The organism is Microbacterium pullorum, assembly GCF_014836535.1.
Classification (GTDB): domain Bacteria; phylum Actinomycetota; class Actinomycetes; order Actinomycetales; family Microbacteriaceae; genus Microbacterium; species Microbacterium pullorum.
Map to the genome: position 1 here is coordinate 113,296 of NZ_JACSQP010000004.1, position 55,891 is coordinate 169,186.

Annotated in this window: 54 protein-coding genes (2 of these 54 running past the window's edge); 27 read left to right on the plus strand and 27 right to left on the minus strand. The window is 71.1% G+C overall.

Features of this window, described 5'->3' with window-relative positions:
• On the plus strand, positions 1–824 hold the 3' portion of the coding sequence (locus H9651_RS07510; RefSeq protein ID WP_404803003.1) for a BCCT family transporter. It extends 883 nt beyond the left edge of the window; 824 of the gene's 1,707 nt are visible here — the last part of the coding sequence; the start codon falls outside the window, past its left edge; its stop codon occupies positions 822–824.
• 20 nt (positions 825–844) lie between these two features.
• On the opposite strand, the gene H9651_RS07515 is transcribed toward H9651_RS07510, so the two are convergent.
• The gene (locus H9651_RS07515; protein ID WP_318244801.1) at positions 845–2,254 is read right to left on the minus strand and encodes an MFS transporter; all 1,410 of its coding nucleotides are present in this window, start codon (positions 2,252–2,254) and stop codon (positions 845–847) included.
• Positions 2,255–2,441: 187 nt separating this feature from the next.
• Between H9651_RS07515 and dnaK the strand changes: the two genes are divergently transcribed.
• From dnaK to H9651_RS07535, 4 genes are all read left to right on the plus strand, one after another.
• Positions 2,442–4,310 (plus strand): molecular chaperone DnaK, encoded by a 1,869-nt coding sequence (gene dnaK, locus H9651_RS07520; RefSeq protein ID WP_191718679.1) that lies wholly within the window; start codon positions 2,442–2,444, stop codon positions 4,308–4,310.
• 11 nt (positions 4,311–4,321) lie between these two features.
• Positions 4,322–4,945: a nucleotide exchange factor GrpE gene (gene grpE / locus H9651_RS07525; protein ID WP_191718680.1), complete on the plus strand. Its 624-nt coding sequence runs from the start codon at positions 4,322–4,324 to the stop codon at positions 4,943–4,945.
• Between the two features lie 13 nt (positions 4,946–4,958).
• The gene (locus H9651_RS07530) at positions 4,959–5,957 is read left to right on the plus strand and encodes a DnaJ C-terminal domain-containing protein (protein ID WP_191718681.1); all 999 of its coding nucleotides are present in this window, start codon (positions 4,959–4,961) and stop codon (positions 5,955–5,957) included.
• Between the two features lie 98 nt (positions 5,958–6,055).
• A complete protein-coding gene (locus H9651_RS07535; RefSeq protein ID WP_191718682.1) occupies positions 6,056–6,493 on the plus strand; it encodes a heat shock protein transcriptional repressor HspR in 438 nt (145 codons plus the stop codon).
• A gap of 123 nt (positions 6,494–6,616) precedes the next feature.
• On the opposite strand, the gene H9651_RS07540 is transcribed toward H9651_RS07535, so the two are convergent.
• Together H9651_RS07540 and H9651_RS07545 are read right to left on the minus strand one after the other, a co-directional pair.
• The gene (locus H9651_RS07540; protein WP_191718683.1) at positions 6,617–7,663 is read right to left on the minus strand and encodes a hemolysin family protein; all 1,047 of its coding nucleotides are present in this window, start codon (positions 7,661–7,663) and stop codon (positions 6,617–6,619) included.
• Positions 7,656–9,023 (minus strand): hemolysin family protein, encoded by a 1,368-nt coding sequence (locus H9651_RS07545; protein ID WP_191718684.1) that lies wholly within the window; start codon positions 9,021–9,023, stop codon positions 7,656–7,658. Before H9651_RS07545 ends, H9651_RS07540 begins: the two co-directional genes overlap by 8 nt.
• 324 nt (positions 9,024–9,347) lie before the next feature.
• Between H9651_RS07545 and H9651_RS07550 the strand changes: the two genes are divergently transcribed.
• The 3 genes from H9651_RS07550 to H9651_RS07560 are packed head-to-tail and all read left to right on the plus strand — an operon-like array spanning position 9,348 to position 11,719.
• Positions 9,348–10,457 (plus strand): alcohol dehydrogenase catalytic domain-containing protein, encoded by a 1,110-nt coding sequence (locus H9651_RS07550; protein WP_191718685.1) that lies wholly within the window; start codon positions 9,348–9,350, stop codon positions 10,455–10,457.
• A gap of 54 nt (positions 10,458–10,511) precedes the next feature.
• Positions 10,512–11,261 carry a 3-oxoacyl-ACP reductase FabG gene (fabG, locus tag H9651_RS07555; RefSeq protein ID WP_191718686.1) on the plus strand — a complete coding sequence of 250 codons (750 nt, stop codon included), beginning with the start codon at positions 10,512–10,514 and terminating at the stop codon, positions 11,259–11,261.
• Positions 11,258–11,719, plus strand: coding sequence for a MaoC family dehydratase (locus H9651_RS07560; protein ID WP_191718687.1), 462 nt, complete (start codon positions 11,258–11,260; stop codon positions 11,717–11,719). Before fabG ends, H9651_RS07560 begins: the two co-directional genes overlap by 4 nt.
• A 77-nt stretch (positions 11,720–11,796) precedes the next feature.
• Here the strand turns inward: H9651_RS07560 and H9651_RS07565 are convergent, their stop codons facing one another.
• Both H9651_RS07565 and H9651_RS07570 read right to left on the minus strand, forming a co-directional pair.
• Positions 11,797–13,011 carry an acetyl-CoA C-acetyltransferase gene (locus H9651_RS07565; RefSeq protein WP_191718688.1) on the minus strand — a complete coding sequence of 405 codons (1,215 nt, stop codon included), beginning with the start codon at positions 13,009–13,011 and terminating at the stop codon, positions 11,797–11,799.
• Positions 13,008–14,255: an acyl-CoA dehydrogenase family protein gene (locus tag H9651_RS07570; protein ID WP_191718689.1), complete on the minus strand. Its 1,248-nt coding sequence runs from the start codon at positions 14,253–14,255 to the stop codon at positions 13,008–13,010. The genes H9651_RS07565 and H9651_RS07570 overlap by 4 nt, the downstream gene beginning before the upstream one ends.
• A gap of 93 nt (positions 14,256–14,348) precedes the next feature.
• Here H9651_RS07570 and H9651_RS07575 point away from each other — a divergent pair, with 93 nt between their 5' ends.
• From H9651_RS07575 to H9651_RS07600, 6 genes are all read left to right on the plus strand, one after another.
• A complete protein-coding gene (locus tag H9651_RS07575) occupies positions 14,349–14,990 on the plus strand; it encodes a QsdR family transcriptional regulator (protein WP_191718690.1) in 642 nt (213 codons plus the stop codon).
• Positions 14,991–15,005: 15 nt separating this feature from the next.
• Positions 15,006–15,419, plus strand: a complete 414-nt coding sequence (locus tag H9651_RS07580) for an acyl-CoA thioesterase (RefSeq protein ID WP_191718691.1) — start codon at positions 15,006–15,008, stop codon at positions 15,417–15,419.
• 419 nt (positions 15,420–15,838) lie between these two features.
• A complete protein-coding gene (locus H9651_RS07585; RefSeq protein WP_191718692.1) occupies positions 15,839–16,867 on the plus strand; it encodes a phosphotransferase family protein in 1,029 nt (342 codons plus the stop codon).
• Complete coding sequence (locus H9651_RS07590) at positions 16,867–18,093, plus strand: acyl-CoA dehydrogenase family protein (RefSeq protein WP_191718693.1); 1,227 nt, start codon at positions 16,867–16,869, stop codon at positions 18,091–18,093. Before H9651_RS07585 ends, H9651_RS07590 begins: the two co-directional genes overlap by 1 nt.
• A gap of 60 nt (positions 18,094–18,153) precedes the next feature.
• The gene (locus H9651_RS07595; RefSeq protein WP_191718694.1) at positions 18,154–19,758 is read left to right on the plus strand and encodes an AMP-binding protein; all 1,605 of its coding nucleotides are present in this window, start codon (positions 18,154–18,156) and stop codon (positions 19,756–19,758) included.
• Positions 19,759–19,923: 165 nt separating this feature from the next.
• A complete protein-coding gene (locus tag H9651_RS07600) occupies positions 19,924–20,919 on the plus strand; it encodes a hypothetical protein (protein WP_191718695.1) in 996 nt (331 codons plus the stop codon).
• Positions 20,920–21,067: 148 nt separating this feature from the next.
• On the opposite strand, the gene H9651_RS07605 is transcribed toward H9651_RS07600, so the two are convergent.
• The 10 genes from H9651_RS07605 to H9651_RS07650 all read right to left on the minus strand — a co-directional run bounded on the left by H9651_RS07605 (position 21,068) and on the right by H9651_RS07650 (position 29,962).
• Entirely contained in the window at positions 21,068–22,378 is a 1,311-nt protein-coding gene (locus tag H9651_RS07605; RefSeq protein WP_191718696.1) for an ABC transporter substrate-binding protein, read from the minus strand.
• A 4-nt stretch (positions 22,379–22,382) separates the two neighbouring features.
• Positions 22,383–23,576, minus strand: coding sequence for a branched-chain amino acid ABC transporter permease (locus H9651_RS07610; RefSeq protein WP_191718697.1), 1,194 nt, complete (start codon positions 23,574–23,576; stop codon positions 22,383–22,385).
• The gene (locus H9651_RS07615) at positions 23,573–24,451 is read right to left on the minus strand and encodes a branched-chain amino acid ABC transporter permease (RefSeq protein WP_191718698.1); all 879 of its coding nucleotides are present in this window, start codon (positions 24,449–24,451) and stop codon (positions 23,573–23,575) included. Before H9651_RS07615 ends, H9651_RS07610 begins: the two co-directional genes overlap by 4 nt.
• The gene (locus H9651_RS07620) at positions 24,451–25,167 is read right to left on the minus strand and encodes an ABC transporter ATP-binding protein (RefSeq protein WP_191718699.1); all 717 of its coding nucleotides are present in this window, start codon (positions 25,165–25,167) and stop codon (positions 24,451–24,453) included. Before H9651_RS07620 ends, H9651_RS07615 begins: the two co-directional genes overlap by 1 nt.
• Positions 25,164–25,898 carry an ABC transporter ATP-binding protein gene (locus H9651_RS07625; protein WP_191718700.1) on the minus strand — a complete coding sequence of 245 codons (735 nt, stop codon included), beginning with the start codon at positions 25,896–25,898 and terminating at the stop codon, positions 25,164–25,166. Before H9651_RS07625 ends, H9651_RS07620 begins: the two co-directional genes overlap by 4 nt.
• Before the next feature lie 98 nt (positions 25,899–25,996).
• Positions 25,997–26,740, minus strand: coding sequence for a glucose 1-dehydrogenase (locus tag H9651_RS07630; protein ID WP_191718701.1), 744 nt, complete (start codon positions 26,738–26,740; stop codon positions 25,997–25,999).
• On the minus strand, positions 26,737–27,717 hold the full coding sequence (locus H9651_RS07635; RefSeq protein ID WP_191718702.1) for an NADPH:quinone oxidoreductase family protein: 981 nt from the start codon (positions 27,715–27,717) through the stop codon (positions 26,737–26,739). Before H9651_RS07635 ends, H9651_RS07630 begins: the two co-directional genes overlap by 4 nt.
• A 3-nt stretch (positions 27,718–27,720) precedes the next feature.
• On the minus strand, positions 27,721–28,305 hold the full coding sequence (locus tag H9651_RS07640) for a TetR/AcrR family transcriptional regulator (RefSeq protein ID WP_191718703.1): 585 nt from the start codon (positions 28,303–28,305) through the stop codon (positions 27,721–27,723).
• Positions 28,306–28,317: 12 nt separating this feature from the next.
• Complete coding sequence (locus H9651_RS07645) at positions 28,318–29,055, minus strand: SDR family oxidoreductase (RefSeq protein WP_191718704.1); 738 nt, start codon at positions 29,053–29,055, stop codon at positions 28,318–28,320.
• 85 nt (positions 29,056–29,140) lie between these two features.
• Positions 29,141–29,962, minus strand: coding sequence for a potassium channel family protein (locus H9651_RS07650; RefSeq protein WP_191718705.1), 822 nt, complete (start codon positions 29,960–29,962; stop codon positions 29,141–29,143).
• Positions 29,963–30,051: 89 nt separating this feature from the next.
• Here H9651_RS07650 and H9651_RS07655 point away from each other — a divergent pair, with 89 nt between their 5' ends.
• Positions 30,052–31,140 (plus strand): AI-2E family transporter, encoded by a 1,089-nt coding sequence (locus tag H9651_RS07655; protein WP_318244802.1) that lies wholly within the window; start codon positions 30,052–30,054, stop codon positions 31,138–31,140.
• Positions 31,141–31,173: 33 nt separating this feature from the next.
• Here H9651_RS07655 and H9651_RS07660 read toward each other — a convergent pair whose 3' ends face one another.
• Positions 31,174–31,770 carry a hypothetical protein gene (locus H9651_RS07660; RefSeq protein ID WP_191718706.1) on the minus strand — a complete coding sequence of 199 codons (597 nt, stop codon included), beginning with the start codon at positions 31,768–31,770 and terminating at the stop codon, positions 31,174–31,176.
• A gap of 123 nt (positions 31,771–31,893) precedes the next feature.
• Between H9651_RS07660 and H9651_RS07665 the strand changes: the two genes are divergently transcribed.
• From H9651_RS07665 to H9651_RS07685, 5 genes are all read left to right on the plus strand, one after another.
• A complete protein-coding gene (locus H9651_RS07665) occupies positions 31,894–33,105 on the plus strand; it encodes a glycosyltransferase (protein ID WP_318244803.1) in 1,212 nt (403 codons plus the stop codon).
• A gap of 26 nt (positions 33,106–33,131) precedes the next feature.
• Complete coding sequence (locus H9651_RS07670) at positions 33,132–34,232, plus strand: glycosyltransferase (RefSeq protein WP_191718958.1); 1,101 nt, start codon at positions 33,132–33,134, stop codon at positions 34,230–34,232.
• Between the two features lie 80 nt (positions 34,233–34,312).
• On the plus strand, positions 34,313–35,287 hold the full coding sequence (locus H9651_RS07675; RefSeq protein ID WP_191718707.1) for a GlxA family transcriptional regulator: 975 nt from the start codon (positions 34,313–34,315) through the stop codon (positions 35,285–35,287).
• A gap of 246 nt (positions 35,288–35,533) precedes the next feature.
• Positions 35,534–37,735 carry an ATP-dependent Clp protease ATP-binding subunit gene (locus H9651_RS07680; RefSeq protein WP_191718708.1) on the plus strand — a complete coding sequence of 734 codons (2,202 nt, stop codon included), beginning with the start codon at positions 35,534–35,536 and terminating at the stop codon, positions 37,733–37,735.
• Positions 37,736–37,797: 62 nt separating this feature from the next.
• Positions 37,798–38,634, plus strand: a complete 837-nt coding sequence (locus H9651_RS07685) for a UbiA family prenyltransferase (protein WP_191718709.1) — start codon at positions 37,798–37,800, stop codon at positions 38,632–38,634.
• A gap of 1 nt (position 38,635) precedes the next feature.
• On the opposite strand, the gene H9651_RS07690 is transcribed toward H9651_RS07685, so the two are convergent.
• From H9651_RS07690 to H9651_RS07705, 4 genes are all read right to left on the minus strand, one after another.
• Complete coding sequence (locus H9651_RS07690) at positions 38,636–39,763, minus strand: FAD-dependent oxidoreductase (protein WP_191718710.1); 1,128 nt, start codon at positions 39,761–39,763, stop codon at positions 38,636–38,638.
• The gene (locus tag H9651_RS07695; RefSeq protein ID WP_191718711.1) at positions 39,756–40,478 is read right to left on the minus strand and encodes a methyltransferase domain-containing protein; all 723 of its coding nucleotides are present in this window, start codon (positions 40,476–40,478) and stop codon (positions 39,756–39,758) included. The genes H9651_RS07690 and H9651_RS07695 overlap by 8 nt, the downstream gene beginning before the upstream one ends.
• Entirely contained in the window at positions 40,475–41,620 is a 1,146-nt protein-coding gene (locus tag H9651_RS07700; RefSeq protein ID WP_191718712.1) for a type III polyketide synthase, read from the minus strand. Before H9651_RS07700 ends, H9651_RS07695 begins: the two co-directional genes overlap by 4 nt.
• Before the next feature lie 153 nt (positions 41,621–41,773).
• Positions 41,774–42,355 carry a nitroreductase family protein gene (locus H9651_RS07705; RefSeq protein WP_191718713.1) on the minus strand — a complete coding sequence of 194 codons (582 nt, stop codon included), beginning with the start codon at positions 42,353–42,355 and terminating at the stop codon, positions 41,774–41,776.
• A 169-nt stretch (positions 42,356–42,524) separates the two neighbouring features.
• Between H9651_RS07705 and rraA the strand changes: the two genes are divergently transcribed.
• A complete protein-coding gene (gene rraA / locus H9651_RS07710; protein ID WP_191718714.1) occupies positions 42,525–42,992 on the plus strand; it encodes a ribonuclease E activity regulator RraA in 468 nt (155 codons plus the stop codon).
• 67 nt (positions 42,993–43,059) lie between these two features.
• Positions 43,060–43,443 (plus strand): VOC family protein, encoded by a 384-nt coding sequence (locus H9651_RS07715; RefSeq protein WP_191718959.1) that lies wholly within the window; start codon positions 43,060–43,062, stop codon positions 43,441–43,443.
• Between the two features lie 34 nt (positions 43,444–43,477).
• Here H9651_RS07715 and H9651_RS07720 read toward each other — a convergent pair whose 3' ends face one another.
• The 3 genes from H9651_RS07720 to H9651_RS07730 all read right to left on the minus strand — a co-directional run bounded on the left by H9651_RS07720 (position 43,478) and on the right by H9651_RS07730 (position 47,641).
• Positions 43,478–45,262 (minus strand): cell wall-binding repeat-containing protein, encoded by a 1,785-nt coding sequence (locus H9651_RS07720; protein ID WP_191718715.1) that lies wholly within the window; start codon positions 45,260–45,262, stop codon positions 43,478–43,480.
• 400 nt (positions 45,263–45,662) lie between these two features.
• Positions 45,663–46,760, minus strand: a complete 1,098-nt coding sequence (locus tag H9651_RS07725) for an ABC transporter permease (RefSeq protein WP_191718716.1) — start codon at positions 46,758–46,760, stop codon at positions 45,663–45,665.
• Positions 46,757–47,641, minus strand: coding sequence for an ABC transporter ATP-binding protein (locus tag H9651_RS07730; RefSeq protein WP_191718717.1), 885 nt, complete (start codon positions 47,639–47,641; stop codon positions 46,757–46,759). Before H9651_RS07730 ends, H9651_RS07725 begins: the two co-directional genes overlap by 4 nt.
• Positions 47,642–47,872: 231 nt before the next feature.
• On the opposite strand from H9651_RS07730, the gene H9651_RS07735 reads away from it, so the two are divergent.
• Positions 47,873–48,442, plus strand: a complete 570-nt coding sequence (locus H9651_RS07735; protein ID WP_191718718.1) for an NADPH-dependent FMN reductase — start codon at positions 47,873–47,875, stop codon at positions 48,440–48,442.
• 256 nt (positions 48,443–48,698) lie between these two features.
• Here H9651_RS07735 and H9651_RS07740 read toward each other — a convergent pair whose 3' ends face one another.
• Complete coding sequence (locus tag H9651_RS07740; protein WP_191718719.1) at positions 48,699–49,406, minus strand: response regulator; 708 nt, start codon at positions 49,404–49,406, stop codon at positions 48,699–48,701.
• Entirely contained in the window at positions 49,403–50,674 is a 1,272-nt protein-coding gene (locus H9651_RS07745; protein ID WP_191718720.1) for a sensor histidine kinase, read from the minus strand. The genes H9651_RS07740 and H9651_RS07745 overlap by 4 nt, the downstream gene beginning before the upstream one ends.
• A 144-nt stretch (positions 50,675–50,818) precedes the next feature.
• On the opposite strand from H9651_RS07745, the gene H9651_RS07750 reads away from it, so the two are divergent.
• Genes H9651_RS07750 through H9651_RS07760 form a run of 3 tightly spaced genes read left to right on the plus strand, consistent with a single transcriptional unit; the run spans position 50,819 to position 52,556 of the window.
• Positions 50,819–51,253, plus strand: a complete 435-nt coding sequence (locus tag H9651_RS07750) for a VOC family protein (RefSeq protein ID WP_191718721.1) — start codon at positions 50,819–50,821, stop codon at positions 51,251–51,253.
• The gene (locus tag H9651_RS07755; protein ID WP_191718722.1) at positions 51,254–51,925 is read left to right on the plus strand and encodes a winged helix-turn-helix transcriptional regulator; all 672 of its coding nucleotides are present in this window, start codon (positions 51,254–51,256) and stop codon (positions 51,923–51,925) included.
• Positions 51,926–51,941: 16 nt separating this feature from the next.
• On the plus strand, positions 51,942–52,556 hold the full coding sequence (locus tag H9651_RS07760; RefSeq protein WP_191718723.1) for a dihydrofolate reductase family protein: 615 nt from the start codon (positions 51,942–51,944) through the stop codon (positions 52,554–52,556).
• Positions 52,557–52,653: 97 nt separating this feature from the next.
• On the opposite strand, the gene H9651_RS07765 is transcribed toward H9651_RS07760, so the two are convergent.
• On the minus strand, positions 52,654–53,499 hold the full coding sequence (locus tag H9651_RS07765) for an exodeoxyribonuclease III (RefSeq protein WP_191718724.1): 846 nt from the start codon (positions 53,497–53,499) through the stop codon (positions 52,654–52,656).
• Between the two features lie 60 nt (positions 53,500–53,559).
• Between H9651_RS07765 and H9651_RS07770 the strand changes: the two genes are divergently transcribed.
• Positions 53,560–54,405 carry an NAD-dependent epimerase/dehydratase family protein gene (locus H9651_RS07770; protein ID WP_191718725.1) on the plus strand — a complete coding sequence of 282 codons (846 nt, stop codon included), beginning with the start codon at positions 53,560–53,562 and terminating at the stop codon, positions 54,403–54,405.
• 94 nt (positions 54,406–54,499) lie between these two features.
• Here the strand turns inward: H9651_RS07770 and pntB are convergent, their stop codons facing one another.
• Positions 54,500–55,891, minus strand: the 3' portion of a protein-coding gene (pntB, locus tag H9651_RS07775; RefSeq protein WP_191718726.1) for a Re/Si-specific NAD(P)(+) transhydrogenase subunit beta. It continues 9 nt past the right edge of the window; 1,392 of the gene's 1,401 nt are visible here — the last part of the coding sequence; its start codon lies beyond the right edge, outside the window — the gene reads right to left on this strand; the stop codon is at positions 54,500–54,502.

Here is a 55,891-nt window from a genome sequence, read left to right on the forward strand (position 1 = left end):
GCGACACCCTGTACCTGCTGCGCGAATGGGTGCAGTCCATCGGTGCCTACCTGCAGAACTACATCGGACTGAGCTTCAGCGTCAGCGCCTTCCAAGGCGCGGCGGGCCAGGAGTGGCAGGCCTCGTGGACCGCGTTCTACTGGGGCTGGTGGATCTCGTGGGCGCCGTTCGTCGGCGTCTTCATCGCCCGCGTGAGCAAAGGCCGCACGGTACGCGAGTTCGTCATGGGCGTGCTCCTCGTTCCCACCATGCTCGGCATCCTCTGGTACGCCGTCCTCGGCGGCTCCGCCCTCAAGATCGAGGCCCAGAACCCGGGCGCGATGACCACCGCCGATGGCACGGTGAACATCGAAGGCGCGCTGTTCCAGATGTTCGAGTACCTGCCGGGCACACTCGTGCTCACGATCGGCGCCCTCATCCTCATCGGGATCTTCTTCGTCACGTCCGCCGACTCCGGCGCGCTCGTGATGGGGATGCTGGCCACGGGCGGCAACCCCGAGCCCAGCAAATCGGTGCGCGTGCTGTTCACGCTCATCACCTCGGTGCTTGCGGTGGCTCTGCTCATCGCGGGAGGTCTCGTGGCGCTGCAGACGGCGGCGGTCATCATCGCTTTGCCGTTCAGCGTGGTCATGCTGCTCATCTGCTGGGCACTGGTGGTGGCGTTCCGCCGCGAGCGCACCGCGTACGAGCGCGCGGCGCGCGAGCAGTTCGTCGAGCGCATCGGTGAGCATTACGGCCTCGAGGTCGAGTTGCCCAACGAGGAGGGGGTGGCGGCGCCGAAGTGGACGCGCCGGTTGACCCGTCGCCGCGACGACGACAGCTGAGGCGGGTCACCCCGCGGTGCTCATCGTGCGAGGGCGGGAGCCTTCACCGGTAGCAGCAGGAGGAATCCGGCCAGCAGCACCAGCACGATCCCGAGGATCCCGAACGACGTCGCGCCGCCGATGGTGATCAGCAGCGCCCACAGCAGCGAGGTCATCCAGCTCGCGGCACGCCCCGTCGTGGCGTAGAGCCCGAAGATCTCGCCCTCGCGCCCCGCGGGGGTGAGGCGGGCGAGGAACGACCGTGACGCCGACTGCGCGGGACCGACGAACGCGCACAGCAGCAGGCCGCCGATCCAGAACACCACGGCACCGGCATCCACCAGCACGAACACCGCGAATCCCGCGACGATCATGGCGCCGAGCGAGAACAGGATGATCGTCTTCGGTCCGAGGCGGTCATCCCACCGTCCGGCGAGGAGCGTCGACACCCCGGCGACGAGGTTCGCCGCGATGCCGAAGATCACCAGTTCGATGAACTCGAAGCCGTACACCTGGCCGGCGATGATGGCGCCGAACGTGAAGACGCCGCCGAGGCCGTCTCGGAAGACGGCGCTGGACAGCAGGAACCAGAAGGTCGGCCGCGAGTCGGCCGAACGGTACAGCGCCATGACATCCGCCACCAGCAGTCGGTATCCGCGCAGCAGTCCCACGCGGCGCTCGGGCCGCCCGGTCGACGGCTCAGGCACCCAGAGGAAGATCGGGAGGGCGAAGAGCACGGCCCACAGCGCACAGCCGACCGCGATGATGCGGAAGGGCAGGCCCCCCTCGGCGCTCAGGCCGAACCACTCCTGCGTGTAGAAGACGACGACGAGGATGAGGGCGACGATGCCGCCGAGATAGCCGAAGCCCCAGCCGAGACCTGAGACGCGCCCGATGTTGCGGGGTGTCGCGATGCCGATGAGCATGGCGTTGTAATTGACCCCGGCGATCTCGCTGAACACGGTGCCCGCCGAGATGAGGGCCACGCCCAGCCAGAACAGGGCAGGCGCGGGCTCGACGAACCACAGCAGGGCCATGCTCATGACGAGCCCGCCGGTGCCGATCCCGAGCCACAGCTTCTGGCGCCCGGCGGCATCCGCCTGCTGCCCCAGCACCGGAGCGAGCGCCAGGATCAGCAGGCCCGCGATGGTCGTGCCCCAGCCGAGCCCGGCGGCGAGCCCCGCCTCGGCCTGCATCTTGATCGGGTCCCCGTCGCTGAGGGCGGCGATGTCGGCCGGCAGGAATGCGTCGGTGGTGAGGTACAGCGCCGTGAAGATGAAGGTGAGGATCACGGTGTTGAACGGCTGCGCCGCCCAGTCCCACAGGGCCCACGAGAACACCGTGCGCGGGGAGGCCGGTCGGCCCTCTCGCAGCTGCAGTCCCATGACGGGGATCGCGCCGCTGTCGGCCATGGCGGGGAGGTCGGGCGTCGCGCCCGGCGTCGTGTTCACGTGCGCACCTTATCGCGACTGCGTGTACCCCAGGGGTGGTCAGGCAGGCGCCCGAGCCTGCAAACTTGATATGACTCGTATCAAGTTGTTTGACATCGCTGGGTGGGTGTGTTTTCCTTTTCGTATCGATGTTGAGCCGAGCGGGCTCAACCCACAGATTTTCACGCCACACCAGAAGGAGAATCACATGGCACGTGCAGTCGGAATCGACCTCGGCACGACCAACTCGGTCGTCAGCGTCCTCGAGGGCGGCGAGCCGAAGGTCATCGCGAACGCGGAGGGCTTCCGCACGACCCCGTCGGTCGTGGCCTTCACCAAAGACGGTGAGGTGCTCGTCGGCGAGACCGCCAAGCGCCAGGCCGTCACCAACGTCGACCGCACCATCACGTCGGTCAAGCGCCACATGGGCACCGACTGGAAGACCCAGGCGATCGACGGCAAGGCCTACACGCCGCAGGAGATCTCGGCCCGCATCCTCCAGAAGCTCAAGCGCGACGCCGAGCAGTACCTGGGCGACGCGGTGACGGATGCCGTCATCACCGTTCCCGCCTACTTCAACGACGCCGAGCGTCAGGCCACGAAGGAAGCCGGCGAGATCGCGGGCCTGAACGTGCTGCGCATCATCAACGAGCCCACCGCTGCCGCCCTGGCCTACGGCCTCGACCGCGGAAAGGAGGACGAGCTCATCCTCGTCTTCGACCTCGGTGGCGGCACGTTCGACGTCTCGCTGCTCGAAGTGGGCAAGGACGACGACTTCTCCACCATCCAGGTGCGCTCCACCGCCGGTGACAACCGCCTCGGGGGCGACGACTGGGACCAGCGTCTGGTCGACTACCTGATCAAGCAGTTCAAGGACACCACCGGTGTCGACGTCTCGGGCGACAAGATCGCGCTGCAGCGCCTGAAGGAAGCGGCCGAGCAGGCCAAGAAGGAGCTGTCCAGCTCCAGCTCGACGAGCATCAACCTGCCCTACCTGTCGCTCACCGACTCCGGTCCCGTGTCGCTGTCGGAGACCATCACCCGCGCGAAGTTCGAGGACCTCACCAAGGACCTGCTCGACCGCACCAAGAAGCCGTTCGAGGACGTCATCCGCGAGGCCGGCATCAAGGTCAGCGACATCGACCACATCGTGCTGGTCGGCGGCTCCACCCGCATGCCCGCCGTTGCCGAACTCGTCAAGGCGGAGACCGGCAAGGACGCGAACAAGGGCGTCAACCCCGATGAGGTCGTCGCCGTGGGTGCTGCCCTGCAGGCCGGTGTCCTCAAGGGTGAGCGCAAGGACGTGCTGCTCATCGACGTCACCCCCCTGAGCCTCGGCATCGAGACCAAGGGTGGCATCATGACCAAGCTCATCGAGCGCAACACGGCCATCCCCACCAAGCGCAGCGAGACCTTCACCACCGCCGACGACAACCAGCCGTCGGTCGCGATCCAGGTCTTCCAGGGCGAGCGCGAGTTCACTCGCGACAACAAGCCGCTGGGCACCTTCGAGCTCACCGGCATCGCCCCGGCTCCCCGTGGCATCCCGCAGGTCGAGGTCACCTTCGACATCGACGCGAACGGCATCGTGCACGTGTCCGCCAAGGACAAGGGCACCGGCAAGGAGCAGTCGATGACGATCACGGGTGGCTCGTCGCTTCCCAAGGAAGACATCGACCGCATGGTGCGCGAGGCCGAGGAGCACGCCGCCGAAGACAAGAAGCGCCGTGAGTCCGCCGAGACCCGCAACCAGGCAGAGACCCTCGCATACTCGATCGACAAGCTCATCAAGGACAACGACGACAAGCTGCCCGCCGAGGTCAAGTCCGACGTGCAGGCCGACGTCGACGCCCTCAAGACGGCGCTGGCCGGCGAGGACGACGACGCGGTGAAGACGGCGTTCGACAAGCTCAGCCAGTCGCAGGGCAAGCTGGGCGAGGCGATCTACGCCGCCGGCCAGGCGCAGGGCGAGAACCCTGACCCGGCCGCGACCGACCCGGGCAACGGCCAGGTGCCGAACCCCGAGGAGGACGTGATCGACGCCGAGGTCGTCGACGACGAGGACGAGAAGAAGTAGAGAATCGAAACATGACCGACAAGGACTTCGAAGAACCGATCGACGAGGTCCCCGGTGACTCGGGGTCGGGGGCTCAGGCCTCCGACCCCGAGTCGCAGGGAGACGCCGCGGCATCCGCCGCGGGTGCCGACGGTGAAGCCGAACTGACCATCGAGGACATCCTCGCCGCTGCACAGTCCGACGACGCGGCCGCCGCTGACGCTCCCGCCGACGCGGGGGCCGATGCCGACCTGCTCATCGACCTCAAGCGGCTGCAGGCGGAGTACGCCAACTACCGGCGCCGCACCGAGGAGCAGCGCGAGGTGGAGATCGAACGCGCACGCGGGTCGATCGCCAAGGCGCTGCTGCCGGTGCTCGACGACTTCGACCGTGCCGAGAAGCACGGCGACCTCGTCGAGGGCGCGCCGCTGGCGGCGATGGCCGAGAAGCTGCGCGGCATCGTGAGCCGTATGGGCGTCGAGCGCTACGGCGAGGCGGGCGAGGCCTTCGACCCGCAGCAGCACGAAGCGATCTTCCAGGCGCCGACCCCCGGCACCACGACGCCGACGATCCTCGAAGTCGTCGAGATCGGCTACCGGCTGGGCTCGGTCGAGCTGCGACCGGCGAAGGTCGTCGTCGCGGTTCCGGTCGAGTAGAACGGAGGCATCGATGGCGAGTCAAGACTGGTTCGACAAGGACTTCTATGCCGTCCTGGGTGTGAGCAAGGACGTCAGCGATGCCGACCTGAAGAAGACGTACCGCAAGCTCGCGCGCAAGTACCACCCCGACTCCAATCAGGGTGATGCCGCGGCCGAGGCCAAGTTCAAGGAGATCAGCGAGGCCTATGCCGTGCTGAGCGACGCCGAACAACGTGCCGAGTACGACCAGATCCGCGCCATGGGCACAGGCGCCCGCTTCACGGCGGGCGGCCAGGGTGCCGGCGGGTTCGAAGACGTCTTCAGCATGTTCGGCCAGGGCCGCGGCGGCGGCGCGAGGTATCAGTCCGCCGAGGACTTCGACGACATCTTCTCGATGTTCAACCAGCAGCAGGGCGGACGGTTCGGCTCCGGCCGATTCGGTCAGACCTCGGGCGGATTCCGTGGCTTCGGCGGCCCCACCAAGGGTGCCGACATCGCGGCGCGCACGACGATCGACTTCCTCACGGCGACCAAAGGCGAGACCATCACCCTGCAGGGGGAAGACGGCAAGCCGTTCAAGGTCAAGATCCCGGCCGGCGTCAAAGACGGTCAGAAGATCCGGCTGCGCGGCCGGGGGCGCCCGTCGCCCGACGGCGGCGAGAACGGCGACATCGTGGTGTCGGTGACCGTGCGTCCGCACCCGGTGTTCACCCGCGACGGACTGAACCTGCGGGTGACCGTGCCGGTCACCTTCACCGAGGCGGTGCTGGGCGCGACCATCGAGGTGCCGACCCTGGGTGGTGACCCCGTCAAGCTGCGGGTCGCGCCCGGCACTCCCTCGGGGCGCGTGCTGCGCGTCAAGGGTCGCGGTGTCGCCACCACGAAGGGCACGGGCGACCTGCTCGCCGAGGTGCAGATCGCGGTACCCGCGCACCTGGAGGGCGAAGCCAGAGAAGCGCTCGAGCGATTCCACGAGCTGGAGCCCAAGGAGAACCCCCGCGCCGACCTCATGCAGAAGGCGCGAGGCTGAGAACGACGTGAATGCGGGAGCGGCGGCGCGTGCCGCGTACGGCATCCGTGCCGGGCGCCGCGCCGCCCCCCGCCTCTCCACCCGAAGGAGGTGACCGGATGAACGACGAGATCGACGAGGACACCCCGATCTTCGCGATCGCGGTCGCCGCCGACCTTGCGGGCATGCACCCGCAGACGCTGCGGCAGTACGACCGCATCGGGCTGGTCGTGCCCGCCCGCACGCGTGGTGGCTCCCGGCGCTACTCGCCGCGTGACGTGGCGCAGCTGCGTGAAGTGGCACGCCTGTCGGCCGAGGGCGTGAGTCTGCCGGCGGTGGCGCGCATCATCGAGCTCGAGAACCACGTGCGGGAACTGCGGCATCAGGTGCGCGACCTCGAGCACCGGGTGCGTACCGAGCTCGAGAACCGCCCCGGCGCGCGGGTGTTCGCCGCCGGCCCCAGCGGTGGTGTCATCACGCTCCGTCACGGCAAGCGCGTCCCGCGTGCGACCGACATCGTGCTGTGGCGTCCGCGCCCGCAGGAGCCCGAGGACTAGACGCTCGCGCTGCCGAGTGAGTACCCAGGCTGCCGAGTGAGTACTCGTGCCGTCGAGTGAGTATTCGGGATGCCGGGCGGTGGGTGCCCGCCGAAGCGCAGCACCCACCGCCGTCGGCTGTGGTCAGGCGGCGGTGGCCGTGGCGTCCTCGATCTCGCCGACGAGCACCTCGAGCACGTCCTCCAGATACAGCAGGCCGACTGTGCGACCTTCGGCATCCAGGCTCCGCGCGACGTGCGCGCCGCGGCGGCGCAGCATCGCCATGGCATCCTCGAGCTCCGCTGTGCGGTGCACGGTCGCCAGGCGCCGCAGCCGCTTCTGGGGAATGGGGGAGTGGAACTGCTCCGGGCTGTCGAGGTCCATCACGTCCTTCATGTGGACGTAGGCCACCGGCTCGCCGTCGGCCCCCGCCAGCACGTAGCGCGAGAACCCGTGCTCGGCGACGGCCCGCTGCACGTCGGCGGGGGTCGCCTGCGCCGGCAGCAGCACCATGCCGTCCAGCGGTACGTCGACGTCGACCACCGTGCGCTCGGTGAACTCGAACGCCCCGGCGAGGGTGCCGGACGTGTCCAGCAGGGTGCCCTCGCGGCGCGACTGCTGCACGATGTTGGCGACCTCGTCGAGCGTGTATGTGCTCGTCGCCTCATCCTTCGGCTGCACCCGGAACAGGCGCAGGATGCCGTTGGCCGCGGCGTTGAGCGTCCAGATGATCGGCTTGAACACCTTCGCCACCGCCACGAGGGCCGGAGCGAGGATCAGCGCGGCGCGGTCGGGGACCGAGAACGCCATGTTCTTGGGGATCATCTCGCCGAACACGACGTGCAGGAACGTCACGAGCGACAGCGCGATGACGAACGCGATGATGCTGATCAGCTCGGGCGTGAGACCGGTGAGGCCCAGCGCAATCTCCAGCAGGTGGTGGATCGCCGGCTCGGAGACGTTGAGGATCAGCAGCGAGCACACCGTGATGCCCAGCTGGCTCGTCGCGAGCATGAGCGTGGCGTGCTCCATCGCCCACAGGGTGGTCTTGGCCGCCTTGCTGCCGCGTGCCGCGAGCGGCTCGATCTGCGACCGGCGGGCGGAGATGACGGCGAACTCGGCGCCGACGAAGAACGCGTTGGCGATGAGCAGGATGAACAGCCAGACGATGCCCCAGACGTCGTCACTCATGACGGGCCCCCTTCATCAGGCTCTCGCGGGTTCTGTCGTGGTCGGTCATGAGGCTGGCGTCGGTCTCCGGTTCGTCGGGGGTGTAGCGAAGGCGCACGATGCGGTGCCCGTCGATGCGCTCGACGCGGAGCGTGCCCGCGGGCAGGCGCACCTCGTCGCCGAGTTCGGGCAGGCGCTCGAGCACGTCGGTGACGTAGCCGCCGGCGGTCTCGTAGTCGCCCTCCTCGGGGATCTCGACGCCGGTGCGGTCGAGCACTTCGTCGGGGCGCCAGCTGGCGTCGAAGGTGACGGAGCGGCCGGAGCGGAGGATGCCGGTGCGCGTGCGGTCGTGCTCGTCCTCCAGTTCGCCCACGATCTCCTCGACGAGGTCCTCGAGGGTGACGATGCCGGCGGTGCCGCCGTACTCGTCGCCGACCACGGCGATCTGCAGGCCCTCGGTGCGCAACAGCGTGAGCAGGTGATCGGCGCCCATCCCCTCGGGGACGGTGCGTACGTCGCTCATGAGCGCGTCGGCCCGGGTGTCGGTGCGCTCCGCCAGCGGCACGGCGAACGCGTGCTTGACGTGCACGACGCCCACGACGCGGTCGGGGGTGCCGTCGATGACGGGGAAGCGCGAGAACCCGGTCGCCCGCGACTGCGCGATGATCTCCTGCGCCGTGTCGGCGATGTCGACGGTCACCATGCGCACGCGCGGGGTCATGACCTCCGACGCGTCGTGTTCGGCGAACCGCAGCGTGCGACGCAGCAGCTGGGCGTCGGACGTGTCGAGCAGGCCGGCCGTTGCCGAGTGCCGGATGAGGTACGACAGCTCGTCGGCGCTGCGCGCGCCCGACAGCTCCTCCTTGGGCTCGATGCCCATCGACCGGATGATCGCGTTCGCGGTGTTGTTGAACAGCAGGATCAGCGGCTTGAACACCGCGGTGAAGGCCCGCTGGAACGGGGTGACGAGCTTCGCGGTGGCCAGTGGCACGGCGAGGGCGAAGTTCTTCGGCACGAGCTCGCCGATGATCATCGAGAAGAGCGTGGCGATGAGGATGCCGACGACGGCGCCGATGGGCGAGACCGCGCCTTCGGGGATGCCGATGTCCAGCAGGGGGCCGCGGAGCAGGCTGCTGATGGCCGGCTCGAACGTGTAGCCCGTGAGCAGCGTCGTCAGCGTGATGCCGAGCTGCGCGCTGGAGAGGTGCGTCGACGTGATCTTCAGCGCCGAGATGGTGCCGTCGAGGCCGCGCTCACCGCGGGCGCGTCGGGCTTCCAGCTCGTGCCGGTCGAGGTTCACCAGGGCGAATTCACTGGCGACGAACAGGCCGGTGCCGATCGTCAGGACCAGGCCGATGCCGAGCATCATCCATTCGTTCATGTGTCACACCCCCTGACCGTTGAACGTGCCGCAGAAGCGGCTGGGCAGTCAGAGGGCGCGGGACTATGAGCCGGGGGGGTCATCCATGATTCCCCCAGATTAGGGACCGCTCATATCTGCAAGCTGAAAAATCGCCCGAGCGCCCGCTCGTGCCCCGAGCGGGCATCCCTGCCGTCGAGTGAGTATTCGTTGCGCCGAGTGAGTGAGTGAGTATTCGGGCCGCCGAGAGAGTATTCGCGAGGGCGAGCGAGTACTTGCGATGCGCACATACCGCGCAGTCGGTATGCTGGCCGGACGCGGTGCCCGACGAACGAGGAGGTTCGGATGCAGATCACCGGTGCCGTGCTCGAGGTCTCGGGCGCGCAGCCGCCGTTCGCGGCATCCCGCCCGTTCACCGTCGGGCCGCTCACGCTCGAGGGGCCGGCCGCCGGGGAGCTGCTCGTGCGCATCGAGGCCGCGGGCGTCTGCCACTCCGACCTCAGCGTCGTCGACGGCAACCGCCGCCGGCCGGTGCCGATGCTCCTCGGCCACGAGGCTGCCGGCATCGTGGAGCAGGTCGGCCCGGGTGTCGGCGACCTCCGCCCGGGGGTGCGCGTGGTCGTGACCTTTCTGCCGCGGTGCGGATCATGCGCCGGCTGCGCGACGGACGGGCGGCTGCCGTGCGAGATCGGCACGGCCGCCAACACCGCCGGCACGCTCGTGGGCGGCGGGATGCGACTGCGGCGAGGTGTGGATGCCGGCGAGCCGGTGTTCCACCACCTCGGCGTGAGCGCGTTCGCGACCCACGCCGTCGTCAGCCGCACCTCGGTCGTGCCGGTGCCGCCCGATGTGCCCGGCGAGATCGCCGCGCTGCTCGGCTGCGCCGTGCTCACCGGCGGTGGCGCCGTGCTCAACGCCGCACGCCCGGCATCGGGATCGGCCATCGCCGTCGTCGGGCTCGGCGGGGTCGGCATGGCCGCGCTCCTGGTCGCGGTCGCCCTCGGGCTCGAGGTGATCGGCGTCGACGCGGTGCCGGACAAACTGCGCATCGCCCGCGAACTCGGCGCGCGCGACGCCCTGTCGCCGGCGGATGCCGTGGCGCGCGGCATCCGCGTGCCCGCCGTCGTCGAGGCGGCAGGCTCCGCCCGCGCGTTCGAGACCGCGCTGGCGCTCACCGCGCCAGGAGGCGCGACCGTGACGGTCGGGCTCCCGGGCCCCGACGCACGCGCCGAGGTCTCGCCGCTGCAACTGACCGCCGAAGCGCGCACGGTGATCGGCAGCTACCTGGGCTCCGCGGTGCCGGCGCGCGACATCCCCCGATACGTCGATCTCTGGCGCGCGGGGAGGCTGCCGCTGGAGCGGCTGGTGACCTCTCGCATCCGTCTGGACGAGATCGACGTCGCGATGGATCGCCTCGCCGCCGGCGGTGAACTGCGCCAGCTCATCGTCTTCTGACCCGCCACCGACCGCACGACCGTTGCACCCGCAGCATTCTCGAAAGGACACCGCATGACCCGCACCGCCATCGTCACCGGCGCCGCCCGCGGCATCGGCGCCGCCACGGCCCGCCGCCTCGCCGCCGCCGGCCACGCCGTCGCCGTGCTCGACCTCGACGCGGCCGCATGCGCCGACACCGTCGCCGCCATCGAAGCCGACGGCCGCGTCGCACGCGCCGTCGGCGCCGACGTCTCCGATGCGGCTGCCGTGGCATCCGCTGTCGCCGAGATCACCGCCGACCTCGGCGCGCCGACGATTCTGGTCAACAACGCCGGGATCATCCGCGACAACCTGCTGTTCAAGATGAGCGAGGACGACTGGGATGCGGTGCTGAGGGTGCACCTGCGCGGCGCGTTCCTCATGACCCAAGCGGTGCAGGCGCACATGGTGGATGCCGGGTGGGGCCGCATCGTGAACCTGTCGTCGACGTCGGCGCTCGGCAACCGCGGGCAGGCGAACTACGCCGCCGCGAAGGCCGGCATGCAGGGCTTCACCAAGACGCTCGCGATCGAGCTGGGGCGGTACGGGGTGACCGCCAACGCGGTGGCCCCCGGGTTCATCCAGACCGACATGACCCGCGCGACGGCGGAGCGCCTGGGGGTGCCGTTCGAGGACTTCGTCGCCGCGATGGCGAAGGAGATCCCGGTGGGGCGCGGAGGGACGCCTGACGACGTCGCGGCGGCGGTGGCGTTCTTCGTGGGCGACGACGCCGGGTTCATCTCGGGCCAGGTGCTGTACGTCGCGGGAGGGCCGAAGGCATGAGCATCGCGGTGGAGTCGCCGGCGGGGCTTCCCGCTGTCGTGGGCGCGTCGGCGACCGGGGACTGGTTCGAGATCACGCAGGAGCGCATCACGGCGTTCGCCGACGCGACCGAGGATCGGCAGTGGATACACCTGGATGCCGAGCGCGCGGCATCCGGCCCCTTCGGGGGCACGATCGCGCACGGGTACCTGACCCTGTCGCTGCTGCCGCGGCTGACCGAGGGGCTGCTGCAGGTGGGCGGGACCGCGATGGCGGTGAACTACGGCCTCGACAAGGTGCGGTTCCTGCAGCCGGTGCGCGCGGGGTCGCGCGTGCGGGCGGTGACGGAGCTCGCATCGGCGGACGAGACGCCCCAGGGGGTGCGGGTGGGGATGCGCACGACCGTCGAGATCGACGGCTCCCCCAAGCCCGCGCTGGTCGCCGAGACGCTGGCGCTCGTCGTCCCCGCTACCGAGTGAGTATTCGCATCGCCGAGTGAGTATTCGCATCGCCGAGTGAGTATTCGTCGCGAATGCTCACTCGGCACGACGAATGCTCACTCGCGGGCGAGCACGAGGGCCATGCCCTGGCCGCCGCCGACGCACATCGTCTCGAGGCCGTAGCGGCCACCGGTCGCGGCGAGTCCGTTGATCAGCGTCGACGTGATGCGCGCGCCCGTCATGCCGAACGGATGCCCGACCGCGATCGCCCCGCCGTGCACGTTCAGCCGCGACTCGTCGATGCCGAGCTCGCGCGCCGAGGGGATCACCTGCGCGGCGAACGCCTCGTTGATCTCGACCAGATCCATGTCGTCGATCCCGAGGCCCGCGCGCGCCAGCGCCTGCCGCGACGCCTCCACCGGGCCGAGCCCCATCACCTCGGGAGACAGCCCACTCACCCCGGTGGAGACGATCCGCGCCAGCGGCTGCAACCCGAGCGCCTCTACGACCCGCTCCGACACGATCACGACCGCCGCCGCCCCGTCGTTGAGCGGGCAGCAGTTGCCCGCCGTCACGGTGCCGTCGGGGCGGAACACCGGGTCGAGCCCCGCGAGCCCTGCGGCGGTCACCCCCGGCCGCGGTCCGTCGTCGGTCTGCACCACCGTCCCGTCGTCGAGGGTCACCGGCGTGATGTCGCGCGCCCAGAATCCCGATGCGATCGCCGCCTCGGCCCGCTGCTGCGAACGCGCGGCGAAGGCATCCTGCTCCTCTCGCGTCACCCCGTGCAGCTGCGCCACGTTCTCGGCGGTCTGCCCCATCGCGATGTAGGCGTCGGGCAGCCTGCCGTCGGCCCGCGGGTCGCGCCACACCGGAGCACCCGCCTGCGCCCCCGCGGCCGTGCGCGCCGCGGCATCCGCGAACACCGGATTCACCGCATCCGGCAGGTCGGCGAACCCGTGCGCGTACTGCGAGACCGACTCCACCCCGGCTGAGACGAACACATCGCCCTCGCCCGCCTTGATCGCGTGGAACGCCATGCGGGTCGTCTGCAGCGACGACGAGCAGTACCGGTTCACGGTCGTGCCCGGCACGGCATCCAACCCGAGCAGCACCGCGACGATGCGCGCGATGTTCATGCCCTGGCGTCCCGCCGGCTGCCCGGTGCCGACCATCAGGTCGTCGATGCGGCCGGGATCCAGCGCCGGCACCTGCGCGAGCGCCGCGCGCACCATCTGCGCCACGAGGTCGTCGGGGCGCATGTCGGCCAGCGATCCCTTGCGGGCCCGGCCGATCGGCGAGCGGGCGGTGGCGACGATGTACGCCTCGCTCATGACACGAACGCCTGGATGCCGGTGATCTCGCGGCCGACGATGAGGGTGTTCATGTCGTGCGTGCCCTCGAAGGTGTAGATCGCCTCCGCGTCGCAGAACGCCCGCGCCGCGCCGTAGTCGAGTGTGATCCCGTTGCCGCCCATCACCTCACGGCAGAGCGCGACGGTCTCGCGCATCCGCGCGGAGACGAACGCCTTCGCCATCGCGGCCTGCGCGTCGGTCTGCGCGTCGTCGTCCTGCAGCTGCGATACCCGGGTGCACATCGCGAGGCACGCCGTGATGTTCCCGAGCGCCGTGGCGAGCTTGTGCTGCACCAGCTGGAAAGACCCGATGGGCTTGCCGAACTGCTCGCGCTCGCCGGTGTACCGCACCGCCGCCTCGTACGCGCCGATGCCGTTGCCCAGCGCCTGCCACGCCACCTCGGCGCGGGTGAGGCGCAGCACGACGGCGACCTCGGTGAACGAGTGGATCCGCTGCAGCCGCAGCGACTCCGGCACGACCACGCCGGTGAGGGTGATGTCGGCGTTCTCCACCGCGCGCAGCGACTGCTTGCGCTCGATCTTCGTCGCGGCGTACCCGGGGGAGGACGTCGGCACGATGAACCCCTTCATCTCGCCGTCGCCGGTGTCGCGCGCCCACACCACCGTGATGTCCGAGAACGCCCCGCTGCCGATCCAGCGCTTCGCGCCGTCGATCACCCATTCGTCGGCGCCGTCGGCTCCCACCCGCCGCGTGGCGGTGGTGCGCAGCCCGCGCGCGGTGTCCGATCCCGACAGCGGCTCGGTGAGCGCGAACGCGCCCACGATCTCGCCGCGTGCCATCGGCCCGAGCCACCGCTCGCGCTGCTCGTCGGAGCCGCCGACCCAGATCGCATTCATAGCGAGGCCGCTGTGCACGCCCAGGAAGGTCGCCGTCGAGGCATCCACTCGCGAGATCTCCAGTGCCACCCACCCGCGGTACAGGGCGCTGTTGTCGTACTGGGCGACCTCGGGGATGCCGGCGCCGAGCATGCCCAGCTCGGCGAAGCGGGGGAAGAGGTGCCGGGGGCTCTCCGCGCGTTCCCAGAACTCGTCGGCGCGCGGGGCGACCTCGCGCTGCAGGAAGTCGCGGATGCGCCCCAGCTGCGCGCGCTCGCCGTCGGTGAGCGCCGCCTGCAGATCGTAGAAGTCGGCATGCAGGCGCGGGGCGGGCGCGGCGGGCGCGGTGGCTGCGTGGTCTGCGGGGGTGGTGAGGGTGAGCGGCATCGCTCCTCCGATCGTCGGTGATCCGGTGTGACGCCCATCATGCAACATTTCTCAGGATGTTGCATCCGCCTCCCACGGCGATAGAGTTCCGGCATGTCCGCGCCCGCACCCGAGAGCCTCGCCGCCATCGCGACGGTGGGGGTGGATGCCGCGCCGTCGTGGCTCTCGGAGCGCCTGGCATCCCACCCCGACTCCCGCCGCGCGTTCGACCTCGCCCGGGAGTTGTTCATCGCCGGGCACCGCATCGACATGGGCGGGCTGGCCTCGACGCTCGGGGTCGACCGCACGTCGCTGTTCCGCTGGGTGGGCAACCGCGATGCGCTGCTGAGTGAGGTGCTGTGGTCGCTGGCGGTCCCCACCCTCGTGCAGGCCGACCGCGCCACGGCGGAAAGAACCGGGGCGGACCGTGTCGCCGAACTGCTGACGCACTTCGTCGCCGACCTCAACCGGGCGCCGTACTTCCGCGAGTTCCTCCGCCGCGAGCCGGCGCGCGCGCTGCGGCTGCTCACGACGAAGGAGAGCGAGATCCAGCGGCGCTACGTCGCCACGGCCGAGTGGCTCGTGCGCGGCGAACTCGGCGAGCAGCCGCTCGGTGGAGCGATCGACGTGCACAACCTCGCGTACCTGCTCGTGCGCGTGTCGGAATCGTTCACGTACGCCGACCTCATCGCCGGCGATCAGCCCAGCGCTGCGCGTGCCCGCGCCGCATTCCGCGTGCTGCTGCGCGCCGACTGAACCCCTGGAGGACCGATGCCGCACTACGGCGTGCGCCGCCCGTTCGCGACCCGCTGGCGCGACAACGACCAGTACGGGCACCTCAACAACGTCGTCTACTACGAGGCGATGGACACCGCCGTCAACGCGTGGATGATCGCCGAGGCGGGCCTGGAGCCTGCGGCATCCCCCGTCATCGCCCTCGTGGTGTCGTCGTCATGCGACTTCCGCGCGTCGGCGTCGTTCCCCGAGCCGCTCGAAGTGGGCATCGGTGTGGCGCGGCTCGGCACGACGAGCATCACGTGGGCGCTGGGGATCCTGCGCCCCGGCGCGGGGGAGCCGATCGCCGTCGGCACGTTCGTTCACGTGTTCGTGGATGCCGCGACGCGCCGGCCCGTGTCAGTGCCGGACCGGGTGCGCGCGGCCGTGGCCGCGCAGCTCTCGGGGTAGCCCGGCGGGGCGGGGCCGGCGGGTTGCCCAATACGCGCCCCGAACCCGTTGTGGCGGGGGTTCGTTGCCCGGTACGCGCCCCGAACCGGGCTCGGCGGGGCCCGTTGCCCGGTACACGCCCCGAACCCGGGGTGGCGCGGGCTCGTTACCCAGTACGCGCCCCGAGCCGGGGGCCGCGGGCGGTGGGTTGCCCAGTGCGCGCCCCGAATCGGGGGTGTCGAGGGCTCGTTACCCGGTACGCGCCCCGAACCGGCCGCCGCGGGGCTTCGGTGCCCGGTACGCACCCCGAACCGGGGGTGGTTGGGGTGTCGGATGCCAGTACGCGCCCCGAATCGCGGCGGGGACCGGGTGGTTGGCGACAAACCGACCAGGCGGTATGCTGATTCGGCGACGCGATGCGGCGCGGAGAGGGGTCGACGATGACCGACGTGCCGGGGCTCGATGTGCAGCGGCTGACCGACTGGCTGGCGGCCTCACACCCCGACCTCGCCGACGGCGACCTCACGGCCACTGTCATCGCGGGTGGCCGCAGCAACCTCACCTACGCGATCGACGGCGCGCGCCGCCCGCTCGTGCTGCGGCGCCCGCCGCTGGGCCACGTGCTCGCCAGCGCCCACGACATGCGCCGCGAGCACCGGGTGATCTCGGCGCTGGCATCCACGCCGGTGCCGGTCCCCGTCGCTGTCGATGTGGTCGACGACACCGGTGGCGCGATCACCGGCACCACGTTCTTCCTCATGGAGCGCGCCCCCGGCCGGGTGCTGGCGAGTCCCGCGCACAACGCCGGGTATGACCCTGCGGGCCTCGCCCGGCTGAGCACCGACCTGGTGCGCACCCTCGCCGACCTGCACGGCGTGGAGCCGGCATCGGTGGGGCTGACGGACTTCGGCCGCGCCGATGGGTACCTCCAGCGGCAGCTGTCGACGTGGCACCGGCAGCTGGCCGCCTCGCGTTCGCGTGAGACCCCGACGCTCGACGCCCTACAGGAACGACTGGGCGCGGGGATGCCACGCACCCGCCGGTCGGGCATCGTGCACGGCGACTACCGCCTCGACAACGCCCTCGTCGACGGGCCGGAGCCGCGCCTGTCGGCCGTGCTGGACTGGGAGATGGCGACGCTGGGCGACCCGCTCGTGGACCTCGGCATCTTCGCGCTGTACTGGGACATCGCCGCCCTTCCCGCCGCGTTCGGCGGAGCGATCCCGAGCGCCGTCGACCCGGCCGCCGGCTACCCCCGCTTCGACGAGCTCGCCGAAGTGTACGCCCGGCACGCGGGAACCGACCTGCCCGACCTCGGCTGGTACCGCGCCTTCGCGGCGTACAAGCTCGCGGTGATCCTGGAGGGAATCCATTTCCGGTTCCGCGCCGGCGACACCGTCGGCGAGGGATTCGAGGGCATGGGCGCCCTGGTGGAACCGCTCGCCCACCAAGGTCTGGAGGCCCTCTGATGCATTTCGCCCACGATGACACCACCCGCGAACTCGCCGAACGGGCGCGCACGTTCGTCGACGACACCGTGATTCCTACGGAGCCGGTGCTGCAGGAACAGCTCGATGCCACGCCCGACCAGTGGGGCTTCCGACCGATCGTGACCCAGCTGCGCGAACGCGCCCGCGCGGCGGGGCTGTGGAACCTGTTCCTCCCCGGCGAGCACGGGGCGGGGCTGACGAACCTGCAGTACGCCCCCATCGCCGAGGTCACCGGCTGGAGCCCTCGGCTCGCGCCGGTCGCGTTCAACTGCGCCGCCCCCGACACCGGCAACATGGAGGTGCTGCACGACTTCGGCACACCCGCCCAGCAGAAGCAGTGGCTCGAGCCGCTGTTGGCCGCGCACATCCGCTCGGCGTTCTGCATGACCGAGCCCGACGTCGCCTCGAGCGATGCGACGAACATCGGCACCCGCATCCGCCGCGACGGCGACCACTACGTGGTCAGCGGGCGCAAGTGGTGGTCGACGGGCGCGATGAACCCGGATGCCGCGATCTTCATCGTCATGGGCAAGACCGATCCCGATGCCGTGCGGCACCGGCAGCAGTCGATGATCCTCGTGCCACGCGACGCCCCCGGCGTGCGGGTCGTGCGGGCGCTCACGGTGTTCGGCTACGACGACCGTGACCACGGCGGGCACGCCGAGGTGGCGTTCGACGACGTGCGGGTGCCGGCTGCGAACCTCATCGCCGGGGAGGGCGACGGCTTCGCCATCGCGCAGGCACGCCTCGGGCCCGGTCGCATCCACCACTGCATGCGGGCGCTCGGCATGGGCGAGCGGGCGCTGGCGCTCATGACGGACCGCGCGAACGCGCGCGTCGCGTTCGGGCGCACCCTGGGGGAGCAGGGGGTGATCCGCGAGTGGGTCGCCGAGGCGCGCATCGAGCTGGAGTCGCTGCGGCTGCTCGTGCTCAAGACCGCGTGGCTCATGGACACCGTCGGCAACCGCAAGGCGATGACCGAGATCCAGGCGATCAAGATCGCCGTGCCGCGCGCCGTGCAGCGGATCCTCGATCGGGCGATCCAGGTCTTCGGCGCGGCAGGGGTGTCGCAGGACACCCCGCTGGCCGAGCTGTTCGCCGGCGTCCGGACCCTCCGCATCGCCGACGGCCCCGACGAAGTGCACCTCGCGAGCCTCGGCCGCGCCCAGTTGCGCTCCCGAGTGAGTATTCGCGCCGCCGAGTGAGTATTCGCGCCGCCGAGTGAGTACTCGACAGAAGTTCCGTTCAACGACGAAAGGACCATCATGACCCACCGAGCCGACCCCGCCATCGACGGCCCCGGCTTCGCGACGCTCTCGGTCGCGAGCCTCCTGACCGAATCCGCGCGCCGTCACGCCGACCGCCCGGCGCTGCTGTTCGCCGGCACCACGACGACCTACGCGCAGCTGTGGGACGAGGTGCGCGCGTACGCGGGCGCCCTGCGCGACCGCGGCATCGGCCCCGGCGACCGGGTCGCGATGATCGTGCCGAACGTGCCCGACTTCGCCCGCGTCTACTACGCCGCACTCGCCCTCGGCGCCGTCGTCGTGCCCGTGCATCTGCTCTTCAAGGCCGAGGAGATCGCGTACGTGCTGCGCGACGCCGAGGCCGATCTCTTCGTCGTGGCAGCGCCCCTGCTCGGCGAGGCGCTGCCGGCCGCGGCGGCCACCGGCATCCCGGTCGTGACCGTGCTGCTGCCGGCGGGCACCCCGGCGCCGGTGGGAGACCTGCCGCGCCTCGAGGTCGAGGCGGCGGCGGCGACCCCGATCGAGCGGCACACCGCCACCCGCCCGACCGACCCGGCGACCATCCTGTACACCAGCGGCACCACCGGCACGCCCAAGGGTGCCGTCGGCTCCCATCTGGCCCTCGTGGAGCAGGTGCACTGCTCCCTCATCGACTCGTTCGACCTGCACTCCGGCGACGTCGTGTTCGGCGGACTGCCGCTGTTCCACACCTTCGGGCAGACGGCGGTGATGAACATGGCGATTCGCGTGGGGGCGTCGATCATCCTGCTGCCGAGGTTCGACGCAGACGAGGCGCTGGCTCTCATGGTCGCGCACGGGGCGACGGTGTTCACGGCCGTGCCGACGATGTACGTCGGGATGCTGGAGGCGGCTCGCCGCAGCGACACCCGCCCGCCGCTGCGGTACGCGGTCTCCGGGGGTGCAGCGCTCCCCGTCGCGGTGCTCGAGGCGTTCCGCGACGTCTTCGGCGCCGACGTGCACGAGGGGTACGGACTGACCGAGACGGCGCCGATCGTGTCGTCGAACTCGCTGGTCGAGCCGATCCGGCCCGGCACCGTCGGGCGCCCGCTCTGGGGCGTCGATGTGGCGATCGCCGACCCCGAAGAGGAGGAGCGCATCACCCTGCTCGCCGACCCCGACGCGCTCGGCGAGGTGGTGGTGCGCGGGCACAACCTGTTCAAGGGATACCTGGGTCGCCCCGATGCGACCGACGCCGCGATCGTCGACGGCTGGTTCCGCACCGGCGACCTGGGGCGCTTCGTCGACGGGGTGCTCACGATCGTTGATCGCAAGAAGGACATGATCGTGCGCAGCGGCTACAACGTGTACCCCACCGAGGTCGAAGCCGTGATCGCGCGTCACCCGGGGGTCGCCGTCGCCGCCGTGTTCGGCGTGGCCGACGACCTGCGCGGGCAGGAGGTGCACGTCGCCGTGGTGGCGCACGACGGGCAGACGGTGGATGCCGACGAGCTGATCGCCTTCACGCGGGACCGGATCGCGGCGTACAAGTACCCCCGGACCGTGCACGTGCTCTCGGAGCTGCCCCTGGGCGGAAGCGGCAAGGTACTGAAGCGGGAGCTGGTGGCGCGGTTCTCGCCCGCCCCCGCGGCGGCTGCCGAGTGAGTATTCGCGCGCTCGAGTGAGCATTCGCGCGCTCGAGTGAGTATTCGCGCGCTCGAGTGAGTATTCGCGCCCGCGCGCTCTCCACAGCATCGATCCCACCGCGAATACTCCACCGATGGCCGACCGGCATCCGCGTGCCGGCCGGAATCCGGCCACCATCGACGCATGACACTTGAGATCGCGCCCGCCGACTTGCCGGCGCCGGAGGAGTTCATCCGCGAGCAGGCGCGTATGGAGGTGCGCCAGCGTCTCGCTCGAGGGACACTCGTGCGCCTGCACGGTCAATGGGAGCTGACGGCCGACGAGTACGCCTGCCTGTACGCGGAGGAGCAGCATCGCATCGACGTCACGCGGGTCGCCCGGGCGATGCGCACGGATGCCGCGGTCGTCTCGTATGCGAGCGCCGCAGCGGTCCACGGGCTGCCGCTCTTCCGTGCTCGACCGCGACGCGTGCACGTGACGATGCGCGCCGGTGCGGCGACCCGGTCGCACCCCGCCGTCTTCCGGCACCGTGACTCGCTGCCGGAGGAGGACGTCGCATCCGTCGGTGGCGTCGCGGTCACGTCGCTCGAACGCACCGTGATCGACGCGATCCGGGTTTTGCGGCTGGAAGCCGCCGTTGCCGTCGCCGATGCCGCCCTCCACCGGGTCGCGTGGGACGACGCCGCGCGCCGATACGACGGGCAGGCCGCCGAGCGAATGCGGCTGCGCCTGTGGCAACGGCTGTTCCGGATGCCGGGAGCTCGCGGCATCCGCCAGGCGCGCTGGGTGCTCGAGCTCGCCGACGGCCGCGCGGATGGGCCGGGCGAATCCGTCGGACGCCTGTACCTGCTGCTCCTCGGGTTCGCGCGGCCCCGACTGCAGGTCGCGGTGCCCGGGCCCGATGGCGGGGTCTACCGAATGGATGCCGCGTTGGACGACGTCGGGTTCTGGTGGGAGTTCGACGGTGTCGGCAAGTACGTCGACACCGAGATGACGGGAGGCAGGGAGCCCGGCGACATCCTCCGGCGGCAGCGCCGTCGAGAGGAGTGGGTGACCGCGACCACGGGGTGGTCGTTCACCCGGTGCCGTTGGACGCACCTCGAGTCGCTCACCGTCTTCGCGCTGAAGCTGCGCGCCGACGGGGTCCCGCTGCCGCGGGCGCACGTGCTCCCGCTGTGAGGGTTGCGGACGGGCGGACGCGAATACTCACTCGGCACCGCGAATACTCACTCGGCACCGCGAATACTCACTCGGCACCGCGAATACTCACTCGGCACGAAACGGCAGGGGCCGCGCCGCGCTGCGCGTCGCGGCCCCTGCCCCGCTTTCAGGCGCCGGGGACCGCGGCGCCTGACAGCGGCACGGGCTGCCGGTCCACGGACGAGACACTGCCGTCACGCACCTCGTAGGTTGCGTCGACGTAGTCCTGCACGCCCTGGTCCACCGTCGTGATGCCCACGCCGAGGTACGCCGCGTGGCTGTCGGGTCCGAACGCCAGCGGCAGGATGCCGTTGCCGACGAGGTCGCCCGACTGCACCGCCTCGATGAGGGCCTCGCGCGTCGGGTTCTCGCCCGCCGCAGCCAGCGCCTCGGCGAAGACGTACCCCACGCTCATGCCGAAGATCGTGTTGCCGTCGAAGGGAGCGTCGCCGTTGTACTCCGTGTTGATCTCGCGGAAGAGTTCGACCCACTCGTCGTCTGCCATCGGCAGGTAGTTGGTGCCCGTGAATCCCTGCAGCAGCTTCGGTGCCACGTCCTCGCCCAGGTATCCCACGAGCGTCGGGTAGTCCGCGCCCGACGACGAGGCGAACCACTGCGGGAACCAGCCGAGCTGCGCCGCGGTCCCGACCGCGAGCGCGGTGAAGCCGTTGATGGTCGCCAGCGTCACGATGTCGCATCCGGCGGCCTGCAGCGCGCCGATCTGCGCGGTGACGTCCTGGTTCGACACCGAGTAGCGCTGCACCTCGGTCAGGCCGTCGGCGCCGAGGGCCATCTCGAGGCCCTCGAGGAACTCGTCGCCGAAGTCGTCGTCCTGGCCGAGCATGCAGACCGCCGCGTCGGGGAACTCGTCGGCCGCGTACTGGCCGAGCGCGGCGCCTTCCACGACGTAGTCGGCGTTGAACCCGAACGTGTTCGGGTAGGTCTCGGGCTGGTTCCACGAGGTCGAGCCGGATGCCACGAACAGGTCGGGCACCGAGTTCTGGTCGAGGAAGTCCAGCACCGACTGGTGCGTCGCCGTGCCGAGGCCGTTGAGGATCGCGAAGACCTCGTCCTGCTGCACGAGCTCGCGCACGACGGTCTGCGAGTTGGCGGGGTTGTACCCGTCGTCCTTCACGATGTACTCGATCGTGCGACCGTTCACCCCACCCTGGTCGTTGAGGTAGTCGAAGTACGCGTTCGTGGCGGCGGAGATCGACGAGTAGCCGGCGGCGGCCGGGCCGGTCAGCGGCGTGTGGGTGCCGATGGTGACGGTGGTGTCGGTCACGCCGGTGCTGTCGCCTGCGGTCTCGCCCTCACCGCCGGACGCCGGCGCCGAAGGGGTGCTGCAGGCCGCGAGGCTGACAGCGAGGGCGGATGCCGCGATCAGACCGCCCGTGCGACGGGCGGCAGAGCGCAGCGTTGAGCTCTGTTGGGACATGGGATCACCTTTCAATCGGGATGGTGCGGGAAGAGTCAGAGGATGCCGTGGTGTCGGATGCCGGCGCGGCCGGGTCCGCCGCCCCGGCCGGGGGTGCCGCTGGGTCAGAACCCGCCGACGAGGACGACCCCGAGGGCCCCGCCGGGACCACCCCGGAACGCCGCCGCCGCAAGGTGCCCGCCAGGCCCGCCAGCCCGTCGGGGCGCAGGATCATGACGGCGATGAGCAGCGCTCCGAAGACGAGGAGCGACAGGTTGCCCGAGAGCCGCTGTTCGAGGTCGCGGGGCAGGTCCAGTGCGGCGGAGCCCGCGCCGAGGGCCCAGGGCAGCACCACGATGACAACCGAGCCGAGGGCGGCGCCGCCGATGCTCCCGAGCCCGCCGAGCACGGCGGCCACCACGAGCAGCAGCGAGAACGCGAGCGTATAGCCGCCGGGGCCGACCGACTGCGTGATGAAGCAGAGCACCGCACCGCCCGCGCCCGCCGCGGCGGCGCTGAGGGTGAAGGCCGTCACCTTGACGCGTCGGGCGGGAACGCCGTTCAGGCGCGCGGCGGTCTCGTCGTCGCGGACGGCCCGCATGCGAAGCCCCAGCGTGCCCCGCCGCACGAGGGTGAGGCACGTCACCACGATGGATGCCACGATGATCGCCACCCACGCCTGCCACTGCTCCAGGGCGATGAGCCGCTCCAGCGCCGTCGGTACCGCGTTGTAGGTTGCCTGCAGTCCCTGGTCGCCGCGGAAGATGCCCGACCACACGCTCGTGATGGCGGGGACGGCGATGACGAGGGCCAGGGTCAGGCCGGCGAGGTAGGGACCGTGCAGCCGCGCGGCGGCGAGTCCCAGCAGCAGCCCGAGCAGGCATGCGATCGCGACCCCGGCCACGAGCGACACGACGAAGCGCGGCACACCGTCGACACCGGCATCCGTCAGCGCGTTCGACGTGAGGGCGTAGCCGTAGCCGCCCGCGGCCATCAGCGCGGCGTGCCCGAGCGAGAGCTGCCCGCTCAGTCCGACGAGCAGGCTGAGCCCGGCGACGGCGCAGAAGTACGCGGCGGCGGTGGCGAGCTGGAAGTTGCGGAACGGGTCGAGCAGGAACGTCCCGCCGAGGGCCAGCACCGTCAGTACGACCGCGGTCCACAGCACGCGCGGGGTGCCGGTGAGGCCGGGAAGGAAGCGGGGAACGCGTGAGCCGGTCATGCGGTGCGCGCCTGTCGCATCGAGAAGATGCCGCCGGGTTTGACCAGCAGCACCCCCACCAGCAGCACGAGCACCCCGATCGGGGCGACGGTGGAACCGAGGTAGCCGGTGACGAGGCTCATCACGACGCCGACGACGAGGCCGCCCAGCAGCGCTCCGATCGGCGAATCGAGGCCCCCGACGACGGCGACGGTGAACGCGTAGACGAAGAGGATGTCGGTGGAGTGCGGGTTGAGGCCGAGCTCAGTGGGGATGAGCAGCATCGCGGCGAGGGCCGCGACCGCGGCCGAGAGCATCCACCCGATCGTCACCATGCGGTCCACGCGCACGCCCAGCAGCCGCGACACCTCAGGCGCGAACGCGGATGCCCGCAGCTGCAGGCCGAGGGAGGTGCGGGTGAACAGCAGTGCGAGCAGTCCCATGACCGCGAGGGCCACGACGAGCACGAAGATGTCGTAGGGCGAGAGCAGTGGCACCCCGCCGACGAAGATCGGCGTCTCGTCGAAGGGCGCGGCCATGGGCCGGTACTGCGGGCCGAAGAAGATGCCCAGCAGCGACTGCAGCACCATCACCAGCCCGATGGCGATGATGATGCCCGACAGCGGCGAACTGTGGGGAGCGTGGCGCATGAGCCCGCGCTCGACCACGAAGCCGATGGCGGCGCCCCCGAGGATGCCGGCGGCCAGCCCCGCGGCATACGAGCCGGTGAGCGCGGTGACGGCGAACGCGAGGTAGGTCGCCACCAGCGCCATGGCGCCCTGGGCGAAGTTGATGATGCGGGCGGCCCGCCAGATGAGCACGAGCGACAGGGCGAACAGCGCGAAGATCGCGCCGCGGGCAAGGCCGGTGGCGAGCAGGAAGGCGAGGCGGTCCATCAGAATCCCAGGTAGGCGTGGCGCAGGGCGGTGTCGTCTGCGAGGGCGGATGCCGCGGCATCCGCCACGACACGACCGAGATCCAGCACCACGCCGCGGCCGGCGATCGACAGCGCGCTGGTGATGTTCTGCTCGGCCAGGAGTACGGTCATGCCGTCGCGGGCGGCGGCGTCGCGGAGGGTCGCCATCAGCTGGGCGACCACGAGCGGGGCGAGCCCCAGCGACGGTTCGTCGAGGGTGAGCACGCGGGGGCGGGAGACGAGCGCCCGACCGAGGGCGAGCATCTGGCGCTCGCCGCCGGAGAGCTGATGGCCGTCGCTGGCGCGGCGGCGGGCGAGGGGCTCGAACAGCTCATAGACCTCTGCCACGGCCACGTCACGCGCCCGGCCGCGATGCCGCCACAGCGACCCGAGCCGCAGGTTCTCGTCGACGGTGAGCTCGGCCACGACGCTGCGCCCCTCGGGCACCTGCGCGATGCCGCGACGGGCGCGGTCTTCGGGGCTGAGGCGGGCGAGGTCGTCGCCGTCGAGGCGGATCGTGCCGGAGCGGGGTCGCACGAATCCGGCGAGGGTGCGCAGCAGCGTCGTCTTGCCCGCGCCGTTCGCGCCGAGCAGCGCCACGATCTCGCCCGGTTCGAGCGCGAACGTGACATGGTGCAGCACCGGCTCGCCGCCGTACCCGACGGTGAGGTCGTGAAACGACAGTGCCCCGTTCATGCGGTGGCCTTCAGGCCCAGGTACGCCTCTTCGACGGCGGGATCGGTGCGCACCTCATCGGGGGTGCCGCGGGCGATGACGCGGCCGAAATCGAGCACCACCACCCGATCGGCGACCGACATGACGAAGTCGACGTGGTGCTCGACCAGCAGCACGGCGCAGCCGGCGTCGGCGGTCGCGCGCACGGTGCGGGCGAGGGCGGCGATGTCGTCGTGGCCGAGGCCACCGGCCGGTTCGTCCAGCAGCAGCAGCCGCGGGTCGCTCACGAGGGCGCGGGCCAGGGCCACGCGCTTGCGCACCGGGTAGGGGAGTGCGGCGACCGGGCGGTCGGCGACGGCCAGCAGGTCGTGGGTGGCGAGTTCGGCGGCGACGCGCGCGGCGGCACGCCTGGTCGTGCCCGGCGCACTCAGGGGAACCGCGACGTTCTCACGTACGGTGGCGCCCTCGAACAGCCCGAGTCCCTGCAGGGTGCGGGCCACACCGAGCCGGGTGAGCGCCGAGGTGCGCGGCGGGATCGGTCGGCCGTCGAGGCGGATGTCGCCGCGACTGCGCACGAGCGCGCACACCGCGTTGAAGACCGTGGTCTTGCCGGCGCCGTTCGGTCCGATGAGGGCGACGACCTGGCCCGCCGGCACGTCGAACGAGACATCCTGCAGTGCGGTGAGGCCGCCGAAGGTCACGGTGAGGCCGTCCACGGCAAGCCGGGGAACGGGGGTGGCGGGAGTGGTCATCGGCACCTCTTCGTGTCGGGTGACGCCACTGTACCTCATAAACCGACCAGCCGGTATGTTGGTTCTGCGAGGGGCTGCGCGGCCGACCCGCCGGGCGATCACTTATGCGGGATGCCGGTGACCATGCCGCCGTCGACGACGAACTCGGCCCCGCTGGTGAAGCGGGACGCGTCGGAGGCGAGGAAGACGATCGTGCCCGCGACGTCATCGGGGGTGCCCGCGCGCCCGAGGGGGATGTCGATGCGCTCGGGGTCGATGCGCGTGGTCATGTCGGTGAGGATGAGGCCCGGGTGCACCGAGTTCACGCGGATGCCGCGCGGACCGAGCTCGACGGCGAGCGACTTCGTCAGCCCGCGCACCCCGAACTTCGCCGCCGTGTAGCCGTGCAGGCCGGGGCTGCCGCGCAGACCCTCGACGGAGGAGATGTTGATGATCGAGCCGCCGCCGGCATCCGCCATCGCCGGAACGACCGCGCGGCAGCCGAGGAAGGTGCCGGTCAGGTTCACCGCGATGACGGCGTTCCACTTGGCCATCGAGTAGTGCTCGATCGGGGCGGCGTTGGCGATGCCGGCGTTGTTGACCAGCACGTCGATGCCGCCGAAGCGCTCGAGGGCCCCGGCGACGACGGCATCCCACCCCGCCTCGTCGGTGACGTCGAGATGCAGGAAGGCGGCGCGCGGGCCGAGGGCGTCGACCAGGGCCGTGCCTTCGTCGTCGAGCAGGTCGGCCACCACCACGCTCGCCCCCGCGGTGTGCAGAGCCCGCACGTAGGCGGCGCCGAGGCCGCGGGACCCGCCGGTGACGAGCGCCGTGCGCCCGGCGAGGTCGAACGGCGAGGTCACGGCGCGACCTCGATCACGACCCGTCCGGTGGTCTGGCCGCCGGCGAGCTTCTGGATCGCCTCGGGGGCGCGTTCGAAGGGCACCACCTCGTCCACGAGCGGGCGGATGGCGCCGGATGCCGCGAGGTGGGTGAGCTGCTCGTGCGCCTCGGCCACGAGGTCGGGCCGCTGCTGCGAGTACAGCGCCCAGTACAGGCCCAGCACCGCGAAGTTCTTCACCAGCGCGACGTTGGTCTTGAGGGTGGGGATCTCGCCGCTCGCGAAGCCGATCACCACGATGCGGCCCTCGAACGCGACAGAGCGCGTCGAGGCCTCGAAGGCGGAGCCGCCCACCGGGTCGAAGATGACGTCGGCGCCGTGGCGGCCGGTGATCTCCTTCACGCGGGCGGGGATGTCGTCGACACCGCGCACCAGCACGTGCTCGGCCCCGAGATCGCGCGCGACGGCCGCCTTCGCGTCGCTGCCCACGACGGCGATCACGTGCGCCCCGGCGGCCACGCCGAGCTGCACGGTGGCAGCCCCCACGCCGCCGGCCGCGGCGTGCACGAGCAGCCACTCGCCCGCCTGCAGCGCGGCCCGGCGGTGCAGGGCGAACCAGGCGGTCTGGTACGCGATCATGAGGCCGGATGCCGCGATGTCGTCGAGGGCGTCGGGGGTGGGATGCAGATCCGCTGCCGGCAGCACGGCGAGCTCGCTGAGCACGCCGATCTTGCCGCCGACGACGCGGTCGCCGACGGCGAAGCCCTCGACGCCCGGTCCCAGGGCCCGCACGGTGCCGGCGAACTCGATTCCGGGGATGAAGGGCAGCTCGGGACGCACCTGGTACTGCCCGCGCGACAGCAGCACATCGGGGAAGTTCGCCGCCACCGCCGCCACCTGCACCAGCACCTCACCGGCATGCGCAGTCGGGTCTTCGACCTCGACCAGCTCGAGGGCGTTCTCTGGTTCTGCGTGGCGGGTGACGTGCCAGGCGCGCATGGGCTACTCCTTCGTGGTCCGGATGCTGGTGAGGAAGAGATCGGTCAGCTGCGCGGCGAGCTGCGAGGCGGATTCGGGGCCGGCGGGCGAATACCAGTGCGAGAGATAGTGCACGTCGCTGAAGAAGTGGGCGATGAGCACGGGCACCGGGATGTCGGTGCGGAACAGCCCTTCGGCCTGCCCCTGCGCGATGAGCGCGGCGACCTCGTCGTGGTAGGCGCGGCGCCGGCGGGTGACCTCCTGCTGGCGGGGTGCGGAGAGCATGTGGGCGCTGCGGAAGAAGACGGTGCCCTCGGGGAGGAACTCGATCGACGTCTCGAGCACGTCCACGCACACCGCACGCAGAATCGCATCGGCCGCCCCGCCGCCGGCGACGATCTCGTCCAGGCGCGCCTTCTGCAGCGTCAGCAGCCGGTCGTAGATGCCGAACAGCAGGTCGTCCTTCGACTCGAAGTAGTGGTACATCGCGCCCTTGGTGACCCCGGCCGCCTCGACGATCTGCTGCACGCTGGTGTTGGCGTAGCCCTGCTCGGCGAAGAGGTCGACGGCGGCACGGGTGACGGCGTCGGCGACGCTGGTCTGCTTCATGCGTTCATCCTCTCAACCGATCGGGCGCACCGACGCGCCCCCGTCGATGAGCAGGGTCTGGCCGGTGATCCAGGCGGCATCCGCCGACAGCAGAAACGCGACGGGCCCGGCGACGTCGTCGGGTTCGCCCAGGCGTGCGAGCGGGTACGGCGCGGCGGCCTCTTGCTCCCGTCCCTCGTACAGGGCGCGGGCGAAGCGCGTCTTGACCACGGCGGGGGCGACGGCGTTGACCCGCAGGGCGGGGGCGAGCTCATCGGCCAGCTGCATGGTGAGGTTGATCAGCGCCGCCTTGGAGATGCCGTAGAACGCGATGCCGGGGCTCGCGGCGACCCCGGCGATGGAGGCGATGTTGACGACGGAGGCCGAAAGGCCCGCGGCGACGGCGTCGCGGGTCCACTCCAGCGAGCCGAGCACATTGACCTCGAGGATCTTGCGTGCGGCGTCGACGTCGATGCCGAGCACCGGGCCGTACACGGGGTTGATGCCGGTGTTGTTGACGAGGTGGTCCAGGCGTCCGTGGGTCGCGGCGATGTGGGCGAAGACGGCGGCGCGGTGATCGGGGTCATCGGCGTGGCCGGCGACGCCGGTCGCCCGGGCCCCCAGCTCGGCGACAGCGTCGTCGAGCGGCCCCTGGTTGCGCCCGGTGATGATGACCGACCCGCCCTCGGCGACGAGGCGCCGCGCGATGGCGAAGCCGATGCCGCGGCTGGCGCCGGTGATGAGCGTGACCGTGCCTTCGAACCTCTGCATGGCGCCTCCTCGCGCGACACACCGGTCGCATACCGTCCGGTCGGTATGACCCTACACCACTCCCGCTGCCTTCCGAGCCTCCGCCTCACGTATCGGTGGCGGTGTCGCCGTCGGCGGTCGTCGCCGTGGCATCCCGGCCCTGCACGGGCCCGTGCGCGCCGGCGCCCGGCGCGTGCCAGCGCGGACGCCGCCGCGGGTGCTCCGCCGACTCGGCGGCGAGCGCGGCCTGGTGGGCCAGTTCGCCCTCGCGTGCCCGGCGCTCGCCGGCGCGCTGCATCTGCTCGGTGAGGGCCGAGATCACGGTCGCGCTCGTGGCGCCCAGCACCACCAGGCCGCCCATCATCAGACCCACCGCGATGACGCGCCCCGCCACGGTGACCGGCACATAGTCGCCGTAGCCGACCGTGGCGATGGTGGTGAACCCCCACCAGATGGCATCGCCGAGGTTGACGATGTTGGCGTCGGGGGCGTTGCGCTCGACGAGCCACACGAGGGAGGAGGCGGCGAACACGAACAGGAACGTGAACAGTGAAACCGAGATGATCACTCGGATGCGCTGCCGACTCGACGTCGTGCCGAACCAGGGCACGCGCCAGATGAACGTGAGGATCACGAACGGCCGCAGGTACGGCACGACGAGCGAGACCAGCTCGAACCACCGTTCCCGCAGGAAGGTGGCCGGGTGGCCGCTGAAGACCAGGCGCACCGCGAAGTCGCCGATGAACACCACCCACGTCACCACGACCGTGGCCACGAGCGCCGCCTGCCAGGCCGGCGCCAGTGTCGCATCCGAAACGAGCCACATCCACGCCGTGAAGAACGCGATCGACAGCACGAACATCGGCCACGCAGTGCGGTCCTCCCACACCAGCGTGCGTCGGGAGATCGCCGTCGACGCGTCCGTCATGTCGCAAACGATAGCGATGCCACGCCCGCGCGTCGCGGGGTGAGCGATATCGTCCCCCGCTGCACAGGCGTCGCGGATAGCCTGGCCGCGTGACACACGCCCCAGCCGACCGCCCATCCGCCGTCCTGCCCCCGTCGCTGCGGGTGCTGCTGGTGCTGGCCGCCGCGGTCGTCGTGCTCGCCGGCGCCTACGCCGCGCAGGGGCTCATCGGCCCGCTGGCGCTCGCCGTGGTGATCGTGATCATCTGCCATCCGATGCGGGGACCTCTCGAACGACGCGGCTGGCCGCGCTGGGCCGCCACATCGGCGGTCGTCGCCCTGGCCTACGCGGTGCTCGCGATCATGGCGGTGCTGCTGTACGTCGCGGGGGCGCAGTTCGTCGGCCTCGTGCGGGACTTCGAGGACGATCTGCGAGCCACCGCCCGCGGCATCACGCAGTGGCTGGGTGGACTCGGGGTGCAGCAAGAAGCGTCGGATGCCGCGGCATCGGTGCTCGACCCCTCGAACCTGCTGTCGTGGGCCACCTCGCTCGGCAGCGCGACGCTCGGCATCCTCACCGCCTTCTTCTTCGTGCTCGCCTACGTGATCTTCATGGCCGTCGATGCCGCTCGCTACGCCCACGTGCAGGAGGTGTTCGGTGAGCAGGTGGCCCCGACCGTGCGGCGCTTCCAACGTTTCAACACCGGCGTGCGCCGGTACTACATCGTCAACGCGAGCTTCGGTGCGGTGGTCGCGATCATCGACGGGTTGGCGCTCTGGGCGCTGGGGGTCCCTGCCCCCGTGGTGTGGGCGATCCTCGCGTTCGTGACGAATTTCATCCCCAACGTCGGCTTCGTCATCGGGCTCGTCCCGCCGGCACTGCTGGCGCTCGTCGTCGGCGGGTGGCCGCTCATGCTCGTGGTGGTCGCCATCTACTGCGTCGTCAACGTGACGCTGCAGGTGCTGGTGCAGCCGAAGTTCGTCAGCGACGCCGTCGACCTGACCCTCACGCTGAGTTTCTTCTCGGTGGTGTTCTGGACGTTCATCATCGGACCGCTCGGCGCGATTCTGTCGATCCCGCTCACTCTTGCGGTGCGGGCGCTGGTGCTCGACGGCGATCCGCAGACGTGGTGGCTGCGCTGGCTGTCGGGCGACCGCGACGCCCGCCCGGCGCCCGGCACCCCACCCGCGACCGAATGACGGCCGCGCGCGGCTGACGGTGCGGGTGGCGGCTCAACTCGGGTCGAGTCGCAGCACGTCGGGGGAGGAGCCCACCGGCAGGTCGTCGACGACGCGCAGGGCGCGGGCCAGGTCATCCACGGCGGCCAGCACCGTGCCGACACGCTCGCGGTCGCTGCACACCGCTGTCAGCGTCACGAAATGCGTTCCGGTGTCCCACGTATAGGTGACGAACGGCGGCGGTGCGGGGTCGCCGGAGGGCAGGGTGACGGCGAGTTTCTCGCCCACGCCGAGGTAGGGGTTGCGGAACGACTCGGTGTCGTCGTACTCCATGGGCATCGAGGCGCGGGCGACGCGCAGCTGCGGTGTCGCCTGCTGGATCTGCGCCATCGCCACGAGCAGGGAGGGATCGTCCTTCCACACCCATGCCAGCACCCGACCGTCGGCCTTGCGCATGAGCAGCGGTGCGGCCTGGCTCATCGCCCACGCGGCGAATCGGCCACCCGGGCGCGGGGTGCCTCCCATCGCGGCGTTCGCCTGCTGCATGAGCATGCTGATGGCCGCCTTGCGGTGTCGGCGGCCACGCCACCCGAGTGAGCCGGTCACGGGCACCCAGCGGGCGGGGTCGGCGTCGGCGTGCAGTCGAGACATGCCCCCAGCGTAGGCGGCGCACCGGGGCGTCATCTTGGGGTTCGCGTGGGTCGCTCGGGTAGAGTGGTGGCCGCCGCCGTCACACCCCGGGCGGCGAGACGCAGAGATAGGCAGCCACCCTCCGTGACTTCCCCCGCGACACCCGAGCCGGCGAAACCCGCCGGTCGCCGTCCCCTCAAGATCGTCATGGGATGCGACACCTTCGCCCCAGACGTCAACGGCGCGGCGCGCTTCGCCGAACGCCTGGCCGCCGGTCTTGCCGAGCGTGGCCACGACGTGCACGTCGTCGCCCCCGGTCAGAAGTACCGACGCTTCCCGCCGGCGACCGAGGTGATCGAGGGAGTGCCCCTCACCGTGCATCGCCTCCCCGCCGTGCGCTGGCCTCCGCACGACTGGCTGCGGTTCGTGTGGCCCTGGCGCGCCAAGCACTACGCGCGCAAGGTGCTGAGCGAGGTGCAGCCGGACGTCGTGCACATCCAGTCGCACATCGTGATCGGTCGCGGGCTCTCGCGCATCGCGAAGCAGCGCGGCATCCCGGTCATCGCCACCAACCACGTCATGGCCGAGAACATCCTCGACTTCACGACCCTGCCGCCGCTGCTGGACAAGATGCTGCTGAAGGCCGCGTGGGATGATGCCGAGCGCACGTTCCACATCGCGCGCGCGGTGACCACGCCCACCCGACGGGCCGCCGACTTCCTCGAGTCGACCATCGACATCGCCGGCGTCATCCCCGTCAGCTGCGGCATCGACGCGTCGAACTACACCCCGGTGCTGACGCCGCGCGAGAGCAACCGCATCCTGTACGTGGGGCGGTTGACGACCGAGAAGCACATCGACACGCTGCTGCACGCGGTCACCAAGCTCGACCCCGAGCTGGACGTGACCGTCGACATCGTCGGCGGCGGCGACCAGCGCAAGTCGCTGGACGCCCTGACGGCGCGGCTCGGCCTGACCGACAAGGTGCGGTTCCACGGGCGCGTCGACGAGGACGAGCTGCGCTCGCTCTACTCCCGTGCCAGCGTCTTCGCGATGCCGTCCATCGCCGAGCTGCAGTCGATCGCCACCATGGAGGCGATGGCGTCGGGGCTCCCGGTCGTCGCCGCCGACGCCCTGGCCCTGCCGCACCTGGTCGAGGACGGGGCGAACGGGTGGCTCTTCCGCCCGCGCGACGCCGATGACCTGGCCGCCAAGCTCACCCGTGTGCTCACGGCATCGCCCGAGGCGTACGTCGCCATGCAGCGGGCCTCGCTCCAGGGTGTCGAGATCCACGACATCGCCCGCACTCTCGACACGTTCGAGGCGCTGTACCGAGGCGAGCCGCTGGGTTCGTGAGCATGCCGCAGCCCGAGAAGCGCGGCATCCGGCTGTTCTTCGACGCCCGCTACATCCGCACCGACTTCCACGACGGCATCAGCCGATACTCGGCCGAGCTCGCTGCCGCCGTGCACGAAGCCGCCGCGGAGCGCGGCGTGGACGTGACCTATCTCGTGCACGACGCGCGGCAGCTGCGCCTGCTGCCGGCCGGCGCCCAGACGCTGGCGATCCACGCCCCCACGTCATGGCGTGAGCCGTTCACGGCTCGACTGCTGAACCGGTTCGAGCCCGACGTCGTGTTCTCGCCGATGCAGACCATCGGCTCTCTCGGCCGGCGCTTCTCGCTCATCCTGACGCTGCACGACATGATCTACTACCGTCACCGCACGCCCCCGCGCGATCTGTCGGCGCCGGTGCGGGTCGGGTGGCGGCTGTTCCACCTCAGCTACGTCCCGCAACGGCTGGCCCTCGATGCCGCCGACATGGTCGCGACCGTCAGCGAGACGAGCCGCCGCCAGTTCGCCGCTGCGCGGCTGACCAGGCGCCCGGTCGTCGTGATCCCCAATGCCCCGCAGCGCCTGGTCGATCTTCTCCCCGACGGCGCCGCGGCCGTGCGCGTGGACGGCCCCATCCGCAACGTCGTCTACATGGGCTCGTTCATGCCCTACAAGAACGTCGAGACCCTCGTGGCTGCGATGCGGCTGCTGCCCGGCCGCACGCTGCACCTGCTGTCGCGCATCTCGCCCGCCCGCCGGGCGCAGCTGCAGGCGCTCGCCGGTGACGCCGCCGTGGTGTTCCACGAGGGGGTGACCGATGCCGCGTACGCGGAGGCCCTCGCCGACAACGCCGTGCTCGCCTCGACGAGCCTCGACGAGGGGTACGGGCTGCCGCTCGCGGAGGCGCTCGCCCTCGGCGTGCCTGCGGTGGTCAGCGACATGGAGATCTTCCACGAGGTCGCCGGTGCCGGCGCGCTGTACGTCGACCCGCACGATGCCACGGCGGTGGCGGCCGCGGTCACGGCGCTGGACGACCCCGGCGTGCGCGCCCGCGTGATCGCGGACGGCACGGCGCACATCGCGCGTTTCACCTGGCAGCGTTCGGCCGGCATCCTGCTGGATGCCGTCGCATCGCTCGCCCGGCGCTGAGGACCTGCCGCCGAGGGCGCGACGATCGCGCGCAAACTGCCACGAGTGGCAGTAAGGCCATCACGCGTAGGATAACCGCCATGAAAACCGTCGCATGCGTCGTGCAGCCGGGGTTCGCGCCCTTCGAGTTCGGTGTCGCCTGCGAGGCGTTCGGGCTCGACCGTACCGAGGACGGGGTGCCGAACTTCGACTTCCGTGTCGTGACGGCCGAGCCGGGGGCGATCCCCTCGAAGCTCGGGTTCTCGCTCAACGTCGATGCCGACCTGACGTTCGCCGATGAGGCCGATCTCGTCGTGATCTGCCCGGTACCGCGTGAACTCTGGAACGCCGGCGACCCGCGGGTGCTCGACGTCGTCCGACGCGCCGTGGCGCGTGGCGCGTGGGTGCTGAGCGTCTGCAGCGGGGCGTTCGTGCTCGCCGAGGCGGGAGTGCTGGACGGGCGCCGCGCCACGACGCACTGGATGTATGCCGACGTCATGGCTCGCGACTACCCCCTCATCGAGGTCGACCCCGACGTGCTCTACGTGCAGGACGGCACGATCATCACGAGCGCCGGCACCGCGGCGGGCCTGGATGCCTGCCTGCACCTGCTCCGCCAGGAACTCGGTGCGGAGCTCACCAACACCATCGCCCGGCGCATGGTGATCGCGCCGCAGCGTGACGGCGGTCAGGCGCAGTTCATCTCCCGACCGCTGCCGGTCGCGGTCAACCAGTCGCTCGCGTCGGTGACCGACTGGATGGTCGAGAACCTGCGCGAAGGCCTCTCGGTCGAGCAGCTCGCCGCCCGTGCGCACATGTCGCCGCGCACCTTCGCGCGCCGGTTCAAGGCCGACCACGGCGCCACGCCCGCCGCGTGGCTGGCGCGGCAGCGCCTCATCCACGCGCAGCGGCTGCTGGAGAAGACCGATTTCGGGCTCGATCGCATCGCCGACGAGTCGGGCTTCGGCTCGGCGGCGGTGCTGCGGCAGAACTTCGCGCGCACCCTCGGGATGACTCCCACCGCGTACCGGGCGCGCTTCAGCTGCGCGCGTTCCGAGGCCGAGCCCGCCGCCTGAGCCGCGTCAGGCCCGGGTGGGCGCGTGCCGAACCCGGATGAGGGGATCTGCCCGGGTGCGGGGCTTTCGCGGCATCCGGGGCCTTGTTTCGGCAGATCTCCGCATGTCGGCAACGAGGGTGGATGCCGGGGTGGCGGCAAGAGTGGATGCCGCCGCGTCCACCCCCCCTCGACCAATCGAGCCCGAAATGGTAAACTTGAGTCACGCTGGCTCAACTTTGAGTCCCCACAGATTTCAGGAGAACCAATGAACGCTACGCAACAGCCGGGTCAGGAGGAGTCGCAGAGCGCCCTCGAGCAGTTCGGCATCAACCTGACCGATCGTGCCCGCCAGGGCAAGCTCGACCCGGTCATCGGCCGGGACAGCGAGATCCGTCGCATCAGCCAGGTGCTCACGCGCCGCACGAAGAACAACCCGGTGCTCATCGGCGAGCCCGGTGTCGGAAAGACCGCTGTGGTCGAGGGTCTCGCCCAGCGCATCGTCGCCGGCGACGTCGCCGATTCGCTCAAGGACAAGGAACTCGTCGCCCTCGACATCTCCGCACTCGTTGCGGGGGCGATGTATCGCGGCCAGTTCGAGGAGCGGCTGAAGAGCGTGCTCAAGGAGATCACCGAGTCCGAGGGTCGCATCATCACGTTCATCGACGAACTGCATGTGCTCATGGGTGCCGGTGGCGGCGAAGGCTCCGTCGCGGCATCCAACATGCTCAAGCCCATGCTCGCCCGCGGCGAGCTGCGCCTGATCGGTGCCACCACGCTGGATGAGTACCGCCAGTTCATCGAGAAGGATGCCGCTCTCGAGCGCCGCTTCCAGCAGGTGTACGTCGGGGAGCCGAGCGTCGAGGACACCATCGCGATCCTCCGTGGTCTCAAGGAGCGCTACGAGGCGCACCACAAGGTCGCCATCGCCGACGCGGCGCTGGTGGCGGCGGCTGCGCTCTCCCACCGGTACATCCCCGCCCGGCAGCTGCCCGACAAGGCCATCGACCTCATCGACGAAGCGGCATCGCGCCTGCGCATGGAGATCGACTCCGCACCGCTCGAGATCGACGAGCTGCGCCGGCACGTGGACCGGCTGGGCCTGGAGGAGCTGGCGCTGAAGAAGGAGAAGGATGCCGCGTCGAAGGAGCGCCTCGCGACGCTGCGCGAGACGCTGGCGGTGGAGCGCGAGAAGCTGACCGGCCTGCAGGCGCGCTGGGAGCGCGAGCGGGCCTCGCTCAACCGCGTCGGTGACCTCAAGACGCGCCTGGATGCCGCGCGCGTCGAGGCGGAGCGCGCGCAGCGCGAGGGCAACCTCGAGCGCGCCTCGCGGCTGCTGTACGCCGAGATCCCGGCGCTGGAGCGCCAGGTGATGGAGGCGGAGCGCGCGGAAGGCGCCGAAGGCGAGCGCATGGTGGGCGACCAGGTGACCGAAGAGGACATCGCCGCCGTCATCGCCGCCTGGACCGGCATCCCGCTCGGGCGACTGCTGCAGGGCGAGACCGAGAAGCTGCTGCGTCTGGAAGGCGAGCTCGGCAAGCGCATCATCGGGCAGCGCGATGCGGTCAAGGCCGTCTCCGACGCCGTGCGCCGCTCGCGCGCCGGCATCAGCGACCCGAACCGGCCCACCGGCTCGTTCCTGTTCCTCGGCCCCACGGGCGTCGGAAAGACCGAGCTGGCCAAGGCGCTGGCGGAATTCCTCTTCGATGACGAGCACGCCATGGTGCGCATCGACATGTCGGAGTACGGCGAGAAGCACTCCGTCTCGCGACTGGTCGGTGCCCCTCCCGGATACATCGGCTACGAGCAGGGCGGTCAGCTCACCGAAGCCGTGCGTCGGCGGCCGTACTCGGTCGTGCTGCTGGACGAGGTCGAGAAGGCCCACCCCGAGGTCTTCGACGTACTGCTGCAGGTCATGGACGACGGGCGCCTGACCGACGGCCAGGGCCGCACGGTCGACTTCACCAACGTCATCCTGATCCTCACCTCGAACCTCGGCTCGCCGATCCTCATCGACCCGACGCTGTCGTTCCCGGAGAAGCGCGAGCAGGTGCTGGCACTGGTGCGTCAGGCGTTCCGTCCCGAGTTCGTCAACCGGCTCGATGACGTCGTGGTTTTCCAGGCGCTCACCGAGGACGACCTGTCGCAGATCGTCGAGCTTTCGGTCGACGCCCTCCAGCGTCGTCTGAAGGACCGTCGGCTCACCCTCGCGGTGACCCCCGATGCGCGGGCGTGGCTGGCCGAGCGCGGATACGACCCGCTCTTCGGGGCGCGGCCGCTGCGCCGGCTGATCCAGTCCGAGATCCAGGACCGCCTGGCGATGGCGATCCTCGGCGGCGGGGTGCGCGACGGCGACCTCGTGCGCGTCGACGTCGCCGCCGACGGGTCGGGCCTCATGCTGACGAGCGCGGGACCGGCCGACACGACCGTGGACGACGAGACGATCGAAGCGGAACTGCTCGACGACTGAGCGCCACGCCGGGCGTGCGAGCAGCGCGCCCGGCTTCGCGCTGCCCATGAGAGCATCGAGGCGTGATCACGCTCCGCGCGCTCTGGGGCGCCTCGCACCCCGGCCCGTCCGTCGTGGTCACGGTGCTCGCCCTGGCACTCGGGGTGGCGGCCGGCCTCGACGTCTGGCGCGTCGCCCTGCTCGCAGCCGCCGTGCTGTGCGGCCAGCTGTCGGTCGGCATCTCCAACGACGCCATCGACGCCGACCGCGACCGGGCCGTGGGCCGCGACGACAAGCCGCTCGTGCGCGGCGAGGTGACGACGCGCACCGCATGGATCGCCGCGCTCATCGCGCTCGGAGCCGCCCTCGTGCTGTCGGCGTTCCTCGGACTGGGCATGCTCATCGCCCACGCGGTGGCCCTCGTATCGGCCTGGGGTTACAACGCGTGGCTGAAGTCCACCGCGCTGTCGATCGTGCCGTTCATCGTGAGCTTCGGCATCTTCCCCTCGCTTGCGACGCTGTCCGCCGACCCGCCCGCGCTCGCCGCGGCCTGGGCATGGGTCGCCGGTGGCGCCTTGGGAGCCGCCGTGCACCTGACCAACGTGCTGCCCGACCTCGACGATGACCGCCGCACCGGCGTGCGCGGGTTCGCGCACCGCCTCGGCGCCCGCCCCGCGGCGGCGCTGGCCGGTGTCGCGGTGCTCTTGGGGGCGGGCGCAGTGTTCTGGGGGGCGGTGGATGCCGGTGCCGCCGGTGTGCTCGCGTGGGTGCTCTTCGCGGCGGTCGCGGCCCTCGCCCTCGCCACCGTGGTGCGGGTGCTCGTGCGCCCACCCGACCGCGTGGTCTTCCGGCTCGTGATGGCGGCGGCGCTGCTGCTGGCGGTGCAGCTGGTGACCTCGCCCGGTGCGTTCACCGCATGAGTCAGCGCGCGGCGTCGAAGCCCATCGCGTAGGCGCGGGCGAAAAGCCCGCCGCCGGCGGCCAGCGCGACCCGCATCGCCTGCGCGCGCGCCGCGCTCACCGCGGCCGCGGCCGGACGGCCGAGGGTCGTGTTCACCGTGGCGAGCCGCGCCGCGCGGCGGGCGGAGCGCACCCGATCCCGCTCCCACGCGGCGAGCTCGGGTTCGGGCGCGGCCCCGTGCCGCACCCACTGGGCGAGCAGGGGTGCGAGCCCGGCGGCATCCAACAGCCCGAGGTTCATGCCCTGACCGCCGATGGGGCTCACTTCGTGCGCGGTGTCGCCGATGACGAACAGGCGGTCGCGGCGCAGACGCGGGGCGACCACCCGGCGCACGCGAAAGGCGGTCGCTGCGGTGATCGCCGCAGCGCCCGCGTATTCGCCGCGCGCGATCAGCGCCGCGCGCAGCCGCGTCAGCCGCGCCGGGGCGTCGCCGTCGGCGTCGCCGTCCCACGCGACGAACCGTCGGCGGTCGTCGGGGAGGGGGAACGACTCCAGCACGCCCGCGTGACCGAGGTGCACGACGGCCACGGCGTGGTCGTCGCTCGGCGGCACCGCGGCATCGGCCATGAGATAGCGGTCGGGGTACTCGGCGCCCGCCGGCCGCCCCGCGCGGTAGACGAGCGAGCGGGCCCCCACGCCACCGGCGACCACGACGAGGGGCGCGGCGGTGTCGCCCACGCCGTCCGCGTGCACGCGCATCCGGTCGCCGTCGGCGGTGATCGCGGTGACGGCGACTCCTCGCCGGGGTGTGGGCGCTCCCGCAGCCAGCGCCGCTTCGGTCTCGGCCTGGGGCAGCGTGGCGACATACGGATGCCGTGCGCGCAGCCGGTCGAAGCGCACCACTCCCAGCATGCGGCCGTCGCTGCGCGCCTCGCCGCGCTGCACCCGCACGGCGCGCTGCAGGATGCGCTCGGTGGCGCCGCCGGCCTCGAGCGCCGCGAGGACGGGCGCGTGCAGGCCGATCGCGCGGGTGCCGTCACCGACGGTGGGGCGGCGGTCCCACATCTCGGCGTCGACGCCGTGGCGGACGAGCTCGGCGGCGAGGAAGGTGCCGACGGGACCTGCCCCCACGATGAGGACGTCAGGCATGACCGGTCGCGTGGGCGAGCAGGCGGAACGGGGGGTGGTTCTCGACGTGCCAGCCGGCGCGGTCGCCGTCGCCGGGGCCGCCGTGGCCGTCGAGGGCGCGCTGCAGTTCGTCGGCGCGGTAGCTGCGTCGGATCGACCGCAGCCCGTCGGTGCGCAGGAACGTGCCGGGGGCGAGCGGGGTGATGCCGACGGCGTACAGGCCGTACGCGACCCGGTCCCGGGCGATGTCGCCGTGCAGCACAGGCCCCGTCGACAGAGCGAGCGACTCGGCGGTGAAGCGCTGCAGCTCGTCGTGCGTGAGGTGGTGAAGGACGTGGTTCGATACGACGGCGTCGAAGGTCTCGCCCTCGGCGAGGAGGGTCGCGGAATCCGCGCACCGGAACCGCACGTTCGCCGTGGCGAGGCGCTCGGCCGCCGCCAGGGCGCGGGGGTCGGGATCAGCGCCCAGCCACTCCACCCGCAGTCCGTCGCGGTGGGCGAGCGCCGCGAGCCGCGCCACGACGTCGCCGCCGCCCGAGCCGAGGTCGAGCACGCGGGCCGGACGGCCGAGCGCCGCGAGGTGCGGGCGCAGCCGACGCCGGTAGACGTGTCCCCAGCCGGAGACGAGCCGGTTGACCGCCCCGAAACGCCGCAACGTGGCATCCAGTCGTTCCGGATCGCAGTGCGGGTCGTCCATGATCTCGCGCAACGCGGTGTCGCGCACGGCCAGGTTCACGCGCGCTCCGGGGTGCGACGGGTGAGGAGGGCGGATTCCACGGTGAGCCCGGGTCCGAACGCCAGTGTCGCAATGCGCAACGGGGCGTCGGTGGCCGCGGCTGCGTCGGGGGTGCCGACCGCGTCTGCGGCACCGTGCAGGAACTCCCGCAGGATGAACAGGATCGTGGCGCTGGACATGTTGCCGTACTCGCGCAGGATACGCCGCGAGGCATCGAGGGTGGCGGCCGGCAGGTGCAGCCCGGACTCGACCCGGTCCAGCACGCTGCGTCCACCGGGGTGCACGGCCCACGCATCGACGACGTCGTCGCCGAGGAAGCCCGCCATCGCGCCGCGGATCTCACGCCCGATGATGCGGGGCACCTCGGCGGAGAGGGTCATGTCGAAGCCCTCGTCGCCGACGGTCCAGGCCATGTCGGTCTCGCCCTGGTCGGTGATGGCGGTGCCGAACCGCTCGAGCTCGAGCCACTGCCGTCCGCGCAGTGCGGGGTCGGCGCTCACGACGGCGGCGGCGGCACCGTCGGCGAAGACCGACGACGAGACGATCTGCTGCGGGTCGTCCGAGACGCGGAAGTGCAGGGTGCACAGCTCGCCGCAGACGACGAGCACGACGGCCGTCGGGTCGCCCGCGCAGATGCGCGCCGCCGTGCGCAGCCCCGGCAGGGCGGCGGCGCATCCGACGAAGCCCAGATGGTAGCGCTCGACGCTCCCCGGCAGGCCGAGGTCGCGCACGAGCCGGTAGTCGGGGCCGGGGGCGAACATGCCCGTGCACGAGACGGTCACGACGTGCGTCACCTGCTCGACCGCGACCTCGGCGCCCCGGAGTGCCGCACGCGCGGCCTCGGCGAACAGCGGCGGCGCCTGGCGGACATACTCCGCGTTGCGCGCGCCGGTCGACGGTGACAGCAGGCGCCCATCCGCGTCGATGACGGGGATGCCGGAGGGGGTGTCGGGCACGCCGCCCGAGAACTCGGCGAGCACGGTGTGGCGGCTCTCGATGCCCGACGCGTCGAACGCAGCCCCGATGAGCCGACGAGCCAGTCGGCTCGTGTCGGGCTGAGCGACGAACAGATCGCGCACCTGTTGTTGCTCCAGCCGGGTCGGCGGGACTGCAGTGCCGATCGACAGGACGCAGGTGACCATGGTTCACAATATCGAGGCGCAGGCCCCGATGGCCCGTACTGGTGCCCCGGGCATCCGCCGTCTACAGTGTGCGTCGCTTCAGCGGCGGGTCTCAGGCCGGCGGCCCCGCCGGTGAGTCACCTGCGGGGCCGCCGTGCGATGCCGTATGGAGTGTCAGGCGTCGAGCAGGAGCATCTCCGTCAGGGGCCGACGCACGCGCGGTGCGTTCTCGCGCTCGCGCAGCGCGTCGGGGGCGGCGGCGATGTCGCCCAGTTCGCCGACCGCCATGACCGTCACGGGGAGCATGCCGGGGGCCAGGCCGCAGACGGCGGCCAGTGCCTCGCGGTCGAAGCCGCCCATCTGGTGGGTGTGCAGCCCGCCCGCGTGCGCCTGAATCGTGAAGTGCGCGGCGGCCTGCCCCGTGTCGTAGGCGGCCCAGGGCAGGGGGCTGCCGTCACGGGCGGTCTCTGTGGCGAAGACGACGAGGGCGGATGCCGCGCCGGCCCAGGCCTGGTTGAAGCCCATGAGGGTGTTGAGGATGTCGGTGTGCGCGCTCGTCCCGCGGCGTGCCACGATCAGTCGCCAGGGCTGGGAGTTGTTCGCCGACGGGGCCCACCGGGCGGCCTCGAGGGCGCTGGCCAGCGCCGCTTCGTCGATCGGCGCCGTGGCGTCGAAGATGCGCGGGCTCCAGCGGGTGGTGAGGATGTCGAGGATGGGTGCCTCGGTGGTGGCGGCGCGATCGAGCGTGTCGGTCATGGGATGGCTCCAGTCAGTCGTGCGGTCGGGACGCCATCGGCCCGCTTACCTTCCACGATAGGCGTGCCGCAGGCTCACCCCGGCCGCGCGGCGCTCGGTGGGCGGCGCGAATGGCCACTCGGCGCCCGAATGCCCACTCGGCGCCGGGGGTGGGGGCTAGCGTGGCGGCATGACCATCGCGACGGCGGATCTCTATGACCAACGGGGGGATGAGCTCGACTCCCTCGCCCTGCAGCTGCACGACTTCGGCGGTCACCACGCCTTCGAGGGACCGGTGCGCACGATCCGCTGCCACCGCGACAACGCCCTGGTGAAGCAGACGCTCGCCACCCCCGGCGAGGGCGCGGTACTCGTGATCGACGGCGCCGGGTCGCTCGAGTCGGCGCTCGTGGGCGACCGCATCGCGGCATCCGCCGTCGACAACGGCTGGTCCGGGATCATCGTGCACGGCGCGGTGCGCGACCGGGAGGCGCTCGCCGGCCTCGCGATCGGCATCAAGGCGCTGGGCACGAATCCGCGCACGAGCGCCAAGGCGGGTGTCGGCGAGATCGACGTGCACGTGACGATCGCCGGCATCGTATTCATCCCCGGCAGGCACGTGTGGGCCGACGCCGACGGCGTGCTCGTCGAGCGCTGACGCCCTCGACATCTCCCCGTGTCGGGCGCATGCTGGCCGCATGGCGACAGCAGCAACAGGGGGAATCATGCTCGCAGACGTACCCACCTTCAGCAGCTTCTCGGTCGACGACGTCGATCGGGCGCTGGTCTTCTACCGCGACACCCTCGGTCTCGATGCCGAGATCACCGACATGGGGATCGTGCAGCTGAATCTCGCCGGGGGCGCCCGCGCCATCGCCTATCCGAAGCCCGGCCACCGGCCCGCCGACTTCACCGTGCTGAACTTCGTCGTCGACGACGTGGATGCCGCGGTCGAGGACCTCCACGCCCGCGGAGTCGAGACCAAGATCTACACCGACCCCGACCTCGGCACCGACGCACGGGGCGTCGCTCGCGATAACGGCGGACCGCCGATCGCCTGGTTCCGCGATCCCGCGGGAAACGTGCTGAGCGTGCTCGAAGACGACTGACGCGACGGCGCGAGAGCGGCGGCGCCGTGACGACTCAGGGAGCCAGCGCCGCCGCCGCCCGAGCGATGTGCTCCGGGATCGCCGCCGGCCCGCCGAGCACGACGATGCGCGGCGGTCGGAGCCGGGTGATGGTGTCACCTGTCGCGGGCGGCAGAAAATCGTTGCGCGTCAGGAGGATCGGTACGGACGCTGACGCCGCCGCCGCGGCGCCGGACACCGCGTCAGCGAAGTCCAGCCCGCTGGCGAGGTAGACACTCGGAGCCGGTGCTCTGGTGGTCGCGGCGGCGACGGCGGCGGCGGTCTCGAAGCGGTTGCCGCCGGCGAGGCGGATGACTTCACCTGCGTAGGACTCCAGCTGCACCCGGACGTCCTCGCTGATCGCCGCGGGCCCACCGACAATCACGATGCGCTGGGGGGCGAGGCGGGTGAGTTCCGCTGCGACGACATCGGGCAACGACGACGGCTTCGACAACAGCACCGGCGCCCCGGCCGCGCCCGCTGCTGCTGCTGCTGCGCTCAGGGCATCGGCGAAGTCGGTTCCGGAAGCGATGTACACGTCGCCGGCTTTGGAGGTGAAAGTCGTCGAGGAGACGAGGACTGCGCTGTGATAGCGGGTGTCGCCGCTGAGACGGGTGACCTCGCCTGTCGTGTACGCGCGAGCCTGCGTCATCACGATGTCGCTGATCGCCGCGGGACCCCCGACGATGACGATCCGGCCGGGATCGAGCCGGTCGAGTTCTGCAGCCACTGCCGTCGGTATGCCGTCCGGCGCGGTCAGCAGCACCGGGGTGTCGGTCGCTCCGGCTGCCGCTGCGGCCGACAGCGCATCGGCGAACACCTGCCCGCTGGCGAGGTAGGCGGTGGGGACGCCGGGAGTGTGTGTCGCCGCGGAGATGGCCGCGGAGGTGTCGTACCGGGTGGCGCCCGATCGGCGTACGACCGGGGTGGGCACGGTGAGCGTGCCGCTCACCTTGGTCGCCGGCCAGGTGCCCGCTCGCGTGCCCGTCACCGCCACTGACAGCCGGGCGCCCCGGTCGGACTTCGTCACCTGGTAAGTGGTGCCGGTCGCGCCGGGGATGGCCGCCCCCTCGCGGCGCCACTGATACTGCAGGGTCGCCGCGGGCTGCCACGTTCCCGCCGAGGCGGTGAGTACCGACCCGACATCGGGTGTGCCGCTCAGCGTCGGGATGGGGGCGGAAGTGAAGCTCTGGGGGGCAGGAGTGGTGGAAGTCAGGCAGCAGCCGAAGTTCGTGAAAACGGTGCGACCCGAAAGGTCCTCCCAGCGTCCCTGGTAAGGGGAAGCCCCGGCACGCACGCGGTAGTTGCCGAAGCGCATCCCGTCGACCGGATAGTAGGGTCGCAGACCCTGGCCGGGCTGAGGCGGGTTGCCCAGCAGGATCGAGAGGTGAACGTGCGGCCCCGTCGAGGAACCACCGCAGGGCAGGGTCGACGCGGCTTCGCCGAGGTATGTGCCCACCGGCACCCACTGGCCGACCAGATTGCTCTGCGCATTGGCGAGGTGGTAGTACTCCGAGCGCCAGCCGCCGCCGTGGTCGATGCCCAGGAACCAGCCCGCCGGGCAGGTGACGCGATACACACGCCCGTCCGCGATCGCGACGACGCGCTTGTTGGGGCTCGATCCGGGCGAGAAGTCCACAGCGCCCCACGCGTTGCCGTCACTGTCGCGGTGGGGGCCGCCGGAGGACCATCGTTGACCGTTCTCGAACGGGAGGTTCCAGTTGGGCACCGTCACCGCGCGCATCATCTCCCGTTGCGCGAACGGGAGCGGCTCGTCCCACGGCTCGATGCTCAGTGGCATCGTCGGCCCGTGGTCGGTTTCGTCGTGATCTTCTGCCTCCGGCGACGGAGCAGGCTCCTCAGGCAGCGACGGTTCCGCTGATTCGGTGGGCGTGGGGGCAGGCTCGGGTTGCCGCGGAGCAGTGGGGGACGGTTGCGGCGGGTCGGTGGGCGCGGGTGTGCCGGGGGCGTCGACACGAGGGTCGGCCGACGGCGACACCGCCGGCGTCGGCGTCGGTGTCGGCGGTGTCGCGGGCGCCGCCGCCGCCGCCGGCGGTGTCACAAGACTCAGTGACAGGGCGATGACCGCGACCGTCCCGAGCCGTTGAAGCATCGCACGCATGTCGAACCGCCTCTCACTGGTGCGGTTCACCGTAAACCATGACGGCCGACGACGACGGCATCCGCGTAGGCGCGCCCCGTCAGGCGGCGAGTGCCTCCTTGAGGCGCACCCGCGCGCCCATCCGCAGGATGGAGTTCTCGTAGATCTTCGCGCCCACCCAGATCGCGGCGGCGCACGTGGCCAGCAGGATCACGAGCGACAGGATCGGCTCCCACCACTGCACCTCTCCGAAGAACACGCGCACCGGCATCCCGACCGGCGCCGAGAACGGCACGTACGACATGACCGTCATCACGGTGGGGTTGTCGTTGAAGATGATCACGAGGAAGTACGGCGCCATCACCAGGAACGTCAGTGGCGTGGTCGTCGAGCCGATGTCCTCCTGACGGGAGACCATCGCCGCGGCGGCGGCGAACAGCGACGCCAGCAGCACGAACCCGAAGAGGAAGAACACCGCGAACCACACCAGGGGTGCGCCGAGCCCGGACAGCAGTTCGGCCTGGCCGGTGACGGTGAGTCCGATCACCGCGACGGCGCCCAGCCCGATGATCTGACCCATCGCGAGCACCGTGTTGCCGATCACCTTGCCCGCCAGCAGCGCCCGGGTCGGCACGGCGGAGATCAGCAGTTCGACGACACGGGTGGCCTTCTCCTCCACCACGCTCTGCGCGATGGTGGCGCCGAAGGTCGCGGCGGCCATGAGGAAGACCGCGCCGAAGGCGACGGAGATGATGTACCGCAGGAAACCGTCGATGTCGTCGGTGTCCTCCTGCAGCAGCTCGACCGGCGGCGACATGCTCAGCGAGGACATCAGGCCGGAGGGCACGGCGTCGTCGCCGACGACGGTGAACCCGAACCCGTCGCCGCCGGGGACGATCGCGGCCTCGACCTCGCCCTCACGGACGAGGTCTCGGGCCTCGTCGGCGGAGGCGACTTCGACCGCCTCGACCGTCGACTCCAGCGGGGCGATGACGGCGGCGGTGTCGGAGGTGACGGCCACGGCGGTGCGGCTGTCTTCGGCGGACTGCACGGCGAAGCCTCCCCAGAGCACCCCGACGAGGGTGATGAGGAACAGGATGCCGGTGGAGATGAGGAACGCCTTGCTGCGCAGCTTCGAGCCGAGCTCACGCTCGGCGACGAGCCAGGTGCTCTGGGCGAAGGAGGGTGCGGTGTTCACTGGATGACCTCCTTGAAGATCTGGGCGAGGGACGGATGCCGGGGGGCGAAGCTTGCGACGTCGCCGGCGGCGACGGCGCGGCGCAGTACGGTCTGCACGGTGTCGTCGGAGTCGGCGTCGAAGAGGGCATAGCCGCCGTCGAACTCGAGCACGGTGACGCCGGGCTCCTCGCGGAGCCACCCCGCGTCGCCGGCGGAAACGAGTTCGAACCGGCGCGTCGAATGCGCGGCGCGGAGGTTCTCACGCGAGCCGGCGGCCCGGATCGTGCCCCCGGCGATGATCACGAGGTCGTCGCACAGGCGCTCGACGACGTCGAGCTGGTGGGAGGAGAACAGCACGGCCGCGCCCTGTGCGGCGCGGGTCTGCAGCACGCCCGCGACGACGTCGACCGCGAGGGGGTCCAGGCCCGAGAACGGCTCATCGAGGATCAGCACCTGCGGGTCGTGCACGAGTGCGGCGGCGATCTGCGCACGCTGCTGGTTGCCCAGCGAGAGGGTCTCGACGTTGTCGTTCAGGCGCTCGCCGAGCCCCAGCTCCTCGAGCAGGGCAGTCGCGCGGGTCGTGGCATCCGCCTTCGAGAAGCCATGCAGGCGGGCGAGGTAGACGATGTGCTCGAGCACCTTCATCTTCGGGTAGAGCCCACGCTCTTCGGGCATGTACCCGAACCGGCGCCGGTCGGCGGCGCTGACGGCGGCGCCGTCGAGGGTGACGGTGCCGGCATCCTTGGCCAGCACGCCCAGGATGATGCGCATGGTCGTGGTCTTGCCGGCGCCGTTGCCGCCGACGAAGCCGGTCAGCCGCCCGGGTGAGACGGTGAACCCGACATCGTCGAGCACGCGGCGCTCGCCGTAGCTCTTGGTGATCCCGGTCAGTTCGAGCATGAAGCTCCTCCTCAGTCGATACCTCCACGCTACGGATGCCGGGGTGCGCGGACCTCCCCCTGGGGGTGGGTGTGTGGCGACGGGGTGGGGCGCGGTCTCCGTCCTGAGGGGGAGACGTGCTCGGATTCCGCGCAGGTGTATGCCATGGAATAGGTATGGCGAGCGCTTCGTTGGCTCGCCTCAGGGTCGCGGGCATACCGCGGCCGTTGGAGAAATTGGGAGACAACACTCATGACCGATCGCACCATCGGCTACATCGTCGGCAGCATCTCGTCGACGTCGATCAACCGCCGCCTCGCGAAGGCGCTGGAGCGTCTGGCGCCCGAGGGCACCACGCTCGTCGAGATCCCGATCGCCGACCTGCCGTTCTTCTCCGTCGACATCGAGAACGACATGCCGCAGCCGGCGCGCGCGTTCAAGGACGCCATCGACCGCGTCGACGGCGTGATCATCGTCACCCCCGAGTACAGCCGCTCGATCCCCGGTGTGCTCAAGAACGCCCTCGACTGGGCCGCCCGCCCCTACGGACAGGGTTCGTTCGACGGCAAGCCGACCGCGATCATCGGCACCTCCGGCGGCGGGATCGCGACCGCGGCCGCCCAGCAGCACCTCAAGGCGATCCTCAGCCACTTCAACGCGCCCACGCTCGGACAGCCCGAGGGGTACGTGCAGTCGACCCCCGGCCTGTTCACCGACAACGGCGAGGTCACCAGCGACGAGACCGCGGCATTCCTCACGGCGTACCTGAAAGCCTTCGTGGCGCTGATCGACCGGTACGTGCCGGTGGCCGCCGGCGTCTGACCCCCGCGCCTGGGTCGGCCCCGGCACGCGCGTTGCGCGGCCGGGGCCTCGGCGTTTTCGGGGCGCGTATTGGGGCCCGGACGGGGCTTGCCGGGGGTTCGGGGCGCGTATTGGGGCCCGGACGGGGCTTGCCGGGGGTTCGGGGCGCGTATTGGGGCCCGGACCGGGCTTGCCGGGGGTCGGGGCGCGTATTGGGGCCCGAACCGGGCTCGGCGGGGGTTTGGGGCGCGTATTGGGGCCCGGACGGGCCACCGGGTCAGGCCAGGCCGTGCGTGTGCGCGTAGACGACGGCCGCGACCCGATCGCGGGCGCCGAGCTTCTGCAGCACGTTGGACACGTGGGTCTTCACGGTCGCCTCGCCGATGAACAGCGCACGGGCGATCTCGGCGTTGCTGCGCGCCTGGGCCACGAGCCGCAGCACCTCCGCCTCGCGCTCGGTCAGCTCGGGCGTCGCACGCGCGGCATCCGTCGTCCTCGGTCCGACCTGCTGCGCCACCGGCGGCGGCACCGCGGCGCCGCCGTCGCGGTCGTCCGTGGCGAAGCGCTCGATCACCCGGCGGGTGACCTCCGGCGCGAGCAGCGCGTCACCGGCGGCGGCGACCCGCACGGCCGACGCGAGGTCTTCGGGCCCGGCGTTCTTCAGCAGGAACCCGCTCGCCCCCGCCGCGAGCGCCTGGAACAGGTAGTCGTCACGGTCGAAGGTGGTCACGATCACGACCGCCGCGGCGATGCCGGGGTCGGCGACGATGCGGCGGGTGGCCTCCAGGCCGTCCATGTCGGGCATCTGCACGTCCATGCACACGACGTGCGGCTGCAGCGCGGATGCCGCGGCCACTGCCTCGACTCCGGTCGCGGCCTCGCCGACGACCTCGATGTCGTCGGCGGCATCCAGGATCATCCGGAAGCCGGCGCGCATGACGGCGTGATCGTCGACCAACAGCACACGGGTGGGCGCAGCGCTCATGCCGGGACCCCCGCACCCAGTGGCAGGCGTGCTCGCACGAGGTAGCCGCCGCGGGGGCGCGGCCCGGCTTCGAGGATGCCGCCGGAGGCGGCCGCGCGCTCACGCATCCCCACGAGCCCGAGCCCCGGGCGTGCCCCGGGCTGCGGCCGACCGGTGTTGGAGATCTCGAGCTCGATGGTGTCCGCGCCGTACCGCAGGCGCACATCGGCCGTGACGTCTCGGCCGTTGTGGCGACGGGCGTTGGTGAGCGCCTCCTGCGCGATGCGGTAGAGGTTCACCTGGGTGAGTTCGGACGGTTCCACCGGGTCGCCGATGATCGTCAGCGTCGTGGGCAGTCCGTTCTGGTGGGCATGGGCGACGAGGTCGGGGAGGGCGCTGAGGCGCACCGTGGAGTCGGTCGGCGCTGCGGCGGCATCCGGGGTGCGAAGGGTCTCGAGCAGGTGGCGCAGCTCTTCCAGCGCCGAGCGCGACGACGCTTCGATGCCCGCGAGTGCCCGCCTGGCCGCCTCGGGATCGCGCTCCAGCACGGTGCGGGCGGCCCCGGCCTGCACGCCCATCGCCGAGACGTGGTGCGCGACGACGTCGTGAAGTTCGCGGGCGATGCGCACGCGATCGAGCGCGACGGCCTGCGCGGCGGTCAGTTCCCGCTCGCGCTCCAGCTCATCGGTGCGCTCCTCGAGCGCGCGGCGGGCCAGCGCCGTGGCGTAGGCGCGATCGCCGAGGTAGTAGGCGCCGCCGAAGTAGAAGATGTTGATGAGGAATTGGATGACCATGTAGGCGGCCATCGGCGAGAACGCGCCGGACATCGACAGCCCGCCCTCGACCGGTTCGGTCGCCGCCTGGAACATGGTGACCAGCAACCACACGAACATCGCGATCACCACCAGCACGCGCACGAGGGTGGCCCGGCGGCGGTCGTCGACCCACGCGCCGACGGTGTACATCGCCAGGAACAGTGCGACCTGGCCGACGTACATGTCGGGGATGCGGACGGTGACGCCGGCGAAGAAGGCCACGGCGACGACGACGAGGGCGAGCTCCGGATGCCGCCGGCGCACCGCAAGCGGGAGCGTCACCGCTGCGGAGTACAGCAGCGCCCAGCCGAGGCTGGGGGTGTCGCCGGCGAAGAAGCCCGCCACCTGGCCGAGCCACGAGCTGATCACGGCGCCGACGAGCAGCATGCCGGCGAGCCAGATGTCGTTGCGGCGCTCGGCCGCCGTCGCGGGGCGACGTCGCGGCGGGGCGGGCGGGGTGGTGGCCGTGCTCATCCTTCCAACGTAGAGGGGAGCCGGTTCCGCGGCATCCCCCGTGGGGCGGAGCGGAGGCGGCGGCCGCAGAGGCCATTGACGCGTTACTTGTTTTTTGCAAGCATTGGCCATCCGCCCACGCGGCGGCTTGCAAAGGAGCACGCCATGACCGACATCTTCGTCAATCTGCCCACCGCAGATCTCGACCGCTGCCAGGCGTTCTACACGGCGCTGGGCGCGAAGATCAACCCGCTGTTCACCGACGAGAACGCCGCCTGCATCGACTGGGGCGGGGGCGCGTACTTCATGATGCTGACGCGCGAGTTCTTCGCCACGTTCACCGACAAACCGGTCGCCGACCCCGCAGCCACCGCGCAGGTGATGGTCGCCCTCACCCGGGCATCCCGTGAAGACGTCGACGCCGTCATGGACATCGGCCTCTCCTCGGGCGGCGTCGAGCCGCGCGCGCCGCAGGACCTCGGGTTCATGTACTCCCGTGACCTGGAGGATCCCGACGGCAACGTGCTGAGCTTCTTCTTCATGGGCCCGGCCGCCGTCGAGCAGGGCCCCGCCGCGTACTCCGACCAGGCCCGGTCGTAGGTGGCCGCGCGCAGCTACGGCCAGTACTGCGGAGTCACGACCGCCGTCGAGCTGGTCGGGGAGCGGTGGGCGCTGCTCATCATCCGCGACCTGCTCGTGGGGCCGCGGCGCTACACCGACCTCAAGCAGGGGCTGCCGCGTATCCCCACCAACATCCTCTCCGCCCGGTTGAAGGAGCTGCAGGATGCCGGCGTCGTACGCCGCGTGCCGCTGTCGCACCGGGGCCTCGTCTACGAGCTCACCGCCTTCGGGTGCGAGCTCGAGCCGATCGTGCTCGCCCTCGGCCGGTGGGGGTTCGCCGCGATGGGGGAGCCGGAGCCCGACGACATCGTCACCGCCGATTCGCTCACGATGGCGCTGCGCACCGCGTTCCGCCCGGATGCCGCGGCGGCCCTCCCCACGACCGGGTACGACCTGCACGTCGGCGACGTGGGCCTGCGCGCGCGGGTGCGCGGCGACGCGCTCGCGGTGCGGCGGCTGGACGCGGGGGCGGGTACGGGGGCGGATGCCGTGATCGTCGCGGGCCCGGAGATCCGCGGCATCATCTCCGGCGAGCTGCACCCCGACGACGCGCTCGCCCGCGGGCTCGTGACCGTCGCGCACGGCGACACCGCCCTGCTCGGGCGGTTCGCGACCACGTTCCACATCGACCCCGCCGCTGCGGCGGCCTGACCCGGAGGAGCATCCCATGACGGGAGCGATCCACATCGATCTGTTCACCACCCTCGACGGCGTCGCGCAGTCGCCCGGCGGCCGCAGCGAGGACCCCGACGACGGGTTCGCATACGGCGGCTGGCAGGCTCCGCTCGACGACGACGCGGTCGGCGAGCGGGTGATGGCCGGCATCCGCCGGATGGACGCGCTGCTGCTGGGGCGGCGGACGTACGACATCTTCGCCGGCTACTGGCCGCAGTATCAGGGGCCGGGCGTCGAGATCGCCGACCGGTTCAACGCGATCCCGAAGTACGTCGCGTCGCGGGGGAACCCCGACCTGCCGTGGCGGGGCTCGCACCTGGTCGGCCCGGACCTGGCGGCCGAGGTCGCGACGCTGCGAAAGCGGCACGAGGAGGTGCACGTGGTCGGCAGCATCGACTTCGCGCGCACGCTCGTGCGCGAGCGACAGTTCGACGTGCTGAACCTGTGGGTGTACCCGCTCGTTCTCGGACCGGGCAAGCGCCTGTTCCCTTCCGACGGTCCCGCCCTCGGGCTCACGCTGCTCGAGCCGCCGGTCGCCGGCACCGCCGGCGCCCTCCTGCTGCGTTACGGCCCCGGCCCCGAGGTCACGACCGCCGAAATGGGGTGACCGACTCCCCCCCCGAGTGCTACCGGTGCTGCCGAGTGAGTATTCGTGCCCGCGAGTGAGTATTCGTGCCGGGGAGTGTCTACGCGCGACGCCGGCGTCAGCCGAAGATCATCGGGCGATCGTCGTCATCGTCGGGCGAGGTCAGGTCGAGGTCCACGACGACCGGCACGTGGTCGCTCGGGATCTCGCCCTTGCGCTCGTCGCGGTGGATCGATGCGCCGGTGACCCGGTCGGCGAGCGCATGCGAGCCCAGGACGAAGTCGATGCGCATGCCCTGATTACGGGGGAATCGCAGCTGCTTGTAGTCCCAGTACGTGAAGCCTGTCGGCACCAGCGGCCGCACGACGTCGATCATCCCGGCCTCTTCGATGGCGTGGAACGCCGCGCGTTCGGGCGGCGAAACATGCGTCGACAGGCCCTCGACGACCGTGGGATCGCCGTTGTCGGCATCGGTCGGGGCGATGTTGAAGTCGCCGACGAAGGCCAGGGCGAGATCGGGGTCGGCCGTGAGGGAATCGCGGGCGTGCTGGGCGAGGGCGCCGAGCCAGTCGAGCTTGTAGAGGTAGTGCGGGTCGTCGAGCGAACGGCCGTTGGGCACGTACAGACTCCACACGCGCACGCCGCCGATGGTGCCGCCGATGGCGCGCGCCTCCAGCGGGGCATCCGGACCCTCGTGGCCCTTGGCGAATCCGGGCATGCCGGGAAACGTCGTCTCGACGTCCTCGATCGGCTCGCGGCTGGCGATGGCGACGCCGTTCCACTGGTTGAGCCCGTGCGCGACGACGTGATAGCCGGCATCCTCGAACGCCTCATAGGGGAACTGCTCCGGCTTGCACTTGATCTCCTGCATCGCCAGCACGTCGATGTGCTCGCGCACGGCGAAGTCGACGGTGCGCGCGACGCGCGCGCGGATGGAGTTCACGTTCCAGGTGGCAAGCCGCATGCCTCCAGCCTACGGTCGGCAGCCGATGCCACAGCGCCCCGATCGTGCCAGTGTGGATGCATGCGCATCGCCGTCACCGGGTCGTCCGGAAAGCTGGGTCTCACCGTCGTCCGCGTCCTCCGGGAGGCGGGTCACACCGTCATCGGCCTCGACCGGGTCGGCGAGCGCGGGCCGGGCTTCGTGCAGGTCGACCTCACCGATTTCGGGCAGGTCATCGACGCGCTCGCCGGGGTGAACGACCAGCACGACGGGGTCGACGCGCTCGTGCACCTCGCCGCGGTCCCCGCGCCCGGCATCCGCACCGATGTCGCCACGTTCCACAACAACATGGCGGCCACGTTCAACGTGTTCTGGGCCGCGGTGCGGCTGGGGGTCGAGAAGATCGTCTACGCGTCGAGCGAGACGGTGCTGGGTCTGCCGTTCGAGACGCCGCCGCCGTACATCCCCGTGGACGAGGACTACCCCGCGCGGCCCGAGTCGGTGTATTCGCTCGTGAAGCACCTCGAGGAGCAGATGGCGATCGAGCTGGTGCGGTGGCATCCGTCGCTGTCGATCACTGCGCTGCGCTTCTCGAACGTGATGAATCCCGAGGACTACGCCGCGTTCGGCTCGTTCGATTCGGATGCCACAGCACGCAAGTGGAACCTGTGGGGCTACATCGACGGGCGCGATGGCGGGCAGGCGGTGCTGCGGGCGCTGGAGGCGGCACCGGCCGGCTTCGACCGGTTCATCATCGCGGCGGCCGACACCGTGATGTCGCGCCCGGCGGCGGAACTCGTCGCAGAGGTCTTCCCCGACGTCCCCGTGCGCGGCGAGCTGTCGCCGCACGGCACGCTGCTGTCGATCGACAAGGCCCGGCGGCTGCTCGGCTACGACCCGCAGCACTCCTGGCGCGACGAGGTCTAGACCCGCGAGTGCTCACTCGGACCCGCGAGTACTCACTCGGCGCCGCGAGTACTCACTCGGCGCCGCGAGTACTCACTCGGCGGCTCGCGACGGGTTAGAGGGCGCGCAGGATGTCCTCCACCCGCTCCTTCGCGTCGCCGAAGAGCATCTGCGTGTTCTCGCGGTAGAACAGCGGGTTCTGCACCCCGGCGTAGCCGGCGGCCATCGATCGCTTGAACACCACGACGCTCTCCGCCTCCCACACCCGCAGCACCGGCATGCCGGCGATCGGTGACGTCGGATCCTCCGCGGCCGCCGGGTTGACGGTGTCGTTCGCGCCGATCACGAGCACCACCGACGTCGAGACGAAGTCGTCGTTCACCTCGTCCATCTCCAGCACGATGTCGTACGGCACCTTGGCCTCGGCCAGCAGCACGTTCATGTGGCCCGGCAGGCGACCGGCGACGGGGTGGATGCCGAATCTCACGTCCACGCCCCGCTCGCGCAGCCGGTGCGCGAGGTCGGCCACCGGGTACTGCGCCTGCGCCACGGCCATGCCGTACCCCGGGGTGATCACCACCGACGACGCCTCGCGCAGCAGGTCCGCGACCGTCTCGGCATCCACCTCGCGATGCTCGCCGTGGTCGACGTCGCCGGTACGCGGCGCCTCGATGCCGAACCCGCCGGCGATCACCGACAGGAACGACCGGTTCATCGCCTTGCACATGATGTACGACAGGTACGCACCCGACGACCCGACGAGCGCGCCGGTGATGATGAGCAGATCGTTGTCGAGCAGGAAGCCGGCCGCCGCGGCCGCCCAACCGGAGTAGCTGTTGAGCATCGAGACGACCACGGGCATGTCGCCGCCGCCGATGGATGCCACCAGGTGCCAGCCGAGCGCCAGCGCCAGCAGGGTCACCGTCACCAGCAGCCACAGCTCCGGGGTCACGACGTACCAGACGGTCAGCACCACGAAGGCGACCAGCGCCCCCACGTTGAGCACGTTCTTGCCCGGCAGCATGAGGGGCTTCGACGACATGCGCGCCGACAGCTTGAGGTAGGCCACGACCGAGCCGGTGAAGGTCACCCCGCCGATGAAGACGCCGATGAACACCTCGGCGTGGTGGATGTCGCGCAGTGCCCCCGAAAGGCCCGGGTCATGCAGCGCTCCGTTCCAGCCGACGAGCACCGCGGCGAGACCGACGAACGAGTGCAGCAGGGCGATGAGCTCGGGCATGCCGGTCATCTCCACCACCCGCGCGCGCCACAGCCCCAGGGCCGCACCGATCAGCACGGCGGCGGCGAGCAGCACCAGCCCGAAGGTCGCCTGCGGGTCGCCCCAGGCGTTCTGCACCGAGACCCAGACGGTCGCGCCGAGGGCGATGGTCATGCCGGCGATGCCGTAGCCGACGCCCGCGCGGGCGCTCTCATGGCTGCTGAGGCCGCGCAGGCTCAGCACGAACAGCAGGGCCGCGACGATGTAGGCCGCGGTCGCCACGGACGC

Excerpts from the sequence above, each read along its gene's own strand:
- dnaK (WP_191718679.1), top strand. The coding sequence starts at position 2,442 with ATGGCACGTGCAGTCGGAATCGACCTCGGCACGACCAACTCGGTCGTC.
- grpE (WP_191718680.1), top strand. The coding sequence starts at position 4,322 with ATGACCGACAAGGACTTCGAAGAACCGATCGACGAGGTCCCCGGTGAC.
- H9651_RS07530 (WP_191718681.1), top strand. The coding sequence starts at position 4,959 with ATGGCGAGTCAAGACTGGTTCGACAAGGACTTCTATGCCGTCCTGGGT.
- H9651_RS07535 (WP_191718682.1), top strand. The coding sequence starts at position 6,056 with ATGAACGACGAGATCGACGAGGACACCCCGATCTTCGCGATCGCGGTC.
- H9651_RS07540 (WP_191718683.1), bottom strand. The coding sequence starts at position 7,663 with ATGAGTGACGACGTCTGGGGCATCGTCTGGCTGTTCATCCTGCTCATC.
- H9651_RS07545 (WP_191718684.1), bottom strand. The coding sequence starts at position 9,023 with ATGAACGAATGGATGATGCTCGGCATCGGCCTGGTCCTGACGATCGGC.
- H9651_RS07550 (WP_191718685.1), top strand. The coding sequence starts at position 9,348 with ATGCAGATCACCGGTGCCGTGCTCGAGGTCTCGGGCGCGCAGCCGCCG.
- fabG (WP_191718686.1), top strand. The coding sequence starts at position 10,512 with ATGACCCGCACCGCCATCGTCACCGGCGCCGCCCGCGGCATCGGCGCC.
- H9651_RS07560 (WP_191718687.1), top strand. The coding sequence starts at position 11,258 with ATGAGCATCGCGGTGGAGTCGCCGGCGGGGCTTCCCGCTGTCGTGGGC.
- H9651_RS07565 (WP_191718688.1), bottom strand. The coding sequence starts at position 13,011 with ATGAGCGAGGCGTACATCGTCGCCACCGCCCGCTCGCCGATCGGCCGG.
- H9651_RS07570 (WP_191718689.1), bottom strand. The coding sequence starts at position 14,255 with ATGCCGCTCACCCTCACCACCCCCGCAGACCACGCAGCCACCGCGCCC.
- H9651_RS07575 (WP_191718690.1), top strand. The coding sequence starts at position 14,349 with ATGTCCGCGCCCGCACCCGAGAGCCTCGCCGCCATCGCGACGGTGGGG.
- H9651_RS07580 (WP_191718691.1), top strand. The coding sequence starts at position 15,006 with ATGCCGCACTACGGCGTGCGCCGCCCGTTCGCGACCCGCTGGCGCGAC.
- H9651_RS07585 (WP_191718692.1), top strand. The coding sequence starts at position 15,839 with ATGACCGACGTGCCGGGGCTCGATGTGCAGCGGCTGACCGACTGGCTG.
- H9651_RS07590 (WP_191718693.1), top strand. The coding sequence starts at position 16,867 with ATGCATTTCGCCCACGATGACACCACCCGCGAACTCGCCGAACGGGCG.
- H9651_RS07595 (WP_191718694.1), top strand. The coding sequence starts at position 18,154 with ATGACCCACCGAGCCGACCCCGCCATCGACGGCCCCGGCTTCGCGACG.
- H9651_RS07600 (WP_191718695.1), top strand. The coding sequence starts at position 19,924 with ATGACACTTGAGATCGCGCCCGCCGACTTGCCGGCGCCGGAGGAGTTC.
- H9651_RS07605 (WP_191718696.1), bottom strand. The coding sequence starts at position 22,378 with ATGTCCCAACAGAGCTCAACGCTGCGCTCTGCCGCCCGTCGCACGGGC.
- H9651_RS07610 (WP_191718697.1), bottom strand. The coding sequence starts at position 23,576 with ATGACCGGCTCACGCGTTCCCCGCTTCCTTCCCGGCCTCACCGGCACC.
- H9651_RS07615 (WP_191718698.1), bottom strand. The coding sequence starts at position 24,451 with ATGGACCGCCTCGCCTTCCTGCTCGCCACCGGCCTTGCCCGCGGCGCG.
- H9651_RS07620 (WP_191718699.1), bottom strand. The coding sequence starts at position 25,167 with ATGAACGGGGCACTGTCGTTTCACGACCTCACCGTCGGGTACGGCGGC.
- H9651_RS07625 (WP_191718700.1), bottom strand. The coding sequence starts at position 25,898 with ATGACCACTCCCGCCACCCCCGTTCCCCGGCTTGCCGTGGACGGCCTC.
- H9651_RS07635 (WP_191718702.1), bottom strand. The coding sequence starts at position 27,717 with ATGCGCGCCTGGCACGTCACCCGCCACGCAGAACCAGAGAACGCCCTC.
- H9651_RS07640 (WP_191718703.1), bottom strand. The coding sequence starts at position 28,305 with ATGAAGCAGACCAGCGTCGCCGACGCCGTCACCCGTGCCGCCGTCGAC.
- H9651_RS07645 (WP_191718704.1), bottom strand. The coding sequence starts at position 29,055 with ATGCAGAGGTTCGAAGGCACGGTCACGCTCATCACCGGCGCCAGCCGC.
- H9651_RS07650 (WP_191718705.1), bottom strand. The coding sequence starts at position 29,962 with ATGACGGACGCGTCGACGGCGATCTCCCGACGCACGCTGGTGTGGGAG.
- H9651_RS07660 (WP_191718706.1), bottom strand. The coding sequence starts at position 31,770 with ATGTCTCGACTGCACGCCGACGCCGACCCCGCCCGCTGGGTGCCCGTG.
- H9651_RS07675 (WP_191718707.1), top strand. The coding sequence starts at position 34,313 with ATGAAAACCGTCGCATGCGTCGTGCAGCCGGGGTTCGCGCCCTTCGAG.
- H9651_RS07680 (WP_191718708.1), top strand. The coding sequence starts at position 35,534 with ATGAACGCTACGCAACAGCCGGGTCAGGAGGAGTCGCAGAGCGCCCTC.
- H9651_RS07690 (WP_191718710.1), bottom strand. The coding sequence starts at position 39,763 with ATGCCTGACGTCCTCATCGTGGGGGCAGGTCCCGTCGGCACCTTCCTC.
- H9651_RS07700 (WP_191718712.1), bottom strand. The coding sequence starts at position 41,620 with ATGGTCACCTGCGTCCTGTCGATCGGCACTGCAGTCCCGCCGACCCGG.
- H9651_RS07705 (WP_191718713.1), bottom strand. The coding sequence starts at position 42,355 with ATGACCGACACGCTCGATCGCGCCGCCACCACCGAGGCACCCATCCTC.
- rraA (WP_191718714.1), top strand. The coding sequence starts at position 42,525 with ATGACCATCGCGACGGCGGATCTCTATGACCAACGGGGGGATGAGCTC.
- H9651_RS07715 (WP_191718959.1), top strand. The coding sequence starts at position 43,060 with ATGCTCGCAGACGTACCCACCTTCAGCAGCTTCTCGGTCGACGACGTC.
- H9651_RS07720 (WP_191718715.1), bottom strand. The coding sequence starts at position 45,262 with ATGCCACTGAGCATCGAGCCGTGGGACGAGCCGCTCCCGTTCGCGCAA.
- H9651_RS07730 (WP_191718717.1), bottom strand. The coding sequence starts at position 47,641 with ATGCTCGAACTGACCGGGATCACCAAGAGCTACGGCGAGCGCCGCGTG.
- H9651_RS07735 (WP_191718718.1), top strand. The coding sequence starts at position 47,873 with ATGACCGATCGCACCATCGGCTACATCGTCGGCAGCATCTCGTCGACG.
- H9651_RS07740 (WP_191718719.1), bottom strand. The coding sequence starts at position 49,406 with ATGAGCGCTGCGCCCACCCGTGTGCTGTTGGTCGACGATCACGCCGTC.
- H9651_RS07745 (WP_191718720.1), bottom strand. The coding sequence starts at position 50,674 with ATGAGCACGGCCACCACCCCGCCCGCCCCGCCGCGACGTCGCCCCGCG.
- H9651_RS07750 (WP_191718721.1), top strand. The coding sequence starts at position 50,819 with ATGACCGACATCTTCGTCAATCTGCCCACCGCAGATCTCGACCGCTGC.
- H9651_RS07760 (WP_191718723.1), top strand. The coding sequence starts at position 51,942 with ATGACGGGAGCGATCCACATCGATCTGTTCACCACCCTCGACGGCGTC.
- H9651_RS07765 (WP_191718724.1), bottom strand. The coding sequence starts at position 53,499 with ATGCGGCTTGCCACCTGGAACGTGAACTCCATCCGCGCGCGCGTCGCG.
- H9651_RS07770 (WP_191718725.1), top strand. The coding sequence starts at position 53,560 with ATGCGCATCGCCGTCACCGGGTCGTCCGGAAAGCTGGGTCTCACCGTC.